The sequence below is a fragment of the Mumia xiangluensis genome (genome assembly GCF_010994095.1).
Taxonomy (GTDB): domain Bacteria; phylum Actinomycetota; class Actinomycetes; order Propionibacteriales; family Nocardioidaceae; genus Mumia; species Mumia xiangluensis.
Window position 1 is genome coordinate 342808 of record NZ_WJYO01000001.1, and the last position, 57671, is coordinate 400478.

General features: G+C 71.1%; 41 protein-coding genes (2 of these 41 only partly in view). 15 read left to right on the top strand and 26 right to left on the bottom strand.

Features of this window, described 5'->3' with window-relative positions; translation table 11 throughout:
* On the top strand, nucleotides 1-748 hold the 3' portion of the coding sequence (locus GH747_RS01510; protein WP_149767610.1) for a LacI family DNA-binding transcriptional regulator. The gene continues 293 nt to the left of window position 1, outside the view; 748 of the gene's 1041 nt are visible here — the last part of the coding sequence; its start codon lies off the left edge, out of view; it ends in the stop codon at nucleotides 746-748.
* Nucleotides 749-761: 13 nt separating this feature from the next.
* Here the strand turns inward: GH747_RS01510 and GH747_RS01515 are convergent, their stop codons facing one another.
* A complete protein-coding gene (locus GH747_RS01515) occupies nucleotides 762-1610 on the bottom strand; it encodes an ABC transporter substrate-binding protein (protein ID WP_149767612.1) in 849 nt (282 codons plus the stop codon).
* Nucleotides 1611-1870: 260 nt separating this feature from the next.
* Nucleotides 1871-2527 (bottom strand): FadR/GntR family transcriptional regulator, encoded by a 657-nt coding sequence (locus tag GH747_RS01520; protein ID WP_149767614.1) that lies wholly within the window; start codon nucleotides 2525-2527, stop codon nucleotides 1871-1873.
* Nucleotides 2528-2678: 151 nt separating this feature from the next.
* On the opposite strand from GH747_RS01520, the gene GH747_RS01525 reads away from it, so the two are divergent.
* From GH747_RS01525 to GH747_RS01540, 4 genes are all read left to right on the top strand, one after another.
* Nucleotides 2679-4037 (top strand): SLC13 family permease, encoded by a 1359-nt coding sequence (locus GH747_RS01525; RefSeq protein ID WP_149767616.1) that lies wholly within the window; start codon nucleotides 2679-2681, stop codon nucleotides 4035-4037.
* A gap of 7 nt (nucleotides 4038-4044) precedes the next feature.
* On the top strand, nucleotides 4045-4851 hold the full coding sequence (locus GH747_RS01530; RefSeq protein WP_149767618.1) for a class I SAM-dependent methyltransferase: 807 nt from the start codon (nucleotides 4045-4047) through the stop codon (nucleotides 4849-4851).
* Nucleotides 4852-4921: 70 nt separating this feature from the next.
* Nucleotides 4922-6091 carry a CaiB/BaiF CoA transferase family protein gene (locus GH747_RS01535; RefSeq protein WP_149767620.1) on the top strand — a complete coding sequence of 390 codons (1170 nt, stop codon included), beginning with the start codon at nucleotides 4922-4924 and terminating at the stop codon, nucleotides 6089-6091.
* Entirely contained in the window at nucleotides 6088-7599 is a 1512-nt protein-coding gene (locus tag GH747_RS01540; protein WP_149767622.1) for a carboxyl transferase domain-containing protein, read from the top strand. Before GH747_RS01535 ends, GH747_RS01540 begins: the two co-directional genes overlap by 4 nt.
* Before the next feature lie 40 nt (nucleotides 7600-7639).
* Here GH747_RS01540 and GH747_RS01545 read toward each other — a convergent pair whose 3' ends face one another.
* The 9 genes from GH747_RS01545 to GH747_RS01585 all read right to left on the bottom strand — a co-directional run bounded on the left by GH747_RS01545 (nucleotide 7640) and on the right by GH747_RS01585 (nucleotide 17883).
* Entirely contained in the window at nucleotides 7640-8119 is a 480-nt protein-coding gene (locus tag GH747_RS01545; protein ID WP_149767624.1) for a hypothetical protein, read from the bottom strand.
* Between the two features lie 3 nt (nucleotides 8120-8122).
* A complete protein-coding gene (locus GH747_RS01550; protein ID WP_149767626.1) occupies nucleotides 8123-9007 on the bottom strand; it encodes a universal stress protein in 885 nt (294 codons plus the stop codon).
* The gene (locus tag GH747_RS01555) at nucleotides 9004-10428 is read right to left on the bottom strand and encodes an APC family permease (protein ID WP_149767628.1); all 1425 of its coding nucleotides are present in this window, start codon (nucleotides 10426-10428) and stop codon (nucleotides 9004-9006) included. The genes GH747_RS01550 and GH747_RS01555 overlap by 4 nt, the downstream gene beginning before the upstream one ends.
* A 90-nt stretch (nucleotides 10429-10518) precedes the next feature.
* Complete coding sequence (locus tag GH747_RS01560) at nucleotides 10519-11823, bottom strand: ankyrin repeat domain-containing protein (RefSeq protein WP_228552731.1); 1305 nt, start codon at nucleotides 11821-11823, stop codon at nucleotides 10519-10521.
* Nucleotides 11820-12476 (bottom strand): GntR family transcriptional regulator, encoded by a 657-nt coding sequence (locus tag GH747_RS01565; protein WP_149767630.1) that lies wholly within the window; start codon nucleotides 12474-12476, stop codon nucleotides 11820-11822. Before GH747_RS01565 ends, GH747_RS01560 begins: the two co-directional genes overlap by 4 nt.
* Before the next feature lie 160 nt (nucleotides 12477-12636).
* Nucleotides 12637-14862: a 3-hydroxyacyl-CoA dehydrogenase NAD-binding domain-containing protein gene (locus GH747_RS01570; protein ID WP_149767632.1), complete on the bottom strand. Its 2226-nt coding sequence runs from the start codon at nucleotides 14860-14862 to the stop codon at nucleotides 12637-12639.
* Between the two features lie 39 nt (nucleotides 14863-14901).
* Complete coding sequence (locus GH747_RS01575) at nucleotides 14902-16113, bottom strand: acetyl-CoA C-acetyltransferase (protein WP_149767634.1); 1212 nt, start codon at nucleotides 16111-16113, stop codon at nucleotides 14902-14904.
* Nucleotides 16114-16228: 115 nt separating this feature from the next.
* The gene (locus tag GH747_RS01580; RefSeq protein ID WP_149767637.1) at nucleotides 16229-17113 is read right to left on the bottom strand and encodes an alpha/beta fold hydrolase; all 885 of its coding nucleotides are present in this window, start codon (nucleotides 17111-17113) and stop codon (nucleotides 16229-16231) included.
* Between the two features lie 59 nt (nucleotides 17114-17172).
* Complete coding sequence (locus GH747_RS01585) at nucleotides 17173-17883, bottom strand: MerR family transcriptional regulator (RefSeq protein ID WP_149767639.1); 711 nt, start codon at nucleotides 17881-17883, stop codon at nucleotides 17173-17175.
* Nucleotides 17884-17962: 79 nt separating this feature from the next.
* Between GH747_RS01585 and GH747_RS01590 the strand changes: the two genes are divergently transcribed.
* Nucleotides 17963-26380, top strand: a complete 8418-nt coding sequence (locus tag GH747_RS01590) for a DUF5979 domain-containing protein (RefSeq protein WP_149767641.1) — start codon at nucleotides 17963-17965, stop codon at nucleotides 26378-26380.
* A 7-nt stretch (nucleotides 26381-26387) separates the two neighbouring features.
* Here GH747_RS01590 and GH747_RS01595 read toward each other — a convergent pair whose 3' ends face one another.
* Nucleotides 26388-26807, bottom strand: a complete 420-nt coding sequence (locus GH747_RS01595; RefSeq protein ID WP_149767643.1) for a universal stress protein — start codon at nucleotides 26805-26807, stop codon at nucleotides 26388-26390.
* A gap of 96 nt (nucleotides 26808-26903) precedes the next feature.
* On the opposite strand from GH747_RS01595, the gene GH747_RS01600 reads away from it, so the two are divergent.
* The gene (locus tag GH747_RS01600) at nucleotides 26904-27410 is read left to right on the top strand and encodes a MarR family winged helix-turn-helix transcriptional regulator (RefSeq protein ID WP_149767644.1); all 507 of its coding nucleotides are present in this window, start codon (nucleotides 26904-26906) and stop codon (nucleotides 27408-27410) included.
* Complete coding sequence (locus tag GH747_RS01605) at nucleotides 27407-29143, top strand: MFS transporter (protein WP_205602715.1); 1737 nt, start codon at nucleotides 27407-27409, stop codon at nucleotides 29141-29143. The genes GH747_RS01600 and GH747_RS01605 overlap by 4 nt, the downstream gene beginning before the upstream one ends.
* A gap of 210 nt (nucleotides 29144-29353) precedes the next feature.
* Here GH747_RS01605 and GH747_RS01610 read toward each other — a convergent pair whose 3' ends face one another.
* The 5 genes from GH747_RS01610 to GH747_RS01630 all read right to left on the bottom strand — a co-directional run bounded on the left by GH747_RS01610 (nucleotide 29354) and on the right by GH747_RS01630 (nucleotide 37335).
* On the bottom strand, nucleotides 29354-30496 hold the full coding sequence (locus GH747_RS01610) for an acyl-CoA dehydrogenase family protein (protein WP_149767646.1): 1143 nt from the start codon (nucleotides 30494-30496) through the stop codon (nucleotides 29354-29356).
* Nucleotides 30497-30682: 186 nt separating this feature from the next.
* Nucleotides 30683-31858 carry a CaiB/BaiF CoA transferase family protein gene (locus GH747_RS01615; protein WP_205602716.1) on the bottom strand — a complete coding sequence of 392 codons (1176 nt, stop codon included), beginning with the start codon at nucleotides 31856-31858 and terminating at the stop codon, nucleotides 30683-30685.
* A gap of 70 nt (nucleotides 31859-31928) precedes the next feature.
* Nucleotides 31929-34532, bottom strand: coding sequence for a DUF4153 domain-containing protein (locus GH747_RS01620; RefSeq protein WP_149767648.1), 2604 nt, complete (start codon nucleotides 34530-34532; stop codon nucleotides 31929-31931).
* On the bottom strand, nucleotides 34529-35221 hold the full coding sequence (locus GH747_RS01625; RefSeq protein ID WP_149767650.1) for a response regulator transcription factor: 693 nt from the start codon (nucleotides 35219-35221) through the stop codon (nucleotides 34529-34531). The genes GH747_RS01620 and GH747_RS01625 overlap by 4 nt, the downstream gene beginning before the upstream one ends.
* A 71-nt stretch (nucleotides 35222-35292) precedes the next feature.
* Entirely contained in the window at nucleotides 35293-37335 is a 2043-nt protein-coding gene (locus GH747_RS01630) for an MSCRAMM family protein (protein ID WP_149767652.1), read from the bottom strand.
* Between the two features lie 163 nt (nucleotides 37336-37498).
* On the opposite strand from GH747_RS01630, the gene GH747_RS01635 reads away from it, so the two are divergent.
* A complete protein-coding gene (locus GH747_RS01635; RefSeq protein WP_205602717.1) occupies nucleotides 37499-38299 on the top strand; it encodes an alpha/beta fold hydrolase in 801 nt (266 codons plus the stop codon).
* A gap of 38 nt (nucleotides 38300-38337) precedes the next feature.
* Here the strand turns inward: GH747_RS01635 and GH747_RS01640 are convergent, their stop codons facing one another.
* Genes GH747_RS01640 through GH747_RS01660 form a run of 5 tightly spaced genes read right to left on the bottom strand, consistent with a single transcriptional unit; the run spans nucleotide 38338 to nucleotide 46520 of the window.
* Complete coding sequence (locus tag GH747_RS01640; protein ID WP_149767656.1) at nucleotides 38338-39564, bottom strand: MFS transporter; 1227 nt, start codon at nucleotides 39562-39564, stop codon at nucleotides 38338-38340.
* Between the two features lie 25 nt (nucleotides 39565-39589).
* Nucleotides 39590-40327, bottom strand: a complete 738-nt coding sequence (narI, locus tag GH747_RS01645; protein WP_149767658.1) for a respiratory nitrate reductase subunit gamma — start codon at nucleotides 40325-40327, stop codon at nucleotides 39590-39592.
* Nucleotides 40324-41052 (bottom strand): nitrate reductase molybdenum cofactor assembly chaperone, encoded by a 729-nt coding sequence (gene narJ, locus GH747_RS01650; RefSeq protein WP_149767659.1) that lies wholly within the window; start codon nucleotides 41050-41052, stop codon nucleotides 40324-40326. Before narJ ends, narI begins: the two co-directional genes overlap by 4 nt.
* On the bottom strand, nucleotides 41052-42719 hold the full coding sequence (gene narH / locus GH747_RS01655; protein WP_149767661.1) for a nitrate reductase subunit beta: 1668 nt from the start codon (nucleotides 42717-42719) through the stop codon (nucleotides 41052-41054). The genes narJ and narH overlap by 1 nt, the downstream gene beginning before the upstream one ends.
* 30 nt (nucleotides 42720-42749) lie before the next feature.
* The gene (locus tag GH747_RS01660; protein ID WP_149767663.1) at nucleotides 42750-46520 is read right to left on the bottom strand and encodes a nitrate reductase subunit alpha; all 3771 of its coding nucleotides are present in this window, start codon (nucleotides 46518-46520) and stop codon (nucleotides 42750-42752) included.
* Between the two features lie 119 nt (nucleotides 46521-46639).
* On the opposite strand from GH747_RS01660, the gene GH747_RS01665 reads away from it, so the two are divergent.
* On the top strand, nucleotides 46640-46960 hold the full coding sequence (locus GH747_RS01665) for a cupin domain-containing protein (protein ID WP_149767665.1): 321 nt from the start codon (nucleotides 46640-46642) through the stop codon (nucleotides 46958-46960).
* Nucleotides 46961-47123: 163 nt separating this feature from the next.
* On the opposite strand, the gene GH747_RS01670 is transcribed toward GH747_RS01665, so the two are convergent.
* The 4 genes from GH747_RS01670 to ilvA form a co-directional block, all read right to left on the bottom strand.
* Nucleotides 47124-47918, bottom strand: a complete 795-nt coding sequence (locus GH747_RS01670) for an ABC transporter ATP-binding protein (RefSeq protein WP_149767667.1) — start codon at nucleotides 47916-47918, stop codon at nucleotides 47124-47126.
* Nucleotides 47915-48991, bottom strand: a complete 1077-nt coding sequence (locus tag GH747_RS01675; protein WP_149767669.1) for a FecCD family ABC transporter permease — start codon at nucleotides 48989-48991, stop codon at nucleotides 47915-47917. Before GH747_RS01675 ends, GH747_RS01670 begins: the two co-directional genes overlap by 4 nt.
* Nucleotides 48988-50031 carry a FecCD family ABC transporter permease gene (locus tag GH747_RS01680; protein ID WP_194842873.1) on the bottom strand — a complete coding sequence of 348 codons (1044 nt, stop codon included), beginning with the start codon at nucleotides 50029-50031 and terminating at the stop codon, nucleotides 48988-48990. Before GH747_RS01680 ends, GH747_RS01675 begins: the two co-directional genes overlap by 4 nt.
* A 158-nt stretch (nucleotides 50032-50189) precedes the next feature.
* Nucleotides 50190-51449, bottom strand: coding sequence for a threonine ammonia-lyase IlvA (gene ilvA, locus GH747_RS01685; protein ID WP_228552732.1), 1260 nt, complete (start codon nucleotides 51447-51449; stop codon nucleotides 50190-50192).
* A gap of 157 nt (nucleotides 51450-51606) precedes the next feature.
* Here ilvA and kdpF point away from each other — a divergent pair, with 157 nt between their 5' ends.
* The 5 genes in view from kdpF to GH747_RS01710 are tightly spaced (at most 59 nt apart) and all read left to right on the top strand, a layout consistent with a single transcriptional unit that may run on beyond the window.
* Nucleotides 51607-51696 carry a K(+)-transporting ATPase subunit F gene (gene kdpF / locus GH747_RS01690; RefSeq protein ID WP_149767675.1) on the top strand — a complete coding sequence of 30 codons (90 nt, stop codon included), beginning with the start codon at nucleotides 51607-51609 and terminating at the stop codon, nucleotides 51694-51696.
* Complete coding sequence (kdpA, locus tag GH747_RS01695) at nucleotides 51696-53357, top strand: potassium-transporting ATPase subunit KdpA (protein WP_149767677.1); 1662 nt, start codon at nucleotides 51696-51698, stop codon at nucleotides 53355-53357. Before kdpF ends, kdpA begins: the two co-directional genes overlap by 1 nt.
* The gene (gene kdpB / locus GH747_RS01700; protein WP_149767679.1) at nucleotides 53354-55357 is read left to right on the top strand and encodes a potassium-transporting ATPase subunit KdpB; all 2004 of its coding nucleotides are present in this window, start codon (nucleotides 53354-53356) and stop codon (nucleotides 55355-55357) included. The genes kdpA and kdpB overlap by 4 nt, the downstream gene beginning before the upstream one ends.
* A 59-nt stretch (nucleotides 55358-55416) precedes the next feature.
* Complete coding sequence (gene kdpC, locus GH747_RS01705) at nucleotides 55417-56052, top strand: potassium-transporting ATPase subunit KdpC (protein ID WP_149767681.1); 636 nt, start codon at nucleotides 55417-55419, stop codon at nucleotides 56050-56052.
* 13 nt (nucleotides 56053-56065) lie between these two features.
* On the top strand, nucleotides 56066-57671 hold the 5' portion of the coding sequence (locus GH747_RS01710) for a DUF4118 domain-containing protein (RefSeq protein ID WP_149767683.1). The gene runs 917 nt beyond the window's last position; 1606 of the gene's 2523 nt are visible here — the first part of the coding sequence; the start codon lies at nucleotides 56066-56068; its stop codon lies beyond the right edge, outside the window.

The following is a 57671-nucleotide window of genomic DNA, read 5'->3' on the forward strand; positions in this document are numbered from 1 at the left end:
GAAGGTGATGGACGAGCACGACCGCCAGCTCGTCCTCGTGCTGGTCCACGGCGCGGCGGAGCGAGCCGACGAGCCCGCCGCGTACCTGAGCCCGCAGCACGTCGACGGCGCGCTCCTGCTCTCCCAGCACGAGGGCGACGACCTCCCCCAGCGGCTCCGCGACCGCGGGCTCACGCTGGTCCACGGTGGCCGGCCGCCCGGGGACGAGGAGGCGAGCTGGGTCGACGTCGACAACGTCGGGGGCGCCCGCGGGGCCGTCGCGCACCTGCTCGAGCGGGGGCGTACGACCGTGGCGACGATCGCGGGCCCGCCGGACATGCAGGCGGGTCGCGACCGTCTCCAGGGCTACCGCGAGGCGCTCGGCGCCGTCGGGATGCCCTTCAACCCCGACCTGGTCTCGGTCGGCGACTTCACCGAGCTCGGCGGGTGGCGCGCGATGCAGAGCCTGCTCGAGCAGCGCGACGACCTGGACGCGGTGTTCGTCGCGTCGGACCCCATGGCGCTCGGGGCGTTGCGCGCGCTGCGCGAGTCCGGGCGCACGGTGCCCGGCGACGTCGCCGTGGTCGGGTTCGACGACTCGCCGATGGCGGCCGTGAGCGACCCGCCGCTGACCACCGTCAACCAGCCCGTCGAGCGGCTCGGCCGTGAGATGGCCGAGATGCTGCTGGGGTCGCTCGCGGAGGGCGGTGCGACCGAGCCCCGCAGCGTCGTGCTCCCGACGAGCCTGGTCCTCCGCGGCTCCTCGTGACCGGCCGTCCGGGCTAGCTCCCGACGTTCGGGTCGGTCTTCTTGATCGCAGCCGTGAGCTCGGTGAGCTGCGCGGCGTAGTCGGAGTAGGTGTGGAGCCAGTACGCCGGCCACTCCGTGTACTGCCCGGCTGCGAACGCCGCGATGTGGTCAGCGGTGGGCTGAGCCTCGAGGGTCTCGTAGTTGCCCGGGTAGTTGCGGTCGTCGAACATCAGCAGGTCGGGCTGGTAGGTGTCGGCGTTCTCGAAGCTCAGGGACTCCCAGTACGGGAAGTCCGGGTCCGGCTTCGCGGGCACGATGACGTCGAGGCCCCACTCCTGGAGGTCGAGCAGCTCGGGCGCGTACTTGGGGACCGCCACCGCGTAGGTGTCCTCGTACGGGCTCAGGGCGAGCGCGGTCAGGCCGGGCTTGGCCGCGGCCGCCTCCGAGAACGTCTGGCGCGCCGACTCGAAGGCCGCCTTCGCCTCGGCGCCGCTGCCGCTGTCGACGTCGGCACCGAGCGACTCGGCGAGGACGGCGTACCCCTCGATGAGGTCGACGATCGAGTCGCCCTGAGACGGACCGACGATCGGGGCGAGCTCGGCGATGCGCTTGCTGGCCTCCTCGACTCCGTCCTCGACACCGCTGTAGGACTTCTCGACCGGCCAGTAGTCGCCGACGATCAGGTCGGGCTTCAGCTCGGCCGCCTTCTCGACGTCGATCTTGCCCCAGGTCTCCCCGATGACCTCGATGCCGTCGAAGTCGACGCCCTGGAGGCCGACGTCGTCCTTGATCGGCCCGTCCGCGTAGACCGCGATCGGCTTGATGCCGTGCTCCATGAGCGCGGCGGCCGAGTAGGCGTGCGCGATGATCCGGATCGGCACCTCGTCCGCCTCGTAGGTCTTGCCGTCGCCCGAGACGTACGACCACGCGCCCTCGGCACTGGCGTCGTCGTCGGAGTCTGAGGAGCCGCACGCGGTAGCCGCGAGGCGGGCGCGAGGCCGGCAGCGAGGACGCGGAAACGTCGGTTCATCGGGGTTCTCCGTGGGGGAAGAGGGTGGCTGCGGAGTGCAACGCCTCACCGTAGCGGATCAAGATTAGGGAAGGCTAACCTCGCACGAGATCCGAGACAGCGCCCGGCCTGTCACTCCACCGGGAGGTCGTCGGCCTCTCGGGACACGACCGGCACCACGAGCAGCCCGACGCACTCCCGCGCCGCGGACTCGCCGTCGCCCCGGACGATCGCCGCGGCGAGCCCGTCGAGGCGGGCCCGCACCTCCGGCGTCTCGACCGGGTCGGGACACTGCGCAGCAAGAACGTCCTCGAGCTCGCCGAGGAGGCTGGCACCCGAGAGCCGGCGGACGCACCGCCACACCTCGTCGAACGACGGGACGGTGCCGTCGGCGCCGAGCATCGCGATGCGCATGGCCTTCTGCGGGTGAGCCGCGGCGGCCCGCGCGATCCCCGCCATGACGGCCTCCCGCGCGAGCGCCACCTCGGTGCGCGGGTGGGCTGCGATCCGGCCGGAGAGGTCCTGCTCGGCGACCGGCGCCTGACGGACGAGTGCGCCGACTCCGTGGCGCACCTCGACCCTGCCCTGGATCTCGAGCGCGGCGAGCGCCTGGGCGAGCGTCGCCCTGCTCACACCGAGGTCCCGCGCGAGCTGACGCTCGGGCGGGAGGCGGTCACCTGCCACGAGACCCTGGGCCTCGATGAAGTCCGAGATGTGCTGTGCGAGGTGCTCGTACAGCCTCGGACGCGGGACGGGTCCGGGGCCGCGCTGACCGTCCGCCCTACTCATATACGCAGCCTCATGGCACCAGAGCGTACTTGACATTTGGGCCACTGGACCAGAGGCTAGGCCACTGAACCTGTGGCCTACACCACACGCCTGCCTGTCTCACGCTGATCGGTCTCAGGCCTGATTCGTCTCAACAACGGGAGGGGACTCCGTGTCCACCGAAATCGTCGCGCTGGCCGCGCTCGCGCTGGTCTTCCTGATCGCGACCGTCCGCAGCATCAACATGGGCGCGCTCGCGCTCGTGGCTGCCTTCATCGTGGGCCTCAGCGTCTTCGGTGACGACACGGACGCGATCATCGCCGGATTCCCGGGAGACCTCTTCGTCATCCTGGTCGGTGTCACCTACCTCTTCGCGCTGGCGAAGAACAACGGCACCGTCGACTGGATCGTCCACGGCGCCGTACGCGCCGTCCGCGGGCGGGTCGCCCTCGTCCCCTGGGCGATGTTCTTCGTCTGCGCCGTCGTCACCGGGATCGGAGCAGTGAGCCCGGCGGCCGTCGCGATCGTCGCCCCGGTCGCGATGGGCTTCGCGCACCGCTACCGGATCCACCCGGTGATGATGGGCATGATGGTCGTCCAGGGTGCGACCGGCGGCAGCTTCTCCCCGATCGGCATCTTCGGCAGCATCACCAACGGCGTCGTCGACTCCAACGACATCGAGGGCAGTGCGACGTTCCTGTTCTTCTCCGCGATGATCGCCGCGACCCTCGTCGCCACGATCACCTACTTCGTCTTCGGCGGCCGCGAGCTCATCGCGCGCGGCAAGGACGAGCGTGCCCTCGCCGAGATCGGCACGACCGCCGACGCGGCGAGCCACGCGGCGACCCGCGGCACGGTGACCGGCACGCCCACCTCGGTGGTCGAGCGCGGCCTCGGTCACGCCGACGGCGTCGACGCCACGGACGACGACACCCGCCTCAACGTCGAGCGGTCCACCACCCTCCTCGGTCTGCTCGCCCTCATCGTGGGAGCCCTCGCGTTCGACCTGGACGTCGGCTTCACCGCCCTGACCGTCGCGGTCGCGCTGACGCTGCTCTTCCCGCCGTCGGCGCGCGGCGCGGTCGAGAAGATCAGCTGGGGAACGATCCTGCTCGTGGGCGGCATCGTCACCTACGTCAACCTCCTGCAGAACCACGGCGTCGTCACCTGGCTCGGCGACCGGGTCGCCGAGGTCGGCGCGCCCTTGCTCGCGGCGCTGCTCATCTGCTTCATCGGTGCGGTCGTCTCGGCGTTCGCCTCGACCACCGGCATCATCGGTGCCCTGATCCCGCTCGCCGTCCCGTTCCTGCTCACCGACCAGGTCAGCGCGATCGGCCTCATCGCCGCGCTCGCGATCTCCAGCTCGGTGGTCGACTGCAGCCCGTTCTCGACCAACGGCGCACTGATCGTCGCGAACTCCGACGAGAGCGAGCGCGAGATGGTCTTCAAGCGCCTGATGCAGTGGGGCATGTCCATCGTGGTGGTCGCCCCGATCGTCACGTGGGCGATCCTCGTCCTCCCGAGCGCGTGACCGGCCGATGACGGACCCGGACCTCCCCCGCGAGGCGGACGGCGACCACGCCGCCCGCCTCCGGGCGTCGTTCACCGCGCAGGCCGCCACGTTCGAGGAGCCGACGCTCAACGCCGCATTCACGGCCGGGCTCGGCTGGCTCGTGGAGGCCGCGGCGCCGAGGGCGATCGACCGGTGCCTCGACCTCGCCGCGGGGACGGGGCTCGTCGGTCGAGCGCTCGCTCCCCACGTCGCCCACGTGACCTGCGTCGACGCCACCCCGGCGATGCTCGCGCAGGGCCGTGCCGCCGCCGAGTCCGAGAGTCTCACCAACGTCGCGTTCGTGCTCGGCGACGCAACCGCGCCGGTCGTCCCGCCGGGGACGATCGACCTCGTCGTCACCCGCTTCTCGCTGCACCACGTCCCGGACCCGGAAGGGCTCCTGCGGGCGATGGTCGCCGCCTGCCGGCCGGGCGGCAGGATCGTGGTCCACGACCTCGCCTCCTCCCCCGACCCCGAGCTCGCCGCGTGCCAGGACGCGATCGAGACGTGGCGCGACGACTCCCACCTGCGGGCCCCCGTCGTCGGGGAGGTCGCCGACCTGCTGCGCCGGCTCGGTGCGCAGGTCGACCGCACCGACCAGCGCACGTACACCCGCCCGCTCGAGCCCTGGCTCGCCCAGTCCGTCACCGCACCCGACCGCGCCGAGCAGGTGCGGGCGGCGTTCGCGGACGAGCTCGCCGGAGGTCGTCCGACCGGCTTCCGCGCCGAGCAGCGCGAGGATGGGGTCTGGTTCACCCAGACCTGGGAGCTCACCGTCGCCCACCGACCCTGACCGACCGGCCGCAGCCACCGCCGTACCCGATCCGCCGCACCACCGTCCCACCGATCAGCAGGAGCACCGCATGCTGTCCGACATCGTCGTCCTCGACCTCACCCGCGCCCTTGCGGGCCCGCACGCCGCGATGATGCTCGGCGACCTCGGCGCCCGCGTCATCAAGGTCGAGTCGCTCACCGGCGACGACACCCGAGGCTGGGGCCCGCCGTTCGTCGGCGAGCCCGGCGACGAGGAGTCGACCTACTTCCTCTCGTGCAACCGCAACAAGGAGTCGGTGACCGCCGACCTCAAGAGCGACGCAGGCAAGGACCTCCTGACGCGGCTCGTACGCCAGGCCGACGTCCTGCTGGAGAACTTCCGCCCCGGTGTGCTCGCCCGGCTCGGGTTCTCCGAGGAGCGGCTGCACGAGCTCAACCCGCGCCTCGTGATCTGCGCGATCACCGGCTTCGGGCACGACGGACCGGAAGGCGGTCGCGCAGGCTACGACCAGATCGCGCAGGGCGAGGCCGGACTGATGAGCATCACCGGCCCGTCCCCCGACGAGCCGACGAAGGTCGGCGTGCCGATCGGCGACCTGCTGGCCGGCATGAACGCCGCGTACGGCGTGGTCGCCGCGCTGCACGAGCGCAACACCACCGGGCGCGGACGCGTCGTGCGCACCAGCCTGCTCGCGAGCATCGTCGGAGTGCACGCCTTCCAGGGGACACGGTGGACGGTCGCCGGAGAGGTCCCGCGCGGGATGGGCAACCACCATCCGTCGATCGCGCCGTACGGGCTGTTCCGTACGGCGGGGTCGCCCGTGCAGATCGCCGTCGGCAGCGAGGGGCTGTGGGCCCGGTTCGCGCCGCTGATCGGGCTCGACGCCGACGCTGCGCCGTACGCGACCAACCCGGACCGCGTCCGGCGACGCACGGACCTCACGGCACTGATCGAGGAGCGGTTCGCGGCAGAGGGCGCCGAGGCGTGGCTCGCCCGGCTGGCCGAGGCGGGGGTGCCGGCGGGCAAGGTGCGCACGCTCGACGACGTCTACACCTGGGACCAGACGCTCTCCCAAGGGCTGCTCATCGACGTCGACCACGCGAGCCTCGGGACCGTCCAGCTCCCCGGGCCCGCGCTGCGGTTCGACGACAACCCGTACGCAGGAGCGCGCGAGACGCATCTCGCTCCCCCACGGCTCGGGCAGCACAACGAGTCGGTCGCCGCATGGCTCGACGCCCGCGAGGCGGACGACGAATGAGCACACGTCTCGGTGGCCAGGCGCTGATCGACCTGGTCCTCGACACCGGCTCGTTCCATTCCTGGGACGTCCCGGTCGTACGCGGCGCGGTCGACGAGGCGTACGCGGCCGACCTCACCCGTGCCGCGGAACGCGCGGGCACCGACGAGGCCGTCCTCACGGGCGAGGGGACGATCCGGGGACGCCGGGTCGCCGTGCTCGTCGGCGAGTTCGGATTCCTCGCGGGCTCCATCGGGGTCGACGCGGCGGAGCGCCTCACGGTCGCGATCGAACGTGCCACCGCCGAAGGGCTCCCGCTGCTCGCGGCACCCGTGTCGGGCGGCACCCGGATGCAGGAGGGCACGCCCGCCTTCGTGCGGATGGTCCAGATCACCGCGGCGATCTGCGCGCACAAGGACGCCGGCCTCCCCTACCTCGTCTACCTGCGCAACCCCACCACCGGCGGTGTGATGGCGTCGTGGGGCTCGCTCGGCCACATCACGGTCGCCGAGCCCGGCGCGCTGCTCGGATTCCTCGGTCCACGGGTCTACGAGGCGCTGTACGGCGAGGCGTTCCCCGAAGGCGTACAGACGGCGGAGAACCTGTACGCGCACGGGATCGTCGACGCGGTCCTGCCGCCTGAGGAGCTGGCTGACATCGTCGACCGGGCGCTGCGCGTGCTGCAGACGCCGAGGCCGGCGGCCGGTCCGCCTGCCGAGCAGGCCCCGCAGGCCGAGCAGACCCCCGTCCCTCCCTCCGACCCGTGGGAGTCCGTCGTCGCGTCGCGGCGCGAGGAGCGTCCCGGCGTCCGCGCGCTGCTGCGCCACGGGGCTGGCGACGTGGTCCCGCTCAACGGCACCGGGCAGGGCGAGGCGGGCCACGGTCTCGTGCTCGCCCTGGTGCGTTTCGGCGAGGCTCCGGCCGTCCTGCTCGGACAGGACCGGCGCGAGCAGACGACCGTACGCCCGCTCGGTCCCGATGCCCTGCGCGAGGCGCGCCGTGGGATGCGGCTGGCGGCCGAGCTCGGGCTGCCGCTGGTCAGCGTCATCGACACCCCGGGCGCTGCGCTGTCGGTCGACGCCGAGCAGGGCGGCCTCGCCGGTGAGATCGCTCGCTCGCTCGCCGACATGGTGACGCTGCGGGTCCCGACGCTGACCGTGCTGCTCGGGCAGGGCACCGGCGGTGGTGCGCTCGCGCTGCTTCCCGCCGACCGTGTCGTCGCCGCGGAGCACGCCTGGCTCTCCCCGCTGCCGCCGGAGGGCGCGAGCGCGATCGTCCACCGCACCCCCGACCGGGCGGCGGAGATGGCGCGGGCCCAGCGGGTCGGCGCGGCGGCCCTCACCGACGACGGTGTCGTGGACCGCGTGGTCGCCGAGAGCCCGGATGCCGCCGACGAGCCCGAGGCGTTCTGCCGACGGGTGGGGGCCGTCGTCGAGGAGGAGCTCGCGACGCTGTGCGCCATCGACGACGGCGCACGCCGCGCGGCGCGGCGTGCGCGCTTCCGGCACGGGCTCGCAGCACCCCGGTGACGACAGCGCCGGCAGTGACGTCGGCGCCGACAGCGCCGCCTCACCCGCGCGGGTACGCGGCCGCGAGGCGCCGGTGCCGGTGCGCGAAGAGCGCGTCCACGATCCGGGTCGTGATCCCGTCCACACCCGGCACCGCGGCCAGCCCCGGGCGTACGGAGAAGGTCAGGACGTCCCGCAGCTCGCACGCGTCGTCGGTGAGCGGACGCACCGCACGCTGGTGCTCCCACCGGCCGAGGGTCAGCATCCGCGAGCGCTCGTGGAAGCACAGGTCGCCGATCTCCACGATCGTCATGTCGTCGAACTCGACCGGCAGCGCGCCGCCGAGCAGCACCCACGCCTTGCCGAGCGGCCTCCCGACGACGCCGTCGGCATCGGCGAGGGTCTTGCCGCGCAGTCCGGGCGGCACCGTCATCGAGAGCCAGGGGGCGAGTTCGAAGGTGACCCCCTCCGGGGTCGTCGCACGGGCCCACACCTGTGCGGCCGGCGCCGGCAGGACGACGCGGCGGTCGACGACGGGCACGGGCTACCTCCGCGGGAGCGTGATCACGGGGACCGGGACCTGTCCCATGATGCGGGGTGCGTTGGACCCGAGGAAGATCCGCCGCACCGGACCCTCGCGGCTCGACGTCATCACGAGGAGGTCGCCTTCGCGCCAGTGCACCTTGTCGACCGCGCCGCGCCAGGAGTCGGCGACGACGACGAACCGGTCGGTCACCTGCACACCGGCCGCCTCGACGAGCGCTGCCGCACGGTCGTGGAGCGCGTCGATCCCCTCACGCCACACGTCGTAGACGGCATCGTCCGCGCGGCGCCCGCCGCCGTCGGGGAACGCCGGCAGACGCCGTACGCCGAAGGTGGCGAGCGCGACTCCGACGCCGGCGTGGCGGGCGAGCAGCGTGGTCGAGTCGAGGGCTGCCTGCGCTCCGTCGTCGGAGTCGATCGCGAGGACCAGCCGCTCGAGGCGGTCCGTCGGCTCCGACCAGAACGACCGCGGTGCGATCACGACCGGGAGCGACGACCGGTGGAGCAGCCAGGTGCTCACGCTGCCGAGCGCGATGTGCCCCATCCGTGCGTCCCCGGCCGACCCGACGACGAGCATCGTCGCCTCGGCGCGCTCGGCCTGCGCGACGAGCTCGCGCGGGACGGAGCGAGCCGTTCGCACGACGGCGTCGACGCGCACCTCCGGAGGCGGGACCGTGCGCGCCTCGGCGATCGCCTCGGCCGCGACCGCCTCGAGGTGGCGACGCCAGTCGGCGTCCGCGCCGGAGGTCGCCGACGCTCGACCCCACGCGTCCGGGACCACGCAGCACAGCAGGAGGTCCTGGCGGGTCGATGCCGCGATCCGGCCGGCGAGGTGCACCGCGCCCGCGCCCCGCCCGTCGGGCCCGATCCCCGCGACCACCGTCACGGTGCGACCGCCTCGTCGTCACCGGTGGTACGGCGCAGCGTCGAACGCTTGAAGCCGTACGAGAAGTAGAAGGCCAGCACGACCGCGATCCAGACGAGGAACACCACCCACGTCACCAGGGCCAGCCCGGTGATCACGTACAGGCATGCCGCGATCGAGAGCAGCGGCAGGACCGGGTAGAACGGCACCCGGAAGGTGCGCTCGAGGTCGGGGGCGCGACGACGCAGGATGATGACGCCGGCCGCGACGACCATGAACGCGACCAGCGTCCCGATGCTCACCGTGTCGAGGAGCCACTCCAGCGGGACGAAGCCGGCGATGAGCGCGACGACCGACGCCACGATGATCGTGTTCGGGACCGGGGTCAGCGTCCGAGGATTCACGCGCGCGAAGATCGGCGGCAGCATCCGGTCGCGTCCCATCGTGAAGAGGATGCGCGTCTGCCCGTACAGCACGACCAAGGTGATGCTGAAGATCGAGATGACCGCGCCGGCTGCGAGGACCGTGCTCGGCCAGGTCGATCCGGTGACGTTCTCCAGGATCTGCGCGAGCCCGGCCTGCTGGCCCTCGAAGTCCTGCCACGGCTGCGCCGCGACCGCGGTCAGAGCGACCGCGACGTAGAGCGTCGAGACGATGACGAGCGACCAGATGATCGCGCGCGGCATCGTGCGTGCCGGGTCCTTCACCTCGTCACCGGCGGTGGACACGGCGTCGAGGCCGATGTAGGAGAAGAAGATCGTCGCCGACGCCGTCTGGATGCCCGCGACACCGAACGGTGCGAAGTCCGAGAGGTTGTCGCTGTCCCAGCCGGTCGCGGCGATCGCGATGAACAGCACGAGCACGCCGACCTTGATGGCGACCATGATCGTGTTGACCGTCGCCGACTCGCTCGCACCGCGGATCAGCAGCATCGCGCACAGCGCGACCAGGATCATCGCCGGGAGGTTGACGATGCCGCCGGCCTCCGGCGCGTACGACAGGTCGTGCGGGATCTCGACGCCGAACAGGTTGTCGAGGAGCTGGTTGAGGTACTCAGACCAGCCGACGGCGACGGCGGACGCCGAGACGCCGTACTCCAGGAGCAGGCACGCCGCGACGATCATCGCGACCACCTCTCCGAGGGTGGCGTAGGCGTAGGAGTACGACGAGCCCGAGACCGGCACGCTGCCCGCGAGCTCGGCGTAGCAGAGGGCGGTCAGCCCGGCCGTGACGGCCGCGATCACGAACGACACGACGACGGCCGGGCCCGCGTCGGGCACCGCGGTCGTGAGGACGAAGAAGATCCCCGTGCCGACCGTCGCCCCGACCCCGAACCCGATCAGCTGGACGAGCCCGATGGTGCGCTTGAGGCCTTCCTCGGTGTGCGGGTGCCGGCCCACCGGCATGCGCCGGAAGATCTGCGACGTGAACGAGTCGGCCATGTCTGATCAAACGCACGACTGCGAGGGCTCCGCAAGCCGGAGAGGGTCGGGTTTTCGACTCGCTTCGCTCGCTCAACCAGCGGGGGAAGCTCAGCGCGCCGCGGCGGCGAGGTCCCGCGCGATCACGTCGAACCCGCGCGACCGCGCGTGGTCCAGCGCCGTACGGCCGTCGCGGTCGCCGATCGACGTGTCGACGCCGGCGTCGATCAGGGTCCGCACGATCTGCTGGTACGGCCGCGACCCGTCGCCGAGGATCACCGCCTCGAGCAGCGCGGTCCAGCCCAGGTCGTTGACGTGGTCGAGGTCGACGCCGGTGCGGACGACCCTGCGGACGTAGTCGACGTGCCCGCGCTCGGAGGCGGGGATCGGCGACAGTCCGCCGAACCGGTTCTTGATCGTGAGGTCGGGCCGAGCCGGCAGCAGGATCTCCAGCATCTCGACGCTCCCGGTCACGCCGGTGACGAGCCACGGGGTGTCGTGCCGGTAGTCGAGCGCGTCGGGGTCTGCGCCGAGGTTCACGAGCAGCCGCGCTACCGCGGTCCGGTCGCCCGCGCTGGCGAGCAGGAGCGGTGTCTGCTGCCGGTCGTTGCGGGTCTCGAGGTCGGCGCCGGCGCGCAGCGCGAGGGCTGCCGCGTCGGGGTCGCCCTTCTCGGCGGCCCGCAGCAGACGCGCATTCGCCTGCGCGCGCGGGACGCGCTCGGCGTCGGCCGCTCGTCGAAGCAGCCCGGCCTGCGCGTCGAGCCCGCGGCTGCGGGCGTGCTGCAGCGGCGACACCCCGTCACGGGCCGACGGCACGGTCACGTCGGCACCTGCGGCCACCAGGACGCGTACGGTGTCGACGTAGTCAGCGGCCCGCTCCGCCTTGGCGAAGACCAGGGCCTCGTGCAGCGCGACCCAGCCGAGGTTGTTGACGTGGTCCAGCGAGATCCCGGCCTGGACGAGGCGGCCGACGATGTCGGCGTGCCCCCGCTCGGCGGCACGGATCAGGCCGGTGCCGTCGAAGGAGTCGAGGCTCTCGACGTCCGCGCCGCGCGCGAGCGTCAGCTCGAGGAGGCGGAGGTAGCCCTCGCTGGTGGCCACGAGGTACGCGCTCTGGACCGTGTCGTCCAACGCGTTGACGTCCGCGCCCGCATCGATGAGGCGACGCGCCTCGGCGACGTCGTTCTTCCACGCCGCGTCGAGAAGGCGGGAGTCGAGCTCGTCCTGGGAGAGTTTCACGGAGGGGTCCTTCGCGGGGGGAGCCGTGGTCGGGCTCGCGGGGGCGGACGGCGTCGGGGACGGTACGGCGGTGGTGGCCGTGGACGGGGTCGGCTCCTGCGTCGTGGGTTCCGACGTGGCGCAGCCGGTGAGGCCGACGGCGAGTGCGGCGAGGACGACAGCGGCGCGGGTCATCATGAGCCCACCTCGGCGACGTGCTCCATCGCCGACACCGCGCGCACCACCGAGTCCCGGGCGTGGGCCTCGATGATCGCGACGGCACGCTCGGAGTCGGCTGCTGCCAGGGCGTCGTACAGGTCGACGTGCTCACGGTGGACGATCGCGGGGTCGGTGTGCTGGCGCAGCAGCCACCGGCGGCGCTCGGTGAGTCCGTCGAGGATCTCCCCGACGATGCCGCCGTGGCCGACCTCGACGAGGGCCTCGTGGAAGCGGGCGTTGGCGGCGACCGCGGCGTCGTGGTCGCCGTCGTCCAAGGCTTCGGAGGCCTCCCCGAGGACGGCGCGGATCGGTTCGAGGTCCGTCGGGCGCTCCGCGCTCGCGATCTGTCGGACGAGGACCACCTCGAGTGCGCCCGCGACCTCGGTGAGCTCGGCGATCTGCGCCGCGTCGTACTGGCGGACCTCGATGCCCCGGGTCGCCCGGTCGACGGCGAAGCCTTCCCGGACGAGCGAGTGCAGGGCCTCGCGAACCGGGACGCGCGAGACCCCGAGGTCCCCGGCGATGGCCCGCTCCACGAGGCGCGTGCCCGGGGCGTAGTCGCCGCGCACGATGCGCTCACGGATCGCGGCGCGGACGTCGTCGCGCAACGGGCGGAAGGGTTCGGTGACCATGGGAAAACGGTATACCAAACGGCCAAACCGCTGCGTCCTCCATGCGACCGCTCCCCCTCCGCACCGGGTGGAGCTTGCGGACGCACGAGGGCCCCGGAACCTCGCGGTCCCGGGGCCCTGTGGTCTCGACAGGCTCAGTCAGCTCAGTCGGTCAGTCGGCTCAGACGAACTTCTCGTCCTTCGACGCCTTCTCGAGCAGCAGCGCCGGCGGGGAGAAGCGCTCGCCGTACGCCGTCGCGAGCTCCTGCGCCCGCTCCGTGAACGCCTTCACGCCGATGCGGGCCGCCTGTCCTGAGCGAGCGGAGCGAGTCGAAGGGTCAGCGGCCTCGTACCCGTTGATGTACTGCAGGGCACCACCGAAGACCGGCGGGAAGCCGATGCCGAAGATCGAGCCGATGTTGGCGTCGGCGACCGTGCGGAGCACGCCCTCCTCGAGGCAGCGGACCGTCTCGATGGCCATGATGAACGTGTAGCGCTCCTGCATGTCCTCCCACGGGATCTCTGCACCCTCCTTGCGGAACTGCGAGAGGCCCGACCACAGGTGCTTCTTGGCGTCGGCGGGGTATTCGTAGAACCCGGCCCCGGCGGCCTTGCCCTTGCGGCCCTGGTCGACGAGCGTGTTGATGACGTCCATCGCGGGGCTGTCCGGGAAGGCCTTGCCCGCGCCCTCGGCAGCTGCCTTGGCCTCGCCGTTGATCTTCTGCGGGAGCGTCAGCGTGACCTCGTCGATCATCGCCAGCGGCGGAGCCGGGAAGCCCTTGGTCGTGGCGGCGCGCTCGATCGAGACCGGGTCGAGGCCCTCGGCGAGCATCTCGGCGCCCTCCATGGTGAGGGTGCCGAAGACCCGGCTGGTGAAGAAGCCGCGGCTGTCGTTGACGACGATCGGGGTCTTCTTGATCTGCTTGACGTAGTCGAGCGAGCGGGCGATCGCCTCATCCGAGGTCTTCTCGCCCACGATGATCTCGACCAGCGGCATCTTGTCGACCGGCGAGAAGAAGTGGATCCCGATGAAGTCCTCGGGACGCTTGACGCCGTCGGCGAGGATCGTGATCGGCAGCGTCGACGTGTTGGAGCCGAGCAGCGCGTCGGAGTTCACGATCGGCTCGAGGTCGCCGAAGACCTGCTTCTTGAGGTCGACCGACTCGAAGACCGCCTCGATGACGAAGTCGCAGCCCGCGAGATCGGCGTAGTCGGCCGTCGGGTGGATGCGGGCGAGGATCTCGTCACGCTTCTCCGCCGTCAGGCGACCCTTCTCGACCTGCTTGTCGAGGAGGTTCGTCGAGTAGGACTTGCCCTTCTCGGCGGCCTCGATCGAGATGTCCTTGAGGACGACGTCGATGCCTGCGCGCGCCGAGACGTACGCGACGCCGGCGCCCATCATGCCCGCACCGAGGATCGCCACCTTGGAGGCCTTCGTCTTCTCGATGCCCGCCGGCCGCGAACCGCCGGCGTTGATCGCACCGAGGTCGAAGAAGAACGCCTGCGTCATGTTCTTGAACTGCTGACCCGTGACGAGGTCGACGAAGTAGCGCGACTCGATGCGGGACGCGGTGTCGAAGTCGACCTGAGCACCCTCGACGGCCGCGGCCATGATGTTGCGCGGGGCCTTGTAGGGGGCACCCTTGGTCTGCTTGCGCAGGGTGGCGGGGAACGCCGGCAGGAACTGCGCGAGCTTCGGGGTGGAGGGGGTGCCACCGGGCATCCGGTAGCCCTTCTGGTCCCACGGCTGGGTGAAGGCCTCGGCGTCGTCCTTGTGGGCGAGGATCCAGGCCTTGGCAGCCGGGACCAGCTCGTCCTGCGTCGCGACGAGCTCGTCGACGAGCCCCGTGGCGAGCGCCTTGGCGGGCTTCATGCGCGGCCCCTGCAGGAGGACCTCCATGAGCGCCTTCTGCAGGCCGAACATGCGGACCGTGCGGGTGACGCCGCCGCCGGCGGGGAGCAGGCCGAGCGTGACCTCGGGAAGGCCGATCTCGTATCCGCCCTCGACGGCGATGCGGTGGTGGGTCGCGAGCGCGATCTCGAGCCCGCCGCCGAGCGCGGCACCGTTGATCGCGGCGACGACCGGCTTGCCGAGCGTCTCGAGGCGGCGCATCGTCGCCTTCATGGACTCGACGCCCTCGAAGACCTGCGGCGAGTCGGCCGGGGTCATCTGCGTCATCAGCTTGAGGTCGCCGCCGGCGAAGAACGTGCTCTTCGCACTGGTGACCACGACGCCGACGACGTCGTCGCCCTCGGCCACGAGGCGCTCGACGGCCGCCGCCATCGAGGCCTGGTAGGCCTCGTTCATCGTGTTGGCGCTCTGGTTGGGATCGTCGAGGACAAGGGTGACGATGCCGTCCTCGCCGCGCTCGTAACGGACGGCGTCCGCGGTTGCGTTCTCAGTCATGTGTGTGCTGCTCCGTATGAGGTCTGGTGGGCGAGGAGGTCAGAGGCGCTCGACGACGGTGGCGATACCCATGCCGCCGCCGACACACAAGGTGGCGACGCCGTAGCGCTGGTCGCGACGCTCGAGCTCGTCGACGAGGGTGCCGAGGATCATCGCGCCGGTCGCGCCGAGGGGGTGGCCGAGCGCGATGGCGCCGCCGTTGACGTTGACGATGTCGTGCGGGACGGACATGTCCTTCATGAAGCGGAGCACGACGGCCGCGAACGCCTCGTTCATCTCGTACAGGTCGATGTCGCTCGCCTCGAGGCCGGCCTTCGCGAGCGCCTTGCGGGTCGCGGGGGCGGGTCCGGTGAGCATGATCGTCGGCTCGGAGCCGGAGACCGCGGTGGAGAGGATGCGGGCGCGCGGCGTGAGGCCGTTGCGCTTGCCGGCCTTCTCGTTGCCGATGACGACGATCGCCGCGCCGTCCACGATGCCCGAGCTGTTGCCGGCGTGGTGGACGTGGTTGATCTTCTCGACGGAGTGGTACTTCTCGAGCGCGACGGAGTCGAAGCCGGCGAAGTCGCCGATGGCCTCGAAGGACGGCGCGAGCGACGAGAGCGACTCGGCGGTGGTGCCGGGGCGTACGAACTCGTCGTGGTCGAGGATCGTCAGGCCGTTGATGTCGGTGACGGGGATGACCGACTTGGCGAAGTAGCCGTTGGCGATCGCCTTCGCGGCGCGGGCCTGCGACTCGGCAGCGTAGGTGTCGACGTCGGTGCGGCTGAAGCCCTCGACGGTCGCGATCAGGTCGGCGCCGATGCCCTGCGGGACGAAGTCGGTGTCGAACGCGGTGCGCGGGTCGAGCGCCCAGGCGCCGCCGTCGCTGGCCATCGGGACGCGGCTCATCGACTCGACGCCGCCGGCGAGGATCAGGTCCTCCCAGCCGGAGCGGACGCGCTGCGCGGCCTGGTTGACGGCCTCGAGGCCCGAGGCGCAGAAGCGGTTGAGCTGGACACCGGCGACGGTGTCGGGGAGACCGGCGGCGAGCGCTGCGGTCTTGGCGATGTCGGAGCCCTGGTCACCGACCGGCGTCACGACGCCGAGGACGACGTCCTCGACCTGGGCCGGGTCCAGCGTCGGGTTGCGCTTCTGGACCTCCTCGAGGAGCCCGGTCACGAGGCTGATGGGCTTCACCTCGTGCAGGGATCCGGTCTTCTTGCCGCGCCCGCGAGGGGTGCGGATCGCGTCGTAGATGAATGCCTCAGTCATGGCGGTCCTTCGATTCGTTGGCGACCCGGCAGAAGTTACTTGTCAGTAACGGCCATGTCAATGATACGCACACCACTATGACAGCGGTACTGTCACGGTGCCAACCGGGTGCGGGTCAGGCGCGGGGAGGCCGTGACCACTCACCCAGGAGGGCCTGCAGCGCAGCGATCAGCGCGACCGGCTGATCGAGCATGATGTGGTGCCCGGCATCCGGGATCACCGTCACCGGCACGTGGCCGCCGAGCCGCTCAGCCACGGCCGCCGTGATGTCCGTGGTGGCCATCCCGCGCTCGCCGCGGATCAGTGCCGTCGGGCACACCGTCGAGGTCAGGTCCTCCGGCTCCATCTGGGCACTGAAGAAGATCTTGGGGTCGAACTTCCACGTCCACCCGTCAGGCACCTCGCGGACCGAGGCTGCCGCGATGTGCTCCTCGACGTACGGGAGCGTCGCTCCGTCCTCAGGGAGGGTCCGGAACCGCGCCACGACGGCCTCCCACGTGGGATAGACCCGGGTGCCCGGCATCCGACGACCCGACTGCTGCCAGGCGCGCGCCTCGGGCGGGATCTGGCGTACGGGCGAGTCGATCGCACAGGCGCCGGCCAGCTCTGCTCCGTGGTCGCGCGCGGCGGCGAGGGTCACGAATCCGCCCATGCTGTGGCCGATGACGACCGGCTTGGTCCCCGAGGCGCCACGCCCCTCTCCCTCGGCGGCCGCGACCGCCATCAGCTCGCGGGCGTACGTGGCGAGGCTGTACGACGGGCGACGGCCGGAGTCACCGTGACCCGACAGGTCGATCGCGACCACCCGGTGCGACGCGGTGAGGAACGGCGCGACGTGGTCCCACCACCCCGCGTGCGCAGCACCGCCGTGCACGAGCACGACGACCGGGTTCCCCGCCTCGCCCCACGTCCGGTACGCGATGCGTACGCCGTCGACGTCGATGTCGTGGCGGTGGTACGGCTCGGCGAGCGCGTCGGCGAACCAAGCGGGAGCTCCCACGGGTGACCTCACTTGCAGACAGACCTGACGGTTTCTCAGCGCAATCGTACGCTGCCGCCTCAGGTCCGCCGTCGGATCGTCGCCCGCTTCGTCTCGTTCACCGCGCTCTCGTACGCCGTCACGAGCGCCTGCACGGTGAGCGGCTTGAACTGCTCGATGATGGCCGCGATCGCCTCGGGCGGCTCGCCGCTCGCGCGGTAGTGAGGCAGCACCTTCACCCGGAAGACCTCGGTCAGCTCCTCGGCCATCGCGCGCGCGTGCGACTCGATGATCCGCTCCGCCTCGATCGCGCCGTCGACCGGCAGGCCGAGGTTCATCAACCCGATGCCGACGGAGAGGTGCGCGGGAGCAACGCGGAAGAGGTCCTCGTCCGGCGTCGGCTCGACGACGCGGAGCGCGACCAGCAGCTCGATGTCGTCGTCCGACAGGGACCGGCCTGCGCGCCGCTCGAGGGTCTCACGGTCGACGGCCTCCGGAAGGTCCGACAGCCACGGCGCGAGCATCGTGCGCTGGAGGGCCACGTCACCGGGCGTGGCGTCGGCGGGCAGCCGCTCGAGGTAGCCCTCGATCGCCGACAGGGTGAAGCCGTGCGCCTGCAGCTCGCGGACCAGCTCGAGCCGCGCCAGATGGTCCGCACCGTAGAAGCCGTTGCGCCCCTCGCGCACCGGCGGCGGGATCAGGCCGCGGCCCGCATAGAAGCGGATCGTCCGCACACTCATCCCGACCCGCTCGGCGAGCTGCTCGACGGAGAGGCGTTCGGAGGGAGTCATGGCGGCACCCTAGCGCCGAGCCCGCCGCACCGTTCGGCGTGCGGTGGCCGAAAGCGGCCGCCAATATTACTTTCAAGACATGTCGCCCGCTCCCCGGACCGCTGCTCCGCGCGCGCCCCGAGCCCGTGCCAAGCGCCCCCGCCAGCGTCGTACGCCATGGCTCTTCGCAGCGCTCGCCGTGCTCCTGCTCGCCGGGCTCCTCCAGCCCGGACCGGCGGCGGCCGACGGCGACGGCTTCCTGACGATCAGCAAGTCGGCGAGCCAGCCCGGACCGTTCCAGCCGGGCGACACCTTCAGCTACACGATCACAGTCGGTTGCTCCAACACCGTCGGCAGCGGCTGCGACGCCGCGCAGGTCACCGACACGCTGCCGCCGCCCCTGGTCCTCGACCCGGCCAGCAGCGATCCGGTGGTGGTCGTCGGCCCCGCTCCGAGCGAGGTCACCCTCGACGGCGACAACGGCTTCACGGTCGACTTCACCGGCGACACCGGATCGGGTCTCACCGGCCTCCCGACCGGCCAGACCGTCCAGATCATCGTCAGCGTCATGGTCCCCGAGGACGCCACCTTCGACGACGCCGGCACGCTGACCAACACGGCCACCGTCACGGCGGACAACGCCGAGACCAAGAGCGGCACCGCCGACGTCACGCTCGAGGTCCCGCTCGTGCTCGACTCCACGGTCACGAAGAACCTCTCGCCCGACACCCCGGTCCCCGCGGTCCCGGGTCAGGCCGTGCAGTTCGAGATCGGTGGCGGCAACACGTCCAACGCCGCCGTCGACGAGCTCGTCATCCAGGACCCGGCCGACGGCGCGGCGGATCCGTTCGAGTACCTCGAGCTCACCGGGATCGCGAGCATCACGCCTCCCGAAGGTGCCGACACCGTCCAGGTCGACTGGCTGGATGCCGACGGCGTATGGCACACCGGCTCCGCGACGACCCCGATCCCTGACGACCCGAACGATCTCCTCGCGGGCGTGGACCTCGCGGACGTCCACGGGCTGCGGTTCACGTTCAGCGCCGACGGTGGGACCGTCCCGATCACGCCGGAGGACGGCCAGGCGGCGATCGTCCTCGACACCCAGACCCGGGACAACGTCATCGACATCCCGCCCGGGACGACCGAGACCGTGTCCAACACGGCGTCGTCGCAGGTCAACCTCGACGACGACTCCTCCACCCCCGTGACCGACGACGACACCGTCGTCCTCGAGCGCAACCCGCCGACGGTCGCGATCGACAAGTCGTACGCGCTGGACCACCTGACACCGGGCCAGTCGACCACCGCGACCGTGCGCGCGACGAACGGCAGCACGCCCGTCACCGAGATGGTGATCGCCGACCCCGCGGCGGGCACGCCGGACTTCGTCGAGCAAGGGATCACGTTCACCGGCTTCACCGACGGCGTCGAGTGGCCGGTCGCTGCCACCGGCGTCTCGATCCAGTACACCTACGAGGACGGGTTCACCGAGGATCCGAAGACGTCCACCGACGTCGACACGATCCCCGGCCCGACCGACGGGCACCGCGTGTCCGGCTACACGATCACCTTCACCGGGCCGATCGACGCCAACGCGTACGCGAACCTCCCCTTCACGGTGACCGCCGACCCGCTCCCGGGCGACGAGTCCGTGACGACCACCAACACGGCGTCCTCCCAGGTCACCGCCTCCAACGGCGAGGAGAGCGACGTCGCCACCGACGACGCGGACATGACCCGCGACCCGCTCCGTGTCACCACCGACGTCACCAAGAACATCGGCAACGGCGAGCTCCCAGGCGTGCCCGGGGCAGGCACCACGGTGAACATCAGCGGTCTGGTCTGCGGCGAGTGCGCAGACAAGGAGCCGTCGACCACCGGCTCGGAGTACCTCCAGATCACCGATCCGCCGAGCCCGTCGGGAACACCGAGCGACTTCTGGAACCACTTCGACGTCACCTCGTTCGGACCGACCGACGTCCCGGCCAACGCCGACATGACCGTCGAGTACTGGGACGGCACGGAGTGGGTCCCGCTCGCCGGTCCGGTCGAAGGACCTGCGACGTGGTCGTACACGCCGACGGCCGACGAGCAGGACGCCATCCAGGGCGTCCGCTACACGTTCACGCCGAAGGAGGGCGAGCTCCTCCCGCCCGGCTTCAATGTCATCACGTACATGAACGTCGAGCTCCGTGAGGAGCTGCGCGACGGCACAGGACCCGCGACGCCCGACCCGGAGGGCGACCCGATCACGGTCGGCAACGAGGCCGGCAGCGAGGTCCACAACCCCAACGCCGTCGACCCCACCGACAACGCGACCGCCGACGACGACGTCGTCATCAACCCGGTGCCGCCGGGCCCGGGTCCGGACACGATCGACAAGGGATGGCTCGTCGACGGCACCCCGGAGCAGACGGGCGCGACCGTACCGTCGCTCACCGACGACCTGCGGACGGCACGCATCTCCTGGGGGACGAACCTCTTCCCCGCCGATCAGTACGTGATCACGGACCCCGCAACCGATCCCACCGACGTCGCCACGTCGCTCTTCGACGCGTGGGACCTCTACCGGATCGAGCCGATCACGGCGGCGACCGACCCGATGATGACCTTCGACGCCATCGCCTCGGTCGAGCTGTACGTCGACGGCACCGGCTGGCTGGACATCACCGACGACGCCTGCGCCAGCGGGTGCGACGGGCAGTTCGGCGGATACACGCTCACCGAGGAGCAGCGCGCCACCACGCTCGGCGTCCGGATCACGTACGAGGAGAGCCCGACCCGCGCCGACCGCATCACGGGCCCGGCCGATCCGCAGCCCGGGACCGGCGTCGCTCGGACCGCGGGCAACGACCGCCCGCTCGACCTGACCTTCCAGCTGCGCCAGCAGCTGCGCTCGGACCCCACCCAGGCCGTGCTCGGCGACACGCACGACTACACCTACAACACGGGCCAGGCCGGCCTGGTGCGCAACACCGTCGACGGCACCATGATCAGCGGCGACGACGAGCGCACCACCACCGACTTCGCCGACATCCTCATCGTCGACGAGCCGGTGAACGTCGACATCTCCAAGACCTTCGACCAGGACGTCCTCGGCATCCCCCCGGTGGGCACACCCCAGGCGGAGTACCCGCTGATCAGCGCCAGCATCACGGCGTCGAACGACAGCATCGCCAAGCTGCGCGAGCTGCGCGTCGACGACCCCAGCGCGAGCCCCGAGCTACAACCTGAGCCCTTCCGGACGCTCAACCTCTACGCGATCGGAGAGATCACGACGCCGGCCGGTGCCACCGGGACCGAGGTCGTCCTCTACCGCAACTGGAGCACGACGCCGACGTCGTACACGGTGGCGGCTGCCCAGGCGTTCACCCCCGCCGAGCTCGCCGACGTCACCGGGGTCGCCGTGGTGCACACCGGACTCATCGAGTCGCAGGCGACCACCGACGTCGAGCTCGTCTTCCAGCTCCGCGCGACGAACCGCGTGACCGAAGCGCCACCCACGCCGACCTCGACGGCCATCCCGAACGTCGCGACGGCGACCGGGAGCAACCCGCACGACACCGTCACCGACCAGGCGACGGACGGGTTCACGCTCGCCGAGCCGACGTACGGCGTGCTCCCCGGCAAGACCATCGCCCCGGCCGAGCGCTACGAGAACGAGACGAACGCGTACGTCGTGACGTTGAGCGGACAGCCGACGGGGACGGTGCGCACCGAGGAGATGACACTCACCGACACGAGCGAGACGTTCTGGAACGCGTTCGACTTCGGCGCGTTCACCCCGGTCGTGCTGCAGTTCCCGATCCGGCAGCTCAAGGTCGACGCGCTCGTCGGAGTGACGTACGAGCTCGACGGGTCCGGTGCGCCCGTGGCGCTGTGCAACGGGGTGACCGACCTGACGGCGTGCTGGGTCGAGGGCGAGTGGGCGGCGTCCGCGGTCGGCGGAGCGATCACGCCCACACTGCCTGACGGCGTCGCCGCCGCGGACGTCCGCGGCGTGCGGGTCTCGGCGCGTAACGCAACGGGCACCCAGTGGGAGCGACCCAACAACCCGCGGCTCCTCATCAGGTTCGCCGCGACGCAGCGCGACACGCTGCGGATCGGACCGGACGGCGGCGCCGACACCCCGGTCCCCTCCACCCGGCCCGGCATGGAGAAGGCGCCCGGTGAAACCGTCCAGGGGCAGACCACCGACACGGTCGACGTGCATGCCGAGGGCACCTGGCTCGATCCGGCGGGGACGGTCTGGACGGCCGACAGCGACGCGACCGCGACGACGCTGCTGAGGCATCTCCCCAACGAGATCAGCGTGGTGAAGGCTCCGGGCAACGGGAGCGACACCGACCCCCCGTCGTACGTCCCCGGGCAGTCGATCCCGTACGTCATGACCTTCACCAACACCGGGCAGTGGCCGATCACCGGGCTGGAGCTCTCCGACCAGATCGCGACCGACGCCCAGGGGTCGCTGCTCGTCGAGCCCCGGGACGCCTCCGGCGAACCCGTGCCGAACTACTCCTTCACCCTCGTCGGCGCCGACGGGACCCCGAAGTCGACCGCGGGCTTCTCGGCGAGCCTGAACGAGCAGACGGGGTTGCTCAGCATCACCGTGCCCGACGGCTTCGTCCTCGAGCCTGGCGACGTCCTCACCGTGCGGGCCCCCTTGCAGTTCAGGCCCGGGCTGCCGCCGGGGACCTCGGTCGGCAACAGCGTCACCGCGACCAGCGACCGGCCGTTCGACACCTGCCAGTACACGACGAACCAGACGGTCTCCGACACCAGCGAGGTCGTCGACGACTGCACGGCGACCACGCACACGACTCCACGGGCCGCGAGCCCGCTCGTGGTCCAGAAGTCGGTGAAGGGCGTCGGAGCGGGCGTCGCGGGGGCCACCGAGGGCGACCCGAACTACGACGACCTCGGTCGCCTCGTCACCGGGACGGGGGCCCCGCAGACCTGCGAGAGCCCGAACGGCCAGAACGGCTACTACCGCAGCCCGTGCGTGCCGATCACCCGGCCGGGCGGGATCGAGCGCTGGCAGTACTCGGCGCAGAACGCCGGCAACGTCCCGGCGCACGTCATCGCCGGTATCGACAGCTTCCCGCGCTACGGCGACGTCGGCGTGATCACCGGCACGCCGCGCGGGTCGGAGTGGGAGACCACGATCGTCGGCAACCCCACCAGCAACCTTGGCGACGTGGACCAGCTCGCGAAGTCCGTCACCTGGTACTACCTGGAGGGCACCCCGTCCTCGGAGTGCAACGCGGCCGACATCCGCAACGAGACGACGCCCGGGGGACTTCCGACCACGGACCCCTGCTACGACGAGGTCAACAACCGGGAGTGGATCGAGGTCGCGGACGACACCACGGAGGCCGACTTCGCGGGCGCCGAGGCCGTCAAGTTCGTGATCGAGTACGCCGAGGACGGCACGGGTCTCGCACCCGGCAGCTCCATCCACCTCACGCTCGACACGCGGACCGCGTGGGCGGTGGACAACGGCGTCTCCACGGAGTTCCCGATCGCCTGGAACTCGGTCGCGTCGGGCACCCAGGGAGTCACGGGCAACCAGACGATCGTCAGTCCGATCGTCGAGCCGACCCGCGTCGGCGTCGCCACCGCGATCGGCAAGCTGGCGCTGCAGAAGCAGGTGGAGGGCGCGGACCTGCCCGGCGTCACGTACCCGTCCGCGTACACGTTCCGGGTGCAGTGCACCTCCGGTCCGGAGACGGTGCCGCTGGTCGACTCCGAGGGCAACGACGCCAGCCTCGTGACGCTGCAGGCCGACGGCACGCTCGTGACGTACAACAGCGGCCAGACGATCAACCTCCCGCTGTACGCCGACTGCACGCTGACCGAGGAGCCGATCGCCCAGGGCGCCACCGTCACGTACGACCCTGCCGGTGCCGACGGAACCTCGGGCCCGGTCACGGCGCTCAACGACCAGACCGACCGTGACGACGTCGTCGACCCGGCGTTCCCCGAGACCGTCGAGCTCGCGCAGATCACCGCGACCAACACGTACGCCGTCGCCGGCTTCTCGGTCTCCAAGGCCGTCGAGAACGGAGGTGCCGTCGACCAGGACGGGAACCCGATCGTCTACGACGCGACGTACGACTTCACCGCGTCGTGCCTCTTCAACGGCGACGAGGTCGTCCCGGAGGCGGACCAGACGTTCAGCCTCGCGGACGGGGAGGAGAAGGTCTTCGACGAGCTGCCTGCTGGTGCGGACTGCACGGTTGAGGAGACCGGGACCGGTGGTTCCGCCTCGACCTCGATGGTCGTGACCGAGGGCGGGGTCGCCGGCGACCCGACGCCGGGCACCTCCGCAGAGTTCACGCTCGCCCCTGACGGCGACGGAATCCACGTCAACGGTGTCGCGGTGACCAACACCTACACGGTCGGCGCGATGTCGCTCACGAAGGAGGTCACCGGCAACGGAGCCGAGGACTGGGGCGACGGTCCCTTCGAGGTGCGGCTGGTCTGCACGCTCGACAATGCCGACCCCACGACCGTGTACGACGCGACGCACACGCTGACGCCACCGGACGACCTGACCTGGGAGGTCACGAACCTGCCGACCGGCGCTGACTGCACGGTGACCGAGACTCAGAACGCCGGCGCGACCGACGTCGCGATCACGAACGGGACCTTCACCGTCGGAGACGACGTCGAGGACCCGACGTTGGTCACCGTCACGAACACCTTCACCGTCGGCTCGGTGTCGCTCACCAAGGAGCTGTACGGCGCGCCGAACGACCTCGAGAACGTGCGCGAGACCGGGCACTTCGAGTTCACGATCTCGTGCACCCGCGTCGTCGACGGCGAGACGGTCCCCGTCGCGATCCCGGACGGCGACACCCGCACCATCGACTATGCGAACGGTGACCCGGAGACCGTGACCTGGGACGGCATCCCGACGGGTTCCACCTGTCAGGTCCAGGAGACCGTCGCGACGCCGGCGCCGATCTTCTCGACCGTCGTCCCCAGGACGTTCGTCGTCGGCGACGACACGTCCGGCCCGGTCGTCCTGCGGGGGATCAACATCTACGCGCCCGGCTGGCTCGTGCTGAACAAGGCGGTCGAGGGCGACGCTGCCCAGTTCGCGCCGGACGACTTCGAGGTCACGGTCGTCTGCACCCGCGCCGGAGGCACCGTCACGCTCCCCAACGGCGGAGTCGTGACGCTGGCCGGTGACGGCAGCCCCGCGATCCTGGCTCCGATCCCCGAGGACGCCGAGTGCCACGTCGAGAGCGAGGCGGCCTCGGGCGCGACGGAGGTCGACCTCGGCGGGCCCGTGACCATCCCCGTGTTCTCGCCCGGGCCGCCCGTGGTGCTGCCGCGGGCGGAGATCACCGTGACCAACACGTACGACGCCACGGGCTTCACGGTGTCGAAGGCGGTCGAGGGTGCGACGGACGCCGACGACGAGCCCATCACGTACACGACGGAGTTCACGTTCACGGCGAGCTGCACCTTCCTCGGCGAGGAGGTGCTCCCCGAGGCCGACCGGACGTTCACGCTGACGCAGGGCGAGTCGAAGGAGTTCACCGGGCTCCCGGTCGGCGCGGACTGCATCGTCGAGGAGACCAGCGCTGACGGCGCGAGCGCGACGTCCGTCACCGTCACCCAGGACGACGCCGTCCTCGCGCCGGAGGACCAGACGGACACCGTGAGCGGCACGTTCACCCTGGTCGGCGGCGGAAGCGACGTCTCTCTCGTCGGCTACACGAACACGATGCCGATCGGCGCGATCACGGTCACGAAGGAGGTCACCGGCGACGGCGCCGAGCGGTGGGGCGGCGGCGAGTTCGAGGTGCGGCTGACGTGCTCGTACGACGAGGCCGATCCGACGACCGTCTTCGACGGCACCCACACGCTCAGCGGGGACGACCCGGTGTGGACCGTCGATGCGCTCCCGGTCGGCGCGGACTGCGGCGTGACCGAGACGGCGACCGGCGGCGCGACGAGCACGACGATCGAGCCGAGCGGCACCGTCACGATCACCGACGACACGGAGGCACCGGTCGCGGTCACGGTGACGAACACCTTCGACCTCGGGGCCATCAGCGTCGAGAAGCGGATCACCGGGCCCGGAGCCGAGGACCGCGGTGGGGAGTCCTTCACGGTGTCGCTCGCGTGCACGCGCGACGTCGACGGCGAGGACGTCGACATCGAGATCCCGGGCGGCGCGGAGCGGACACTGAAGCGGCCGGACGCGCTCGTCGCCACGTACGACGAGCTCCCGGTCGGCGCCGAGTGCGTCGTCAGCGAGACCGACGCCGGGGGCGCGGAGCGTACGACGGTGGATCCAGGAACGGTGACCGTCGGCTCGACGGAGGACCCGGTCGAGGTCGTGGTGACCAACCGCTTCGACGCAGCGCCCTCGCCGGACGACGAGGGCGGGACGAGCCTGCCGGGCACCGGCAGCCCCGTCTCCTCGTGGCTGGCGTTGCTCGCCCTGGCGCTTCTCGCCACCGGTCTGATGCTCGTACGGAGGCGCCGTACGGAGTGAGCGACGCTCAGGCAGCGCCCATCGGCAGGATCACGACGGGGCACGGCGCCGTGCGCGCGAGAACGTCGCTGACCGAGCCGAGCGCGTTGTGCTTGATCGAGGACGTCCCGTGGCTGCCGACGACGATCATCTGCGCGCCGGCGGCGACCGAGAGCAGGACGTCGACGGGCAGGCCCTCGTGCACGCCGACGGTCACCTCGGTGTCGCCGTCGTGGAGCGCGGCAGCCTCGGCCGTCTCGGCCGCGATGCGCTCACCCTCGGAGATCGTGCCGACGGAGGACTTCTGGGGATCGACGGTGACGACGACCTGCACCGCTGCTCCGCGCAGGTCGGCCTCGGTCATGGCCCAGTGGAGGGCACGGCGTGCTCCGGCGGATCCGTCGCTGCCGACCACGATCGTCCCGGTCTTCTGAGGTGAGTCGCTCATGTCGCCATCCTGTCGGGTCCCAGCCGGGCAGGCGACCTCGGAGGCGCCAAGGACCTCGACCTGGAGAGATGTATAAGCAAGTGATATAACGTCCTTATGCAATCTGCGCCTGCGCGTGACCTCGCCGTCGCGCTCGAACGCCTCACCAGCCTGCTCCGCCACCTCGCCCCCTCCGGGCTCTCTCTCACGGCGGTCGGCACCCTGGCGACGCTCGAACGCTCCGGACCCACGCGCCTGACCCGGCTCGCCACGGTCGAGGGCGTCACCCAGCCCGCAATGACGCAGCTGGTGACCCGCCTCGAGAAGACCGGCCTCGTACGCCGCGAGTCCGATCCCGAGGACGGTCGAGCCGTCCTCGTCGCGATCACCGACGACGGCTCGGCGTGGTTGGCTCACCGCCGGACCCTCCGAGCCGAGCTCCTCGGCGAGCTCCTTGCAGACCTCTCACCCGCCGACCAGCAGGCGCTGGCCGACGCACGCCCGGCGTTCGAGGCCCTCACGCGCCTCGTCGTGCCCTCCCTCGAGGGCCCGTCCTCCACCCGTCCCTCTCAGGCTCTGCCATCTCAGGCTCTGCCCTCTCACGAAAGAAGGAAGCGTTCGTGACGTCCCACTCCGCGACCGCGGTCGCGAGTCCGTTCAAGCAGCCCAAGGCGGTGTGGGCGGTCGCGTTCGCCTGCGTCGTGTCCTTCATGGGCATCGGCCTGGTCGACCCGATCCTCCCGGTCATCGCCGAAGACCTGCAGGCGACACCGAGCCAGGTGTCGCTGCTCTTCACCAGCTATCTCGTGGTGACGGCGGTCGCCATGCTCTTCACCGGCTGGGTCTCGAGCCGGATCGGCGCCAAGAAGACCCTCATCGCGGGTCTCGTGATCGTCGTCGTCTTCGCTGCTCTTGCCGGTTCGTCCGATACCGTCGGCCAGATCGTCGGGTTCCGAGCAGGCTGGGGCGTCGGCAACGCACTCTTCATCGCGACGTCGCTCGCGGTGATCGTGGCGTCCGCGTCCGGCGGGTTCGCCGGCGCGATCATCCTGTACGAAGCGGCGCTCGGCCTCGGCATCGCCGTCGGCCCGCTGCTCGGCGGACTGCTCGGCGAGATCAGCTGGAAGGGCCCGTTCTACGGCGTCTCGGCGCTGATGGCGGTCGCGCTGATCGCGACGATCGTGCTCGTGGAGCCGACCCCGAAGCCCGCCGAGAAGACCTCCCTCGTCGCTCCGCTCAAGGCGCTTCGGCACCGCGGGCTCCTCACGATCTCGCTCACCGCCCTCTGCTACAACTGGGCGTTCTTCACGGTCCTCGGCTACACCCCGTACCCGATGGAGCTCGGAGCGATCGAGCTCGGCTTCGTCTTCTTCGGCTGGGGGCTGCTCGTCGCCGCGTTCTCGGTCGTCGGCGCACCTCGGCTGCAGGGCCGGTTCGGGATCGCCCGCACGCTGTATGCCAACCTCGCCGTCTTCGCGGTGCTGGTGCTGGCGATCGGCCTGTTCGTCGAGAACCGCACCGTGCTCATCGTCGCGGTGATCGCCACCGGCGTCGTGATCGGCGTCAACAACACGGTGACCACGCAGGCGGTCATGACCATCTCGCCCGTCGAGCGGCCGGTGGCATCGGCAGCGTACGGGTTCGTCCGGTTCATCGGCGGAGGCCTCGCGCCGTTCTTCGCGGGGAAGCTGGTGGAGCGCTTCGACATGCACATGCCGTTCTACGTCGCGACCGGGTTCCTCCTCGTCGGCATCGCCATCCTCGCGACCGCGCACCGGCACCTCGCCGAGGCCGAGTCGGCGCAGGTCGAGGTCGAGGTCGTGGAGGTCGCCGCGCCTGTCTCCCCGCCGGTTGCCTCGGCGCTCACCCACGACCACGTCGTCGACCAGCACGCGGAGCTCGCCGCCGAGACCGACGGCGTGCTCGTCGCCGCCGTCGACGCGACGCCGCTCGCTACGGAGGTGACGGCGGCCGCTGGACGGCTCGCCCAGCGGTACGGGCGTACGGTCCACCTCGTCCACGCGCAGGAGTCCGCGATCACGCCGGACGCCGCGGCCGACACCGAGAACCTCACCGCAGCCGAGGCCGTCGTCCGGGCGCACCTCGAACAGCTCGCGGCGCTCGGCGTCCCCGCCGTCGGCCACGTCCTGCGGCACGCGCCGGGGCACGGAGCAGCAGGACGACTCGTCGCCGAGTACGCGAACGAGCTGCAGGCGCGGGCGCTCGTGATCGGTCCCCCGCGGACCACCGGCGACCTCGGCGCGCTCGTCGAGGAGTCGGCGAGCCAGGAGCTGCTCCGCCACGCCCGCACCAGCCTCGTGGTCGTGAACCACCAGCAGGTCCCGACCGCGGTCTGACCGCCCGCGGTCAGCAGGCGCCGCCGCCACCGGCCGCGCCCCCGGCACCGCCCACCCGGCGCGGCGCCTCGGCGTTTGCCACGCTCGCACCGCAAATGCCGGCCCGGCGCCTCGGCGTTTGCCACGCTCGCACCGCAAATGCCGCCCGTGCACCGCAGATTCAAGGTGCATGAGCGGTATTTGCGGTGCCGGCGTGGCAAACGGAGCAGGTCAGATGCCCATCGTGCGGCCGATGATCTCCTTCATGATCTCGGTCGTGCCGCCGTAGATCGTCTGGATGCGGGTGTCCGCGTACGCCCTGGAGATCGGGTACTCGGACATGAACCCGTATCCGCCGAACAGCTGCAGGCACTTGTCGACCGTCTTCTTCTGAAGCTCGGTCGTCCACCACTTGCCCATCGCGGCATCGGACACCGTCAACGTCCCGGCGTTGAGCTCCATGATCGAGCGGTCCACGAAGACCTGGGCGATCTGCGCCTCGGTCTCGAGCTCGGCGAGCACGAAGCGGCTGTTCTGGAACGACCCGATCGGACGCCCGAACGCCTTGCGCTCCTTGACGTACTCCAGCGTCATGTCGATCACCGCGCGGCACGCGGCAGCGGCGGTGACGGAGATCGTGAGCCGCTCCTGCGGCAGCTTCTCCATGAGGTAGATGAAGCCGTTGCCCTCCTCGCCGAGGAGGTTCTCCTTGGGAACCTTGACGTCGGTGAAGAACAGCTCGGCGGTGTCCTGCGCCTTCAGGCCGAGCTTGTCGAGGTTGCGTCCACGCTCGAAGCCCTCCATGCCGCGCTCGAGGACGATCAGCGAGACGCCGCGCGCACCTGCCGACGGATCGGTCTTCACCGCGACGATCACCAGGTCGGCGAGGATGCCGTTGGAGATGAACGTCTTCTGACCGTTCACCAGGTAGTGGTCACCCTGATCGATCGCCGTCGTCGCGATCGACTGCAGGTCGGAGCCGGTGCCGGGCTCGGTCATCGCGATCGCGGTGATCGTCTCGCCCGTGCAGAACTTCGGCAGCCAGCGCGCCTTCTGCTCGTCGTTCGCGTACGACAGCAGGTAGCCCGACACCAGGTCGTTGTGCAGCGCGAAGCCGACCCCGGTCGCGGCCGCGTGCGCGAGCTCCTCCTCGATGATCGCGTTGAACCGGAAGTCGCTGACGCCACCGCCGCCGTACTCCTCCGGCATCATGAAGCCGAGGAACCCCTGCCTGCCCGCGGCGAGCCACATGTCGCGCGAGACGATCCCGTCCTTCTCCCACTGGTCGTGGTGCGGCTTGATCTCCTTCTCGACGAACGTCCGGAACGCGTCGCGGAAGGCGTCGTGGTCCTCGGTGAAGATGTTGCGCTGCATGGTGCTCCTTGGTGGTGGGTTTCGACTCGCTCCGCTCGCTCAACCAGCGGGTGTCTCGCGTGCTCAGCCAGCGGGTTTCGACTCGCTCCGCTCGCTCAACCAGCGGGTGTCTCGCGTGCTCAACCAGCGGGTGACGGGCTGCTCAACCAGCGGGTGTCGCGTGCTCAACCAGCGGGTGTCGCGTGCTCAACCGGCGGAAGGGTCGGGCTCCTCGCGCTGCACGACGGCGCCGGACTCGATGAGGGCGTCGACGCCGCCGATGCCCCAGGCGGCGAGCGCCTCGCGGGTGTGCGTGCCGGGGTGGGACGGCGTACGGCCGAGTGCCGCGGGCGTACGCGAGAAGCGCGGCGCTGGTGCCGCCTGGACGACTCCTTCGTGCTCGAGGTACGTCCCGCGCGCGGCGAGGTGCGGGTGCTTCGGGGCCTCGCGCATCGGGACGACCGGTGCGACGCAGGCGTCGGTCCCCTCGAACAGGTCCGCCCACTCGGCCTGGGTGCGCTCGGCGAACCGCGCAGCCAGACGCTCGCGTAGCTGCGGCCACGCCCGTGGGTCGTCGCGGTCCGGCAGGTCGTCCAGCTCCAGGAGGTGAACCATCTCCGCGTAGAACTGCGGCTCGAGCGCCCCGACCGACATCCACAGGCCGTCCGAGGTCTCGTACACGTCGTAGAACGGCGCGCCGCTGTCGAGCAGGTTGGTGCCGCGCTGGTCGTTCCAGGCGCCGACCTGCTGGAAGTTCGTGATCATCGTGAGCAGGTGGGCGGTGCCGTCGACGATGGCGGCATCGATGACCTGCCCCTCCCCCGACGTCCGGGCCTCGAGGAGCGCGGCGAGGACGCCGACCACGAGATACATCGAGCCGCCGGCGAAGTCGCCGACGAGGTTCATCGGGATCTGCGGGGGGCCGCCGGCTCGACCGATCGGGTCGAGCGCGCCGGCGACCGAGACGTAGTTGACGTCGTGGCCGGCGCTCGGAGCGAGCGGCCCGTCCTGCCCCCAACCGGTCATCCGCCCGTAGACGAGGCGCGGGTTGCGGGTCAGGCAGACGTCGGGCCCGAGGCCGAGCCGCTCCGCGACACCCGGCCGGAATCCTTCGATCAGGACGTCCGCACGCTCGACGAGGTCCAGCACGACGTCCACGCCGGCCGGGTTCTTGAGGTCGACCGCGACAGAGCGGCGTCCACGGGCGAGGACGTCCCGGTCCTGCGGGAGGACCACCAGTCCTCCCGGTGTCGTGCGGTCAACCCGGACGACGTCGGCGCCGAGGTCGGCGAGGAGCATGGCGGCGAACGGCCCGGGACCGATCCCGGCGAGCTCGACGACGCGGATCCCGGCGAGCGGGCCTTGCTGGGTGGTTTCGGTCACCCCGTGATTGTGACAGCAATACTGTCAGGGTTGTCAAGGCCGCCAGGTACGGCGCACTGGCGGACCCGCGTCAGTCGCTCGCCGGGCACCGCGCCTCGAGCTCTGCCCAGCTCACCGGTGCTGCGATCGAGGTGTCGGCGGCCCGCTCCCGGCCGAGGTTCCACTCGAGCCAGTCGTCGTCGGTCGGCAACTCGTCCAGCGCGCACCCCTGGAGGTCCGGCGGCAGCTCGGCGAGCGCCGGCACGGCGTCCGCGGAGAGATCCCGCAAGAAGGCCCAGTCGACCTTCCCCGTCTCGGCGTACCGGTCGAGGTTGCGCTCGGCGATCCATGCGTCCGGGTTGATCGCCGCCAGTCCCAGCAGCACCAGCGCACCGCTGAGCAGCGCGAAGCGCGGCAACCAGGCCGCACGGAGCGCGATCCCACCGACGAGGACCGCGATCACGAGCAGGCCGAGCCACGCCTCGAAGACGTCCACCAGCACGCGCAGCTGCGTGAACCCGTACGCCTCCTGGTAGATGTGCATGCGGTACAACGCCGACGCGACCACCACGAGGGTCTGGGCGCACAGGAGCCCGAGCGTGCTTCGCAGCCAGACCCGGTCGGCCACGCTGGCCCGCGGCGCCCGGCGCGTGGCAGCCCAGACGACGACCAGGGTCAGCGCGGTCGCGACCGTGAGCTGCCCGAAGCCGCGGTGCACGTACTCGGCGTACGTCAGGCCGGTCGTCTCCTGCAGGTAGTCGTGGCCGCCGAACACGACCGTCGCCTGAGCGATCAGGAAGACGGCGAACACGAGGTTGACGACCAGGACCGGCGTGAGCCACTCGTAGCGCGCCGCGGTCGGGCGCACCGCGACGGCGGACTGGTCCACGGCGGGAGGGTTGAGCGCGACGTACGCCGCGGAGAGCACCATGCCGCCGACGGCGATCGCGACGAACCCGCGCAGCACGGCCGTGTCGAGGGTCAGGTCGGGGACGAGCCCGCCGAGCCACTCGGCGACCAGGGCGTCGGCGGAGACGAAGAGCGCCCCGAAGACGACGAGTGCGAGGACCGACCACACCAGCGTCCGGAGCAGCGCCACGCTCCCCTGGCCGAGCCCGGTCAGGGCCCCGAGAGTGCGACCGAGCCACGGCAGCCCGCGCAGGCCGGCGAGCATCCACGACAGGCCCGAGACCAGGAACCCGGGCAACGTCCGGGCACGAGCGGAGGCGCAGACGCAGACGGCGCCACCCGCGAGGAGACAGAGCACGACGATCCACTCCGCGGCCCGTACGACGCTCGTCGCGGCGAGCAGGACGCAGATCCCGGCGCACGCGGCGACGAAGGGGTCGCGGCGGTCCCGGTTCGCCGCGAGGATGACCGCGCCGGCGGCGAGCAGCACCAGGAACGTCCCCAGGCCGAGGTTGCGGAACGGGAGCACGATGGCCGCCAGGACGCCGACCGCCGACGCTCCCAGCAGGATCGAGAGCCGCGCCGGCGTTCCGCGCTCGGGCCAGTAGGTGCCGAACCAGTCGTCGAGCAGCGGCTTCGGTGGGACGACGATCGGCGATGCAGAGGCAGGCACCGGGGCCGACCTAGGTGTCGGGTACGCCGGCGGTTGCGGCTGGCTCTCGGGCGTGGGGACTGGCGGCGGTACGGGCATCACGTCCTCCTGACGCGGAAGGGGGCGGTCGTGCGGTTGGAGCGGCAGGTCGACCCGCACGCGGGCGCCGTCGGCGCCGGGCTCGGGGTCGACGAAGCGGATGGTGCCGCCGTGGAGGTCCGTGACCCACCGGGCGATGGCGAGTCCGAGCCCGGTGCCACCGGTGCCGTCGGTCGCGCTCAACGTGCCGAACGGTTCGAACACGCGTTGACGGTCGGACGGATCGACGCCCGGTCCGCGGTCGTGGACCTCGAGCCGGTAGCGGTCGCCGGTGCGGGACGCGGCGACGGTGACCGTCTCCCCCGCCGGGCTGTGACGCGAGGCGTTGTCGAGCAGGTTGGACACCAGCTGGCGCAGCCGGGCCGGGTCGGCGTGCACCACCAGGTCGTCCGGCTCGACGTGCACCTCGTACGAGACGTCGCGTCCGAGGACCCTGCTCTCGGCCACGGCGTCGTCAAGGAGCGCTCGCACCTCCACGCGCTGAGGGGTGAGCGGCGCCTTGCCCGCGTCGACGCGCGCGAGGTCGAGCAGGTCCTCGACGAGCCCGACGAGCCGCTCGGCCTGCGCCAGCGCGGCGGCGAGCGAGTCGGGATCACGAGGACCGACGCCGTCGACCAGGTTCTCGAGGACCGCGCACAGCGCCGTCAACGGCGTACGCAGCTCGTGGCTGACGTTCGCGACCAGCTCCCGTCGCTGCTGGTCGACCTCGGCGAGATCGCGCGCCATCGTGTTGAACGCCCGCGCCAGCTCGCCGACCTCGTCGCGCGAAGTCGCGGTCACCCGAACGGAGTAGTCACCCACCGCCATCCGCCTCGCGGCCGCGGTCATCTCGCGCAGGGGCGACGTCATCCCGACGGCCAGCAGCTGCGTGACCGCGAGCGCAAGCACGATCGTCACGGGGATGCTCAGCCACGCCGGGACGCCGCCGGCCCTGCCGAGGGACGCGACCACGAGAGCGACCGCGACGCTTGCGACGACGAGCAGGCCGAGCTTGACCTTGAGGGACGTCAGGCCGGCCAGCGGCTGCGCGGTCACGACGCGTCTCCGGTCTCGAACGCGTAGCCGACGCCGTGCACGGTCCGGATCCGAGCGGCCCCGATCTTCGCGCGAAGCCCCTTCACGTGGCTGTCGACGGTCCGGGTGCCGGACGCGCCGGACCAGCCCCACACCTCGGCCAGCAGCTTCTCCCTGGTCACCACGGCGCCCGGCGAGCCCGCAAGGCAGAGCAGCAGGTCGAACTCGGTCGGCGTCAGCTGGACCTCGTCCTCCCCGCACCACACCCGCCGCGCCGCCGCCTCGATCCGGATGTCCCCGAGCTCGAGCGCCCGCCGGCCGGCCAGGTCCGAGGCACGCTCGACCCGACGCAGGAGCGCTGCGACCCGAGCGACCAGCTCACGCATCCGGAACGGCTTGGTCAGATAGTCGTCGGCACCCACGCCCAGGCCCACGAGCACGTCGGCCTCGTCGGCTCGCGCGGTCAGCATCAGCACCGGGACGGGCCGTACGGCCTGGATGCGCCGGCACACCTCGAGCCCGTCGAATCCCGGCAGCATGACGTCCAGGACGACCAGGTCCGGGGTGTTCTCGACGAACGCGGTGACCGCCGACGGACCGTCGGCGGCGCGGACCACGTCGTACCCCTCGACGTCGAGGCGGTCAGACACGGCCTGGTTGATGACCGGGTCGTCCTCGACGACGAGGACCCGACGGCTGGGGTTGCTCATGCTCGAATGCTAGGAGCGCGAGTGGCAAGGATGCGGGGACGACGTGTGAAGGTTCTGTGCAGGTCGCGGTGTCAGTCGACCGCGTCACCGCGTGAGCGCGACCGCGCCAGCCGGAGCGAGACCGCCCCGATCGCGGCGAGCAGGGCACCGAGGACGACGGTCAGCAGCGCCGTACCGCCGGTGTCGGGGAGCCCCGAGCCGCCCGGTGGCGCATCGGCGGGCGGGGGCGGGTCAGTGCCAGGACCCCCGGCGTCCGGCGGGTCCGACGTACCCGTCGTGCCCCCGGGCGCGGTCGGCGACGGCGACGTGGGCGTGGTGGGTGTCGGCGCGACCGCGCGCACGACGAAGTCCTGCCCACCGACGATCTCCCCGGCATCCGTGATGGTCAGGGTCCGGGTCGCCTCGCCGACCACCTCGTAGCCGTCGGGAGCGGTGACGTCGAGGGTGTACGTGCCGGGCGGCAGGTCCCCGCGGTAGAAGCCGCCGTCCTCGTCGGTCGTCAGGGTCACCGGATCACCCGGGCCGTCGACCACCACCGTCACGCCCGGCAGCGGCTCGGCGCCGTCGGTCACCCGTCCGCCGAGCGCGCCGGGCCGGGTGAGCGCGAAGTCCTGTCCCGTCACGTCGTCGGCGTCGACGACCACGCCCTCGATCGGCGGCTCGGCGTCGTACCCCTCCGGAGGCACGACGCTGATCGTGTAGCCGGAGCCTGCGGGGACGTCGGCGAACTCGTACGTCCCGTCCGCTCCGGTCACGGTCGAACGCGGCGGACTCCCGTCGCCGAGGTCGAGCTCGACGACGACACCCGCGAGCGGGCTCCCGCCGCCGGTGACGGCGCCGCCGACCGACGACGGCGCCTGGAGCACGAAGTCCTGGCCGGTCACCGGCGCGTCGTCGATCGCGAACGCGGGACGCTGGGTCGTCCCGGTGTACCCGGGCGGCGGGTCCACGGAGACGACGTAGCCGTCGCCGATCGGGTTGTCGTCGAGGAGGTACCGGCCGTCGCCGTCGGTGGTCGTGGTGACGGTGCCCTCGGGACCGTCGAGGGTGACCGTGACGCCCGCCAGCGGTTGCCCGTCGTCGTCGACCACGCGCCCCGAGACGGGGTACGGCACGATCTCTCGTACGCCGAACGCCGGGACGGTCACGTCCTGACTCGCGTCGGCGGTCTGCTGGGCTGGCCCGACGACCGCGCAGCCCTCGGGCGCCTCGAGGATCACGCGGTAGCCGATCTGGGAGGCGACCTCACCGAACGAGTACGCACCGTCGTCGGACGCCGTCGTCGTCGCGACGTCACGCCCGTTCTGGTCCACCAGCCGCAGCACCGTCCCCCCGACCGGGCACGCCGCGCCGCCGGTCGACACGTCCGACACCGTTCCGGCGAGCGTGTGGGTGCGGTTGAAGAACCAGGTCTGGTACGCCGGCAGCCCGGCGCGCTGCCGGAAGGTCAGGCTCAGCGAACGGATCCGTACCGCCGGCTCGAACCAACCCGTCGCGCCAACCGTGTCGAGCGCCTGCGGGTTGCCGGTGAGGGTGCGCGTCGCCGGGTCCCAGGTCGGCACGTCGCCGATGCTCGCCGTGCAGCCACCGGGACGGGGGGTCCCGAAGGAGCAGACGTTGAACGCGCCCTGGAAGCCGAGCTCCGCACCCGTGGCCTGGCGGACCCCGTCGCCGTCGGCGACCACCGCGCTGATCGTGACCGCGTCGGCATCGACGTCGCTGAGCGCGAAGCCCCACTGCTGCGCGGGCGTCGGGCTCTCGAACGCGTACGTCGTCACCGACGGCGCCGTGGCGTTGTCCGCGCGCGGACGGAGGACGACGTACGACGAGCCCTGGCTCGACCCGTACGCCTGTCCGACCGGGGTCGCGGCGTTGAAGAACGCGCTGCTCGCGATGCCGACGGTGCCACCACGCGAGTCGGACGTCATCGTCGCGGTGGGGAACGCGGCGCCGGACAGCTGCATCGTGGTGCGGTAGGCGTTGGCGCTCCCCTCGAACGACCCCCAGCTTGCGAACGCGGTCGCGACGGCGCCAGCAGGCCCTCCGGTGGCAGCGACACCGACGAGCAGGGCAGCCACGAGCGCGACGAGGGGGACCCGAGGACGGGACGGCATCCGAACCTGCCTTCCAGAAGACGGTGCGCTTCGGCAGATTAACCCGAGTTGTCCGGATTTGCAGGGCAGATTTCAGACCCTGACGGTCTCCCCGGGCGGCGCGCGTGCGTTACGATCGCGATCGTGACACGCGTGATGTCACATGGAGCCGACAGGAGCACCCGTGAGCGAGATCGTCTACAGCCGCAACGGATCCGGTGAGCCCGTGGTCCTCGTCCACGGCATCGGTCACCGCAAGGAGGCCTGGCGCCCGGTCGCGACCCGTCTCGCCGAGACCCACGACGTCGTCGCGATCGACCTCCCCGGCTTCGGCGCCTCACCCGCGCTCACGAAGAGCCGCCGCGACGGGATGGACGACTTCGCGGACACCCTGGAGACGTTCTTCGCCGAGCTCGGCATCGAGCGGCCGCACATCGTCGGCAACTCCCTCGGCGGCGCCATCGCGCTCGAGCTCGCCGCCCGTGGCTCCGTCCGTACGGCGACCGCCCTCTCGCCCGCCGGGTTCTGGACCGAGCCGGGCCGCGCCCGCGCGTTCGCGCTGCTGCTCGGGCTCAAGATGACGTCGGCCGCTCCTGAGCCCGTGGTCCGGCGCATCGCGACCCGACGCTGGTCGCGTGCCGCGGCGATGTCGACGCTGTTCGCGCACCCGGGGCGCATCGACGCCGACGACTTCCTCGGAGACACGTTCGCGCTGCGCGACTGCACGGCGTTCGGACGGGTGCTGCGCGCGGGTACCCGCTACAGCTACCGGGCGCGGCCGGTCGTCCCGACGACCGTGGCGTGGGGCACCAAGGATCGGATCCTCGTCCCGTCCCAGGCCGAGGAGGCACGCCGGCGCCTTCCGCACGCGACGCACGTCCCTCTCCCCGACTGCGGCCACGTGCCGATGATCGACGCGCCCGACCTCATCACGCGGGTGATCCTGGACCGCACCCGCAGCGTCGACCTGGTGCCCGCCGCCTGACCGCTTGCAGTGCCCACCACGCAGACGGCCCGGCGCGGTCAGGCCTTGCGGCGACCCCCCGTACGCTCGCGCAGGCCGAACACCGTGAACAGGAGCGCCGCGACCGCGGTCACGCACAGCAGGAGCAGCCCGATCGTGTACGTCTGGTCCTCCTCGTTGTAGGTCGCGCCCATCACCAGCGGCGGGAAGAAGCCACCGAGGCCGCCGGCGGCTCCGACCAGGCCGGTGACCGAGCCGGTCTTGTCGGCGGGTGCGCGCTGAGCGACCCACGCGAACACCGAGCCCGAACCCAGACCGAGGAACGCGGCCATCAGGACGAAGGAGATCCCCGCCGGCCACTCCGGCTCCGGACGCAGGGCGAGGACGACCGCCATCACCGCTGCACCCGCGAGCGAGATGATCGTGACCAGACGCGGCCCGACCTTGTCCGACAGCGTCCCGCCGATCGGCCGTGCGATGACGGCCGCGATCGCGAACCCCGCCGTACGCTCGCCCGCCTCCGTGAGGTCGTACCCGTAGGTGACGACGTCACCGAGGTACGTCGGCAGATAGGTCGAGAAGGCGACGAACCCGCCGAAGGTGACGGCGTACAGGATCGCCATCTGCCACGTCACCGGCTCCTTCAGCGCCGACGCCAGCTTCGGCCCGGCGGGCTCCGTCGACGGGGTCCATCGCGGCGAGTCCCGCATGAACGCCCAGCAGATCGCGGCCGTGACCAGCAGCGCGACGGCGATGATCACGTGCGTCGTCACGTAGCCGAAGTTCTCCACGAAGCGGGGCGTGAAGAACGACGACAGCGCGGTGCCGCCCATGCCGGCTCCGAACAGTCCCGTCGCGAACCCCTGGCGCGGCTTCTCGAACCACGCCTTCACGGTCGGGATGCCGACCGCGAACGTCGTGCCTCCGATACCGAGGAAGAAGCCGAAGAGGATCATCAGCGGGTACGAGTTCGCCTCGCCCGCGACCGCGACCAGCACCACGAACGGCGCCGTCATGACCAGCAGCACCGTGAACAAGAGCCGTCCACCGAAGCGGTCGGTCAACGTGCCCGCCGCGATCCGGCCGAGCGAGCCCACGATCACCGGGACCGCCACCAGGAACGACTTCTGCGTCGCACTGAGGTCCATGTCGACGGCGTAGCGGCCCGCCAGCGGGCCGATCATGTTCCACGCCCAGAAGCTGATCGCGAACGCCCAGGTGGCGAGGACCAGGTTGCGGGTCTGATCGGCCTTGACGAGCGCCGGGCCTTCGGTGGCGGTGGTCATGTGGTCTCCCCTGGTTCGAAGGGCATCAACGGTCGCGGTCCCGCGTGCCGACCGGGTCCCACCCCGGGCGCGCGGCGCGGGTCCCCGGGACGTCGTCGCGGCTGCGATAGACGATGTAGGGACGGAACAGGTAGTGCAGCGGCGCGGTGAACGCGTGCACGAGCCGCGTGAACGGCCAGATCGCGAACAGCGCCAGGCCGACGACGACGTGCACGTGGAACGAGGTCGACGCCGCCGCCATCGCGTCGACGTCGGGCTGGAGCACCCACAGGCTGCGGAACCACGGCGACACCGTCTCGCGGTAGTTCGTGACGTTCGGGTCGAAGACGCTCACGACGGTGGTCGCGAGCCCGGCGACGATCGCCGCGACCAGCACGACGTACATGAGCTTGTCGTTCTTCGTCGTCGCCATGAACACCGGGCCGGTCTTGCGACGGCGGTAGATCAGCAGCGCCACGCCGGCGAGGGTCGCGATCCCCGCGACAGCGCCGAGCGACAGCGCCATGACGTGGTACATGTGCTCGCTGACGCCGATCGCGTCCGTCCACGACTCGGGGATGACCAGGCCGATGAAGTGCCCGACCACGACCACGAGGATCCCGAAGTGGAACAACGGGGAAGCGATCCGCAGCAGCTTCGACTCGTACAGCTGCGACGAGCGCGTCGTCCAGCCGAACTGGTCGTAGCGGTAGCGCCAGATCAACCCGCCGAAGAACACCACGAGGACCAGGTAGGGGTAGACACCCCAGAGGACGACGTTCACTGGGAGCCTCCCGCGGTCTCGTGCATCGGCAGCAGACGCGGGTCGTACGCGTCGAGCCCGACGGTCTCCGTCGGAGGGGGCCCCGCCATCGCCATCGCGGCCGCCTGGTCGCGCGGGCCCGGCCCGTCGTAGGCCGCGCACACGCCGCGGAGGACGTGCACCCACGGTGTCCCCGTCCCGGTCACCTCGTCGTCAGCCGGGAGCTTCTCGAGCGCGAGACGCAACAGCTCGACGCTCGGCCGATACTGCTCCAGCAGCGCGACACCGCGTCCCGGGTCGTGGGCGGCGAGCTCCAGCACCATCGGAAGGTAGTCCGGGAGCTCGCCGCGCGTGTCCACGACCAGGCCCGAGTCGCGGTAGGCCTGCTTGAACTCGGCGAGCACGGCACCGCGGCGTCGGGTGTCGCCGTCGGTGAAGTACGAGAGGTAGAGCGGGTGCTTGCGGTCGAGGTCGAACACCTCGACGTAGCGACGCGCGAGCGCGTCGACGGGCGTGCGCTCGGCGACGTCGAGGAAGGCGAGCAGGTGGCCGGCGGCATCGGTCTCGACTCGCTTCGCCCGCTCGACCAGCGGTGGTCGAGCGAGCTTCTTGGGTCGGGCGAGCCCCCGAGTCGAGACCTCCTCCAGTGCTGTCCGCACCAAGGGCAGGCGCTCGTACGTCGCGGGCGTCGGGTACGCAAGCAGGATGGCCGCCGCACGGTGCACGACCCGGGCGTCCTTCGTCATCAGCCCTCATCTCCCTTGCCGGGGAAGAGCCCGTCGGGTGCACCGAGACCGTCCCAGTTGAGCAGGTTCACCTGGCCGCTGCGTTGCGGGTCCGGCGCCGCGATCGTGTCGGACTCCTGCCGCTGCTTGAGCGCGTGGAACGTCTCCACCGCCATCGGCACAGGCCGTCCGCTCGCCTCACCGACCGGGCCCGACTCGTACATCCCGGGTCCCTCGTCGAAGTCCAGCGAGCACCCCATCTCCTCGAGGTCGTGCGCCTGCTCGGTGTGGGCCGTCGGGATGACGTACCGCTCGTCGTACTTCGCGATCGCCATCAGCCGGTACATCTCGTACATGGACTCCTCGGTCATCCCGACCGAGGCGGGGATCGAGTCGTCCGGGTCCTTGCCGAGGTTGATGCCGCGCATGTACGACCGCATCGCCGCGAGCTTGCGCAGCACGTCCGTGACGACCTCGGTGTCGCCGGCGGTGAAGAGCTCGGCGAGGTACTCGACCGGGATCCGCAGCGCCTCGATCGCCCCGAAGAGCGTGCCCGCGTCCTCCGCGTCGTGCCCCTGCTCGGCGAGCAGGTCGACGATCGGCGACAGCGGCGGGACGTACCAGACCATCGGCATCGTGCGGTACTCCGGGTGGAGCGGCAGGGCGACCTTGTACTTCTTCGCGAGCGCGTAGACCGGCGAGCGCTGAGCCCCGTCGATCCAGTCCTGCGGGATCCCCTCGTTCCGCGCCGCGGCGATCACGTCGGGGTCGTGCGGGTCCAGCATCAGGTCGAGCTGTGCCTCGTACAGGTCCTGGTCGTTCTCGACCGACGCCGCCTCGGTGACGCGGTCGGCGTCGTACAGGAACACGCCGATGTAGCGCAGCCGGCCCACGCACGTCTCCGCGCACACCGTCGGGATGCCGACCTCCACGCGCGGGTAGCAGAAGGTGCACTTCTCGGCCTTGCCCGACTTGTGGTTGAAGTAGATCTTCTTGTACGGACAGCCGGTGATGCACTGGCGCCAGCCGCGGCACCGGTCCTGGTCGACGAGGACGATCCCGTCCTCCTCGCGCTTGTAGATCGCGCCGCTCGGGCACGACGCCATGCACGACGGGTTGAGGCAGTGCTCGCAGATCCGCGGCAGGTAGAACATGAACGTCCGCTCGAGGTCGAAGCGGATCTTGTCCTCCGACTCCCTGCGGACCTTCTCGACGATCGGGTCCAGCATCGCCGCCGACGGACCGCCGCCCAGGTTGTCGTCCCAGTTCGCCGACCACGTGATCGCCATGTCCTCGCCGGTGATCAGCGACTTCGGCCGGGCGACCGGGAAGTCGTCGCCCAGCGGGGCGCGGGTGAGGTTCTCGTAGTCGTACGTCCAGGGCTCGTAGTAGTCCGACAGCTCCGGCTGGACGGGGCTCGCGAAGATGCTCAGCAGCCGCCGCGCGCGCCCGCCCGTCTTCAGCGAGATGCGACCGCGACGGTTGCGCTCCCAGCCGCCCCGCCACTTGTCCTGGTCCTCGTAGCGCCTCGGGTAGCCCTGACCGGGCCTCGTCTCGACGTTGTTGAACCAGACGTACTCGACACCCGCGCGGTTGGTCCACGCCTGCTTGCACGTCACCGAGCACGTGTGGCAGCCGATGCACTTGTCGAGGTTCATCACCATCGCGACCTGCGCCATGACCTTCATCTCGTCGCCACCTCCTCAGTCTGTGCTGTCTCAGTACGTGACCGGCGCGGTCCGCTTGCGGACCGTGCAGACGATGTCGCGTTGGTTGCCTGTCGGGCCCAGGTAGTTGAACGTGTACGACAGCTGCGCGTACCCGCCGATCATGTGGGTCGGCTTGACCAGCAGTCGCGTGACGGAGTTGTGGATGCCGCCGCGGCGTCCGGTCTTCTGCGACTTCGGCACGTCGATCGTGCGCTCCTGGGCGTGGTGGACGAAGACGACGCCCTCCGGCATCCGGTGGCTCACGATCGCGCGGCCCACGTAGACGCCGTTGGCGTTGTCGCACTCCACCCAGTCGTTGTCGACGACGTCGATCTTCTCGGCGTCCTGGACGCTCATCCACACCGTCGGGCCGCCGCGCGAGAGCGACAGCATGAGGAGGTTGTCCTGGTACTCGGAGTGGATCGACCACTTGTTGTGCGGAGTGAGGTAGCGGACCGCGATCTGCAGCGCGCCGGGCTCCCCCTCGCCGCGACCGTTCTCGCCCCGGCTGTCGCGTGGCACCTCGACGTCGCCGAACAGCCGGTGCATGTCGAGCGGGGGCCTGTACGTCGGGAGCTGCTCGCCGTAGTCGCGCATCCACGCGTGGTCGAGATAGAAGTGCATCCGCCCGGTGAGCGTGTGGAACGGCTTGAGGCGCTCGATGTTGACCGTGAACGGCGCGTACCGACGACCCCCGGTCTCCGACCCCGACCACTCGGGCGACGTGATCACCGGCTGTGGCGAGTCCTGCGTCATGGAGAAGGTGATCTGCTTCTCCTCCGCCCCCTCGGCGAGGTCGACGAGATGTCGCCCGGTGCGCCGTTCGAGGTCACGGAACCCCTGGACGGCGAGGCGACCGTTCGTCGTCCCGGAGAACGTGAGGATCGCTTCGGCCATGCGCGCGTCCGTGTCGATCGCCGGCCGTCCCTCGCCTGCGCCGGACGACATGACCCCGTGCTTCGCGGCGATCGACGCGACGGCCTCCTCGAGGTCGTACGTGATGTTCTTGACCGTGAAGCCGAGCTGCTCCGCCTTGGGACCGACGGTGACGAGCTTGTCGGCGATGGTGGTGTAGTCGCGCTCGACCACGGCGACGACCGGCATCGTCTTGCCGGCAACAGGATCGGTCTGGCCCTCGCGCCAGTCGAGCGCGCGACCGCCCGGCTGCGCGATCTCGCCGGGGGTGTCGTGCTGGAGCGGCACGGTCACCAGGTCCTTGCGGGTGCCGAGGTGCGTCGCCGCGAGCTCCGACAGCTTGCGGGCCAGCGCGGTGAAGGTGTCGAAGTCGCTGCGGGCCTCCCACGGCGGGTCGATCGCCGGCGTGAACGCGTGGACGTACGGGTGCATGTCGGTCGACGACAGGTCGTACTTCTCGTACCAGGTGGCGGCCGGGAAGACGATGTCGCTCAGCAGCGTCGTCGAGGTCATGCGGAAGTCGGCCGAGACGAGGAGATCGAGCTTCCCCTGCGGTGTCTCGTCCCGGCGGCGGACCGTGCGCGGGCCCTCGGCGGAGTCCGCCGCGTCGAGGTTCGACTGCGTGCCGAGGAGGTTCTGGAGGAAGTACTCGTTGCCCTTCGCCGACGATCCGAAGAGGTTGGAACGCCAGAGGACCAGCGTGCGCGGCCAGTTCTCCGGCGCATCGACGTCGTCGATCGCCGCGTTGAGGCTGCCGTCCTGGAGACGGTCGGCGATCCACGCGCCGGCGTCGGGGGCGCTCCCGTCGGCGGTCGCTGCCGTGGCCTCGTCGGCGAGGTCGAGCGGGTTGCGGTCGAACTGCGGGTAGAACGGCATCCATCCCATCCGCGCCGACTTCGCGATCACGTCCGCGGTGTGGAGCCCTTCGAGGTGGCCCTCGGCGAGCGGAGACGTCAGTGCGTCCTGACGGGAGCCGTCGGAACGCCACTGGCCGGTGTGCATGTACCAGTACGAGGTGCCGGTCATCGTGCGCGGCGGACGTGTCCAGTCCAGCGCGTTCGCGAGCGAGATCCACCCGGTGATCGGGCGGCACTTCTCCTGGCCGACGTAGTGCGCCCAACCGCCCCCGTTGCGTCCCATCGCGCCGGTGATCATGAGGAGCGTGAGGATCGCTCGGTAGGTGACGTCGCCGTGGAACCACTGGCAGACGCCCGCGCCGAGGATGATCATCGAACGGCCGCCGGACTCCTCGGAGTTGCGTGCCATCTCACGGGCGATGCGGATGCACTGCGCGGCCGGGACCGAGGTGATCTCCTCCTGCCACGCCGGTGTGTACGGCGAGGAGGCGTCGTCGTAGCCGGTCGGCCACTCGCCGGGGAGGCCGTCGCGGCCGACGCCGTACTGCGCGAGGAGCAGGTCGAGGACGGTCGTGACGGTACGGCCGCCGACCTGGCGCACGGGGATGCCGCGCCGGATCACGCTGCCCGAGCCGTCCGGCGCGTCGAAGGCCGGCATCAGCACCTCGGCCGGCTGCGCGTCGGGCCCGATCGCGGACAGGGCCGGTTCGACGTCACCGAGGTCGAGGTTCCACCGTCCCTCGCCGGCGTCGCCGTAGCGGAATCCCATCGACCCGTTCGGGACCACCGGCTCACCCGTGCGGGAGTCGATGAGGACGGTCTTCCACTCGGCGTTCTCGCTGCTGCCGCCCAGGTCCGACTCCGTCAGGAACGTCTCCGGCACGTACGCCCCGTCGTCGCTCTGCTTGAGCGTGACGAGCATCGGCAGATCCGTGTACTTCGAGACGTAGTCGGTGAAGAACGGCACCTGCCGGTCGATGTAGAACTCCTTGAGCATCACGTGGCCCATCGCCATCGCGAGCGCGGCGTCGGTCCCCGCCTGCGCCGGCATCCACTCGTCGGCGAACTTCGTGTTGTCGGCGTAGTCCGGCGAGACCGTGACGACCTTCGTGCCGCGGTAGCGCGCCTCAGCCATCCAGTGCGCGTCCGGCGTGCGGGTGACCGGGACGTTCGAGCCCCACATCATCAGGTACGACGCGTCCCACCAGTCGCCGGACTCCGGCACGTCGGTCTGGTCCCCGAATACCTGCGGGCTCGCCACCGGCAGGTCCGCGTACCAGTCGTAGAACGACGTCATCACTCCGCCGATGAGCTGGATGAACCGCGTGCCGATGCAGTGCGACACCATCGACATCGCCGGGATCGGCGAGAAGCCCGCACAGCGGTCCGGGCCGTACGTCTTGATGGTGTTGACGTGCGCCGCCGCGGCGATCTCGATCGCCTCGTCCCACGAGATCCGTACGAGGCCACCCTTGCCGCGGGCGCTCTGGTAGCGGCGGCGCTTCTCCGGGTCGGCGGCGATCTCGGCGAACGCGAGCACGGGGTCACCGAGCCGCTGCTTGGCCTCGCGGTACATCTCGATCAGCACGCCGCGCCCGTACGGGTAGCGGACGCGGGTCGGTGAGTACGTGTACCAGGAGAATGCGGCGCCTCGCGGGCATCCGCGGGGCTCGTACTCCGGCCTGTCCGGGCCGGTGCTCGGGTAGTCGGTCTGCTGCGCCTCCCACGTGATGATGCCGTCCTTGACGTACACCTTCCACGAGCACGAGCCGGTGCAGTTCACGCCGTGCGTCGACCGTACGACCTTGTCGTGGCTCCAGCGGTCGCGATAGAACACGTCGCCGCGGCGGCCGCCCTCGCGGTAGACGGCGCGACGGTCGGCGCTCTCGTCCCAGCGGGTGAAGAAGTCACCGAGTGCGAGCAGCGCCTCCGACGCCGGGCCGTCGGTGCCCGAGGAAGCCCCTCGCCGTCGTGATCGTGCGCGCCCTTCGCGGGTCGTCTCCGTCATCTCAGCCTCCTGGCGATCACGCTAGAGCCCCTCTGGAGGCCTCGCACGCCGGAAGCCGAACCGGCCAAAAGGGGCTACGCTCACGGCACCGAGGTCCGTACCGGAGACGGAGGTTCGCCATGCGGGACATCGCAGCGCTGACCCAGGAGTACGTGGACGCGTCGAGCTCCGCACCGCATGGCCGCAGCGCCGAGCTGGTGCTTCAGGACGGGCCCCTGCGCCAGAGCGTCCTCGGGCTCGCTCAGGGCGCTGTGCTCTCCGAGCACGACTCCCCGCCGGCCGGCAGCGTGCTCGTGCTGCGAGGGGCGATCGAGATCGTCGGTGCGTCCGAGACGATCGCCCTCGAGACCGGGATGCTGTCCGAGCTTCCCCGCGAGCGCCACTCGGTGCGCGCGACCGTGGACTCAGCGTTCCTGCTCACCGCCGTCACCGACATCTGAGCCACCACCCCCTGGTCGGGCCGCCACCCCACCCCGCTGGTCGACGCCCCCCACCCCGCTGGTCGAGCCGCCCCCCACCCCGCTGGTCGAGGCGCGAAGCGATCGAGACCCCCGCTGGTCGACGCCCCCCACCCCGCTGGTCGAGGCGCGAAGCGATCGAGACCTAACCCCCGTGGTGGCGCCCGCGCGGGACGACCATCGGCGTGCCGCTCACCGGGTCTGGCACGATCTCGCAGGCCAGCCCGAACACCTCGCGCACCACCTCCGGCGTCACGACGCCCTGCGGCTTGCCCTCGGCGACGATCCGACCTGACTTCATCGCGATGAGGTGGTCGGCGTAGCGGCTGGCGAGGTTGAGGTCGTGCAGCACGATGACGATGGTCTTGCCACGCTCGCGGTTCAGATCGGTGAGCAGGTCGAGGAGCTCCACCTGGTGCGCGATGTCGAGGAACGTCGTCGGCTCGTCGAGGAGCAGCAGGTCGGTGTCCTGCGCGAGAGCCATCGCGACCCAGATGCGCTGGCGCTGTCCGCCGGAGAGGTCCTGGATGCGTCGGTCGATCAGCGACACGGTGTCGGTCGCCTCGAGGGCAGCCGCGACCGCCGCCTGGTCCTCCGCGGTCCAGCGCCGGAACCAGCCCTGGTGCGGATACCGTCCACGGCCCACCAGGTCGCCGACGGTGATCCCGTCCGGGGCTACCGGCGACTGCGGCAGGAGTCCGAGCACCTTCGCGAGCTCGATGCTCCGCATGTCGGTGACCGAGATTCCGTCGAGCATGACGGCCCCGGCCTGCGGCTTCAGCAGGCGAGCGAGCCCGCGCAGCAGCGTCGACTTGCCGCACGCGTTCGCTCCGACGATGACGGTGATGGCCCCGTCGGGGACGGCGACCGACAGCTCGGAGACGACGGTGCGCTCGTCGTACCCGAGGGAGAGCCCTTCGGCTCGCAGGTCGTGCCTCATCCGCCTCGTCCTCCACGGTTGGCGCTCACGAGGAGCCACAGCAGGTACGGCGCGCCGACCGCGCCGGTCACGACACCCGTCGGCAGCGCCGTCGGGAGGAGGTGCGCCGCCACGAGCTCGGCCATCATCACGAGCGCCGCGCCCACGAGCGCGGATGCGAGGAGTGCGCCCGGCGCCGACCCGAGCAGCCGGTGCGCGAGCGGTCCGGCGACCAGGGCCACGAACATGATCGGGCCGGCGGCCGCGGTCGCGAACGCGACCAGCACGATCGCCAGCGTCATCAGGCCCCACCGCGCAGCCTCGACCCGCACGCCGAGCGCGGCCGCCGAGTCGTCGCCCAGCTGGAGCCCACGCAACGGCCGCGCGAGGAGCACGAGAAGCGGCACGGAGAGAAGGAGCACCGCGAAGAGCGCCTGCAGCGTCCCCGGGTCCGCCATGCCGACCGACCCGATGATCCAGGTCATCGCCTCACGCGCGTCGTGGATGTCGGCGCGGGCCACGAGATACGCGGTGATCGACAGCATGAACTGCGAGATGCCGATCCCGATGAGGATGAACCGGTAGCCGGTGACCCCGCCGCGCCACGCCAGCGCGTAGACGAGCAGCCCTGAGACGAGGGCGCCGACGAGCGCGGCGACGGACGTCGCGATGCCGTTCAACGAGACGACGATGATCGCACCCGCCGCGAAGAGGCTCGCGCCCGAGGAGACACCGACGAAGTCGGGCGACGCGAGCGGGTTCGCGAGGAGGGTCTGGAAGACGACTCCGGACAGGCCGAGGGCCAGGCCGACGCCGAGCGCCGCGAGCGCGACTGGGAGCCGGATGCCCTGCACGACGAAGTCGACCGACGGGTCGTCTCCGACGTGCAGCACCGACGCGACCACGTCGGCGAGCGGGAGCTGATAGCTGCCGACCGTCAGCATCGTCGCGAACAGGCCGACGACGACCACGCACAACGCGGCGACGACTGCTGTCGTACGGCGCCGCAGCCGGCGTCGGTGGGCGGCGAGGGCGGTCGGGACGTCTGCCGGCGACGGTGCCGCCGGGCCCGGGTACGTCGTCGCGGCGCTCACAACTCGGTCAGGTTCCGGTAGCGGACCAGCAGGACGAAGAACGGTGCGCCCAGCACGCCGAGGACGACGCCCACCTGGAGCTCGCCGCCCGGGAGCGCCAGCCGTCCGAGGATGTCGGCGACCAGCAGCACGATGGGCGACAGCACCAGGCTGAACGCGAGGATCGCGCGGTAGTCGGGCCCGCAGATCATGCGTGCGACGTGCGGCACGACGAGCCCGATGAAGACGATCGGGCCGCACGCAGCGGTCGCAGCCCCGCAGAGGACCGCGACGGTCACGAAGAGCATCGCTCGCGTGAGAGCGACATGCTGGCCGAGCGCGATCGCGATGTCCTCACCGAGCGCGAGCCCGTTGAGAGCGCGGCCCGCGCCGAGAGCGACCACGATCCCGACGACGATGAACGGCAGGGTCTGCCAGAAGACCGGCATGTAGCGGCCGGCGAGCGCACCGACCTGCCAGAACCGCAGCTCGTTCAGCGCCTCGGTGCTCGTCATCACCATCGCCGAGGTGAACGCCGTGAGCCCCGCGGTGACCGCGGCCCCCGCCAGCGCGAGCTTGACCGGTGTCGCCCCTTCCCGACCGAACGACGCGACGCCGTAGACGACCACCGTGGCGATCCCCGCCCCCACGAACGCCGCCCAGATCTGGCCGGTCAGCGACCCGATCCCGAGCATCGTCGCCGACGCGACGACCGCGGCCGCGGCTCCGGCGTTGATGCCCATGATCCCCGGGTCGGCGATCGGGTTGCGCGTGACGCCCTGCAGGATCGCGCCGCTCAGGCCGAGCGCGGCGCCGACGGTGAGGCCGAGCAGCGTGCGCGGCACCCGCATCTCGCGGATCACCGTGTGCTCGGTGGACGAGGGATCGAAGGCGTCGAAGGCGTCCCACACCGTACGGAGCGTGATGTCGCGCGACCCCATCGAGATGCTGAAGAAGCACACGACGAGCAGGAGGCCGACGAGCAGCGCCCACGTGGCAGCGAGCCGCAGTGCCCGGCGCGAACGCACCGGCGGCGCAGCGGCAGGCGCGACGGCGGTCATGGGGCTCCTCGCAGAGCGGTGGGGCAGAGCGGTGGGGGGCAGAGCGGGCGGGCGGAGCGGGCAGCTCTCCATCAGGCGGGCAGCCGCCGACGGATTAGGCGAGCCTACCCTCAGGGCCCGGCGTCGCGACACACGTCCCGGGGTTCATCCCACCGCCGTCACACGAGGAACTGGAAGGCCGGGTCGTCCGGCGACAACTTCTTCGCACGCACCGGCGAGTCCTCGAGGCGACCGACCAGACCGCCGAGCGCATCGGGCGACCCCAGCTCGATCCCGACCAGCGCGGGACCCGTCTCACGGTTGTGTCGCTTCACGTACTCGAACAGCGTGATGTCGTCGTCCGGCCCGAGCACCTCGTCGAGGAACCGCCGCAGCGCACCCGGCTCCTGCGGGAACTCCACCAGCCAGTAGTGCTTCACACCACGGGACACCAGCGCACGCTCGATCACCTCCGCGTAGCGGCTCACGTCGTGGTTGCCGCCCGACACCACCGCCACGGCAGACTCGCCCGCGGCAACCACGTCCGGCAGGCGCAGCGCGGCCGCGGCGAGCGCTCCCGCAGGCTCCGCGATCACACCGTCCACCTCGAACAGCGCCAGCATCTCCTCGCTCACCATGCCGGGATCGACCGTGACCAGCTCCACCGCGTGACCGATCCGGGCCAGCTCCGCAAGGACCGCGTACGAGTGGTCGCCGACCCGACGGACCGCGGCTCCGTCGACGAACGCATCCACCTCGTCCAACGTCACCGGGCCACCGCTCACCACCGCAGCCGCCATGCTCGCCGCGCCTGACGGCTCCACGCCCACGATCCGTGTGTGCGGGTGGCGTGCGGCGAGCCACGCCGCCATCCCCGCCACCAGGCCGCCGCCCCCGACGGGGACCACGACCACGTCCGGTGCGCCGCCACGCTGCTCGACCGCCTCACGCGCGACGGTGCCCTGACCGGCGATCACGTCCGGGTGGTCGAAGGCGGGTACGACGGTGGCTCCGGTGCGCGACGCGTCCTCGTACGCAGCTGCGCTCGCCGCGTCGTACGTCTCGCCGCCGACGATGAGCTGGACGTGCGGCCCGCCGAGCGTGGCGATCCGGTCCCGCTTCTGGCGCGGGGTGGTGCGCGGGAGGTAGATGCGCGCGGTCGTGCCGAGCGCGCGCGCGGCGTACGCGACCCCCTGCGCGTGGTTGCCGGCGCTCGCTGCCACCAGCCCGCGCGCCCGCTCGTCGGGATCGAGACGCGCGATCATGTGGAACGCACCGCGCAGCTTGTACGAGCGGACGACCTGGAGATCCTCGCGCTTGAGCCACACCTGTGCTCCGGTCGCCTCGCTGAGCCTCGTGTTGCGTTCGAGGGCAGTACGCAGCGCGACCCGGGAGACGGGGGCGTACGCGGCATCGACGTCATCAGCGGTCACAGGCACACCGACCAGCGTAGGTCTCGCTCCGATGGGGCGACCGCGCCGGTCCAGCACCCGGAACCCGCCCCGGTCGCGGTGGCTCGTCAAGATCGCGTCAAGACCGGTCAAGGCCTCGTCAAGGACCGCGGGAACCGCGAGATCGCGGCGTTGACTCGACGTCATGAGTCTCGCAACCGGCCTCCTGATCATCCTGGTGGCCCTCTTGATCGGCTACCTCGTCGCCTCGCTCGTCCACCCGGAGCGGTTCTGATGAGCGACGCCTTCGCAGGTGTCCTGTCCCTGCTCGCCCTCGTCGCCCTGCTGGCCCTCGCGTACCGGCCGCTCGGCGACTACATCGCCCGCACGCTCGAGAGCCCCCGGCACACGCGCTTCGAGCGACCGCTCTATCGCCTCGCCGGCGTGAACCCGGACGCGTCGCAGAGCACGCGCTCGTACGCGCTCGCCGTCGTCGGCTTCTCGGCCGTGAGCCTGATCCTCCTCTACGTCCTCCTCGTCGCGCAGTCCTTCCTCCCGTACTCGCGCGGCATGGACGGCATGCCCTGGGACATGGCGCTCAACACCGCGGTGTCCTTCGTGACCAACACCAACTGGCAGTCGTACGCCGGTGAGTCGACGCTCGGCTGGACAGCGCAGGCCGTTGGCCTGGCCGTCCAGAACTTCGTCTCCGCCGCGGTCGGGATCGCCGTCGCCGTCGCGCTCATCCGTGGTTTCACGAGAAACCGATCGGACCAGCTCGGCAACTTCTGGGTCGATCTCGTCCGGGTGACCGTGAGGGTCCTGCTGCCGATCGCCTTCGTCGGCGCGGTGCTGCTGGTGATCGGCGGCGTGGTGCAGTCCTTCTCCGCCGACCAGGTGGTCGACACGATCACGGGCGGTCAGCAGACGATCACGACGGGCCCGGCTGCGAGCCAGGAGGCGATCAAGGAGCTCGGGACCAACGGCGGCGGGTTCTTCAACGCCAACTCCGCGCACCCGTTCGAGAACCCGACCGGCTTCACCAACCTGCTCGAGATCTTCCTCATCCTCCTGATCCCGGTCGCGCTGACCCGGACCCTCGGAACGATGCTCGGCAACCATCGCCAGGGCTACGCCGTGCTCGGCGCGATGGGCGTCCTCTTCCTCGCCTCGCTCGCGATCACCACGTGGGCCGAGGTCGGCGCTCACGGGCAGTCCGCGCAGGCTGCCGGCGCTGCGATGGAAGGCAAGGAGACGCGGCTCGGCGAGTGGGCCTCGGCGCTCTTCGCGACCGCGACGACCGGCACGTCGACCGGCGCCGTCAACGCGGCGCACGACTCGCTGACCCCGACCGGCGGCGGTGCGGTCCTCGTCAACATGATGCTCGGCGAGGTCGCTCCGGGCGGTGTCGGAGCCGGCATCTACGGAATCCTCGTGATGGCGATCCTCGCGGTCTTCGTCGCCGGCCTCATGGTCGGTCGTACGCCCGAGCTGCTCGGCAAGAAGATCCGGTCGACCGAGATGCGATACATCGCCCTCTACTCCCTCACCACACCCGCAGTTGTCCTGGTAGCGGTTGGGATCGCGATCGCGCTGCCCAGCACGTCGGACGCGATGGGCAATCCGGGCGGCCACGGCTTCTCCGAGGTCGTCTACGCGTTCACGTCCGCGGCGAACAACAACGGGAGCGCGTTCGGCGGCATCACCGTGACGTCCACGTTCTTCCAGCTGATGCTCGCTGCGGCGATGCTGCTCGGCCGGTTCGTCCCGATCCTGCTGGTGCTGGCGCTGGCCGGCTCCCTGGCGCGACAGGGCCGAGTCCCCGCCACAGCGGGCACCCTCCCCACCCACACTCCCCTGTTCGCGGGGCTGCTCGTCGGGGTCGTCCTCGTGATGACCGGCCTGACGTACTTCCCCGCACTCGCCCTCGGTCCGATCGCGGAGGCCCTCGCATGACCCTCTCCCAGCTCTGGAGCCAGCTCCCCACCGCGCTGGCCAAGCTTGACCCGCGCCACCAGTGGCACAACCCGGTGATGTTCGTCGTCCTTGTCGGTTCGATCCTCACCACCGTGCTCGCCATCGCCGATCCGAGCGCGTTCACGATCGCCCTCACGGTCTGGTTGTGGCTGACGGTCGTCTTCGGAAACCTCGCCGAAGCCGTGGCCGAGGGCCGCGGCAAGGCCCAGGCGGCGTCGCTGCGTGCCGCTCGCAAGGACACCGTCGCGCGCCGTCTCGACCGCGACGGCACCGAGACTCTCGTCCCCGGCACCGAGCTCGTCATCGGCGACCTCGTGGTGGTCGAGGCCGGCGAGGTCATCCCGGGCGACGGTGACGTCGTCGAGGGCATCGCCTCGGTCGACGAGTCGGCGATCACGGGTGAGTCCGCACCGGTGATCCGTGAGGCCGGCGGCGACCGGTCGGCCGTCACCGGGGGTACGACGGTGCTGTCGGACCGGATCGTCGTCTCGATCACCGCCGCTCCCGGCTCCACGTTCATCGACACGATGATCGCGCTCGTCGAGGGCACGTCGCGCCGCAAGACGCCCAACGAGAACGCCCTGACGATCCTGCTCTCCAGCCTCACGATCGTCTTCCTGCTCGCGGTGGCGACGCTGGCGCCGATGGCGGACTACGCGGGTGCGCCGCAGCGTACGGTCGTGCTCGTCGCCCTGCTGGTCTGTCTCATCCCCACGACCATCAGCGCCCTGCTGTCCGCGATCGGCATCGCGGGCATGGACCGCCTGGTCCGCGTCAACGTCCTGGCGATGTCCGGCCGCGCGGTCGAGGCCGCCGGCGACGTCGGCACGCTGCTGCTCGACAAGACGGGCACCATCACGTACGGCAACCGGCGGGCGTCGGCATTCGTCCCGCAGGCCGGTCTCGACGATGCCGTGCTGCGCGACACGGCGCGGCTGTCGAGCCTGGCCGACCCCACACCCGAGGGCCGTTCGATCGTCGAGCTCGCGCTCGAGCGGGGCGCGACCGACGAGCCGCTCCCGGTCGGCGCCACGATCGTGGAGTTCTCCGCCTCGACCCGCATGTCCGGCCTGGACCTCCCCGACGGGACGCAGATCCGCAAGGGCGCCTCGTCAGCCGTCCTGGCCTGGCTCGACCAGACAGCGCTGCCACCGAGCGTCGAGTCGGCCGTCGAACGCATCAGCGCAGACGGGGGTACGCCCCTGGTCGTCGCGGTGCGTGATGCCGCGGGCGGTCGGGTGCTCGGCGTCGTCCACCTGAAGGACGTCGTCAAGCCCGGCATGAGCGAGCGGTTCGCACAGCTGCGTGCGATGGGGATCCGGACCGTCATGGTGACCGGTGACAACGCGATCACCGCGAAGGCGATCGCCGCCGAGGCCGGCGTCGACGACGTCCTCGCCGAGGCGACGCCCGAGGACAAGCTCGCGTACATCCGGCACGAGCAGCAGGGCGGGCGCCTGGTCGCCATGACCGGCGACGGCACCAACGACGCGCCCGCGCTCGCCGCGGCGGACGTCGGGGTCGCGATGAGCTCGGGGACCTCGGCCGCGAAGGAGGCCGGCAACATGGTCGACCTCGACTCCGACCCGACGAAGCTCATCGACGTCGTGGAGATCGGCAAGCAGCTCCTCGTCACCCGCGGCGCGCTGACCACGTTCTCGGTCGCCAACGACGTGGCGAAGTACTTCGCGATCATCCCCGCGATGTTCGTCGCCGCCTACCCGAGCCTCGACTCGCTCGACGTCATGCGGCTGCACAGTCCCGAGTCGGCGATCCTCTCCGCCGTCGTCTTCAACGCGCTGGTGATCGTCGCACTCATCCCGCTCGCGCTCAGGGGTGTGCGCCACCGCGTCGCCTCCGCAGCCGGCCTGCTGCGCCGCAACCTCCTCGTGTACGGCGTCGGAGGCCTGCTCGCACCGTTCGTCGGGATCAAGGTCATCGACCTCGCCCTCGCCACCCTGTTCGGCTCCGCGCTGTGAGCCCGCACCCCGTCACTCCCCCAGCAGGAAGACCTCCCCAGCAGAAGAAGGGCAACCGCATGACGACGACCGCTCCTGTCCAGACGCCCACCGCCACCGCCGGGCGCACTCCGATCGCCTCCGGCCTGCTCCGCCAGACGGTCACCGGCCTGCGCCTCCTGCTCGTCCTCACCGTGATCCTCGGCGTCGGCTATCCCGCCGCGGTCTGGGCCGTCGGCCAGGTCGTCGCCCCCGACCGCGCGAACGGGCAGATCGTCTCGGTCGACGGGGCACCCGTCGGCTCTGCGCTCCTCGGCCAGGCCTTCGACGACCCCGCCCTGTTCCACTCACGGCCGTCGGCTGCGGCGTACGACGGTCTGGCAAGCGCGGCGAGCAACCTCGGCCCGTCCAACGAGGACCTTCTCGCGTCGATCCAGGAGCGGCGCGAGGCGGTCGCCGCCGAAGAGGGCGTCGCCCTGGCCGACGTCCCGCCCGACGCGGTCACGGCCTCGGGCTCGGGCCTCGACCCGCACATCTCGACCGCGTACGCCGAGCTGCAGGCCGCACGTGTCGCCCGGGCCAACGGCCTGGACGAGTCCGCCGTACGCGGCCTCATCGCCGCCGCCACCAGCGGACGGACCCTCGGCTTCCTCGGCGAGGAGGGCGTGAACGTCCTCCAGCTCAACATCGCGGTCCGCCACGCTGCGGAAGGCTGACAGGATGGCGGGTATGGACCACCCGCCCACACGCCGCGGGCGGCTCCGGGTCTATCTCGGGGCCGCTCCGGGCGTGGGCAAGACGTACAAGATGCTGGACGAGGCGCAGCGCCGCGCCGTGCGCGGCACCGACGTCGTGATCGGCTTCGTCGAGACCCACGGCCGCGTCCACACCGCCGAGCGGCTCGACGGTCTGGAGGTCGTACCCCGCCGCCGTGTCGCCTACCGCGGCTCGACGTACGAGGAGATGGACGTCGACGCGGTCCTCCAGCGCCGCCCTCAGGTCGTGATCGTCGACGAGCTCGCCCACACGAACATCCCGGGCCTGGAGCACGAGAAGCGCTGGGAGGACGTCGACGTGCTCCTCGACGCCGGCATCGACGTCGTCACGACCGTCAACGTCCAGCACCTCGAGTCCCTCAACGACGTCGTCGAGTCCATCACCGGCGTGCGGCAGCGCGAGACGGTCCCGGACCACGTCGTCCGGGACGCCGAGGCCGTCGAGCTCGTCGACATGAGCCCGCAAGCATTGAGGCGCCGTCTTGCGCACGGCAACGTCTACGCGGCAGACAAGGTCGATGCGGCGCTGTCGCGCTACTTCCGCGAGGGCAACCTCGCGGCGCTGCGCGAGCTCGCGCTCCTGTGGGTCGCCGACCGGGTCGACGAAGGGCTGGAGCGCTATCGCCAGGAGCACCGTATCGACGCGACGTGGCCGGCGCGCGAGCGGATCGTGGTCGCCGTGACGGGCGGTCCGGAGTCGCCGACGCTGCTGCGGCGCGCCGCGCTGATCTCGGGCCGTACCGCTGGAGGCGAGTGGCTCGCCGTGTACGTCGCCCGTGGCGACGGGCTCTCAGGCACCTCGCCCGACCAGCTCGCCCGCCAGCACACGATGGCCAAGGACATGGGCGGGAGCTTCCACACCGTCGTGAGCGACGACGTGGCGACCGGGATCCTCCAGTTCGCGCGCGCCGAGAACGCCTCCCAGATCCTCATCGGCGCCAGTCGCCGCGGACGGTGGTCCACCGCGTTCCGGCCAGGCGTCGGCGAGCGCGTGATCGACGGCTCGGGTGACGTCGACGTGCACATCGTCAGCCACGGCGAGGCGCGCCAGGCGAACCGCGACCGCCGGCGGCGCCCTGACCTCGGCCTCGGCCGCACGATCCTCGGCTACGTCTTCGGCGTGATCCTCCCGGTGGTCACGGCCCTGCTCCTCGACGCCACGTCGCACCTCCACGACCTGACGCTCGAGTCGATGCTGATGCTCAGCGCCGTGGTCGTCGTCGCGATCGTCGGCGGCCTCCTCCCCGCCCTGGTCGCGGCTGTGCTCTCGGCGGTGCTGCTCAACTGGTACTTCGTGGAGCCGATCCACACGCTCACGATCGCGCGCGGGCAGTACGTGGTCGTGATCGCCGTCTTCGTCGTCGTCGGTGCCGCGGTGGCCTCGGTCGTCGACCTGGCTGCCGGCCGCGCGGCTCAGGCGCGCCAGGCGTCGTCGGAGGCCGATGCGCTCGCCGTCCTCTCGCACAGCCTCCTGCGCGCGGGCGATCGCCTGCCCGCCGTCCTCGCCCAGGCATGCGAGGTGTTCTCCATGATCGGCGCTGCGATCCTCGCGCGCGACG

Excerpts from the sequence above, each read along its gene's own strand:
- GH747_RS01520 (WP_149767614.1), bottom strand. The coding sequence starts at position 2,527 with ATGAGTAGGGCGGACGGTCAGCGCGGCCCCGGACCCGTCCCGCGTCCG.
- GH747_RS01530 (WP_149767618.1), top strand. The coding sequence starts at position 4,045 with ATGACGGACCCGGACCTCCCCCGCGAGGCGGACGGCGACCACGCCGCC.
- GH747_RS01535 (WP_149767620.1), top strand. The coding sequence starts at position 4,922 with ATGCTGTCCGACATCGTCGTCCTCGACCTCACCCGCGCCCTTGCGGGC.
- GH747_RS01540 (WP_149767622.1), top strand. The coding sequence starts at position 6,088 with ATGAGCACACGTCTCGGTGGCCAGGCGCTGATCGACCTGGTCCTCGAC.
- GH747_RS01555 (WP_149767628.1), bottom strand. The coding sequence starts at position 10,428 with ATGGCCGACTCGTTCACGTCGCAGATCTTCCGGCGCATGCCGGTGGGC.
- GH747_RS01560 (WP_228552731.1), bottom strand. The coding sequence starts at position 11,823 with ATGATGACCCGCGCCGCTGTCGTCCTCGCCGCACTCGCCGTCGGCCTC.
- GH747_RS01565 (WP_149767630.1), bottom strand. The coding sequence starts at position 12,476 with ATGGTCACCGAACCCTTCCGCCCGTTGCGCGACGACGTCCGCGCCGCG.
- GH747_RS01570 (WP_149767632.1), bottom strand. The coding sequence starts at position 14,862 with ATGACTGAGAACGCAACCGCGGACGCCGTCCGTTACGAGCGCGGCGAG.
- GH747_RS01575 (WP_149767634.1), bottom strand. The coding sequence starts at position 16,113 with ATGACTGAGGCATTCATCTACGACGCGATCCGCACCCCTCGCGGGCGC.
- GH747_RS01585 (WP_149767639.1), bottom strand. The coding sequence starts at position 17,883 with ATGACTCCCTCCGAACGCCTCTCCGTCGAGCAGCTCGCCGAGCGGGTC.
- GH747_RS01590 (WP_149767641.1), top strand. The coding sequence starts at position 17,963 with ATGTCGCCCGCTCCCCGGACCGCTGCTCCGCGCGCGCCCCGAGCCCGT.
- GH747_RS01595 (WP_149767643.1), bottom strand. The coding sequence starts at position 26,807 with ATGAGCGACTCACCTCAGAAGACCGGGACGATCGTGGTCGGCAGCGAC.
- GH747_RS01600 (WP_149767644.1), top strand. The coding sequence starts at position 26,904 with ATGCAATCTGCGCCTGCGCGTGACCTCGCCGTCGCGCTCGAACGCCTC.
- GH747_RS01610 (WP_149767646.1), bottom strand. The coding sequence starts at position 30,496 with ATGCAGCGCAACATCTTCACCGAGGACCACGACGCCTTCCGCGACGCG.
- GH747_RS01625 (WP_149767650.1), bottom strand. The coding sequence starts at position 35,221 with ATGAGCAACCCCAGCCGTCGGGTCCTCGTCGTCGAGGACGACCCGGTC.
- GH747_RS01630 (WP_149767652.1), bottom strand. The coding sequence starts at position 37,335 with ATGCCGTCCCGTCCTCGGGTCCCCCTCGTCGCGCTCGTGGCTGCCCTG.
- GH747_RS01640 (WP_149767656.1), bottom strand. The coding sequence starts at position 39,564 with ATGACCACCGCCACCGAAGGCCCGGCGCTCGTCAAGGCCGATCAGACC.
- narJ (WP_149767659.1), bottom strand. The coding sequence starts at position 41,052 with ATGACGAAGGACGCCCGGGTCGTGCACCGTGCGGCGGCCATCCTGCTT.
- narH (WP_149767661.1), bottom strand. The coding sequence starts at position 42,719 with ATGAAGGTCATGGCGCAGGTCGCGATGGTGATGAACCTCGACAAGTGC.
- GH747_RS01660 (WP_149767663.1), bottom strand. The coding sequence starts at position 46,520 with ATGACGGAGACGACCCGCGAAGGGCGCGCACGATCACGACGGCGAGGG.
- GH747_RS01665 (WP_149767665.1), top strand. The coding sequence starts at position 46,640 with ATGCGGGACATCGCAGCGCTGACCCAGGAGTACGTGGACGCGTCGAGC.
- GH747_RS01670 (WP_149767667.1), bottom strand. The coding sequence starts at position 47,918 with ATGAGGCACGACCTGCGAGCCGAAGGGCTCTCCCTCGGGTACGACGAG.
- GH747_RS01680 (WP_194842873.1), bottom strand. The coding sequence starts at position 50,031 with ATGACCGCCGTCGCGCCTGCCGCTGCGCCGCCGGTGCGTTCGCGCCGG.
- kdpF (WP_149767675.1), top strand. The coding sequence starts at position 51,607 with ATGAGTCTCGCAACCGGCCTCCTGATCATCCTGGTGGCCCTCTTGATC.
- kdpA (WP_149767677.1), top strand. The coding sequence starts at position 51,696 with ATGAGCGACGCCTTCGCAGGTGTCCTGTCCCTGCTCGCCCTCGTCGCC.
- kdpB (WP_149767679.1), top strand. The coding sequence starts at position 53,354 with ATGACCCTCTCCCAGCTCTGGAGCCAGCTCCCCACCGCGCTGGCCAAG.
- kdpC (WP_149767681.1), top strand. The coding sequence starts at position 55,417 with ATGACGACGACCGCTCCTGTCCAGACGCCCACCGCCACCGCCGGGCGC.